This window comes from Nocardia sp. IBHARD005, from assembly GCF_052814245.1.
The window spans coordinates 4,004,898-4,061,568 of the sequence record NZ_CP199935.1 but is presented as its reverse complement, the minus strand read 5'-3'; the positions used below and the strand labels follow the sequence as shown (position 1 = coordinate 4,061,568).

At 66.6% G+C, this 56,671-nt stretch carries 53 protein-coding genes, 1 tRNA gene and 3 pseudogenes (1 of these 57 running past the window's edge); 24 read left to right on the top strand and 33 right to left on the bottom strand.

What is annotated here, in order from left to right; all coding sequences use genetic code 11:
• Positions 1-3 precede the first annotated feature (3 nt).
• The 3 genes from ACTWPB_RS19055 to ACTWPB_RS19045 form a co-directional block, all read right to left on the bottom strand.
• Positions 4-351, bottom strand: a complete 348-nt coding sequence (locus ACTWPB_RS19055; protein ID WP_446221948.1) for a MarR family winged helix-turn-helix transcriptional regulator — start codon at positions 349-351, stop codon at positions 4-6.
• A gap of 108 nt (positions 352-459) precedes the next feature.
• A complete protein-coding gene (locus tag ACTWPB_RS19050; RefSeq protein ID WP_446221947.1) occupies positions 460-2,295 on the bottom strand; it encodes an acyl-CoA dehydrogenase in 1,836 nt (611 codons plus the stop codon).
• 62 nt (positions 2,296-2,357) lie between these two features.
• On the bottom strand, positions 2,358-4,079 hold the full coding sequence (locus ACTWPB_RS19045) for an acyl-CoA dehydrogenase family protein (RefSeq protein ID WP_446221946.1): 1,722 nt from the start codon (positions 4,077-4,079) through the stop codon (positions 2,358-2,360).
• Between the two features lie 180 nt (positions 4,080-4,259).
• Between ACTWPB_RS19045 and ACTWPB_RS19040 the strand changes: the two genes are divergently transcribed.
• The 5 genes and pseudogenes from ACTWPB_RS19040 to ACTWPB_RS19020 all read left to right on the top strand — a co-directional run bounded on the left by ACTWPB_RS19040 (position 4,260) and on the right by ACTWPB_RS19020 (position 7,307).
• Positions 4,260-5,489: an alkane 1-monooxygenase gene (locus ACTWPB_RS19040; RefSeq protein ID WP_446221945.1), complete on the top strand. Its 1,230-nt coding sequence runs from the start codon at positions 4,260-4,262 to the stop codon at positions 5,487-5,489.
• 79 nt (positions 5,490-5,568) lie between these two features.
• On the top strand, positions 5,569-5,751 hold the full coding sequence (locus ACTWPB_RS19035) for a rubredoxin (protein WP_446221944.1): 183 nt from the start codon (positions 5,569-5,571) through the stop codon (positions 5,749-5,751).
• A gap of 28 nt (positions 5,752-5,779) precedes the next feature.
• Positions 5,780-6,460, top strand: a complete 681-nt coding sequence (locus tag ACTWPB_RS19030) for a TetR family transcriptional regulator (protein ID WP_446221943.1) — start codon at positions 5,780-5,782, stop codon at positions 6,458-6,460.
• A gap of 92 nt (positions 6,461-6,552) precedes the next feature.
• Positions 6,553-6,792 (top strand): annotated as a pseudogene (locus tag ACTWPB_RS19025) (FAD-dependent oxidoreductase); the annotation flags it as partial.
• A gap of 263 nt (positions 6,793-7,055) precedes the next feature.
• Complete coding sequence (locus ACTWPB_RS19020) at positions 7,056-7,307, top strand: tyrosine-type recombinase/integrase (RefSeq protein ID WP_446221942.1); 252 nt, start codon at positions 7,056-7,058, stop codon at positions 7,305-7,307.
• A gap of 40 nt (positions 7,308-7,347) precedes the next feature.
• Here the strand turns inward: ACTWPB_RS19020 and ACTWPB_RS19015 are convergent.
• Positions 7,348-7,424, bottom strand: a tRNA-Pro gene (locus ACTWPB_RS19015).
• A gap of 476 nt (positions 7,425-7,900) precedes the next feature.
• Between ACTWPB_RS19015 and ACTWPB_RS19010 the strand changes: the two are divergent.
• Positions 7,901-8,177 (top strand): annotated as a pseudogene (locus ACTWPB_RS19010) (mycothiol transferase); the annotation flags it as partial.
• A gap of 187 nt (positions 8,178-8,364) precedes the next feature.
• Positions 8,365-9,417: a fused (3R)-hydroxyacyl-ACP dehydratase subunits HadA/HadB gene (locus ACTWPB_RS19005; protein ID WP_446221941.1), complete on the top strand. Its 1,053-nt coding sequence runs from the start codon at positions 8,365-8,367 to the stop codon at positions 9,415-9,417.
• Between the two features lie 20 nt (positions 9,418-9,437).
• On the opposite strand, the gene ACTWPB_RS19000 is transcribed toward ACTWPB_RS19005, so the two are convergent.
• Positions 9,438-10,571, bottom strand: a complete 1,134-nt coding sequence (locus ACTWPB_RS19000) for a helix-turn-helix transcriptional regulator (protein WP_446221940.1) — start codon at positions 10,569-10,571, stop codon at positions 9,438-9,440.
• An 87-nt stretch (positions 10,572-10,658) separates the two neighbouring features.
• Here ACTWPB_RS19000 and ACTWPB_RS18995 point away from each other — a divergent pair, with 87 nt between their 5' ends.
• Positions 10,659-11,129 (top strand): nitroreductase/quinone reductase family protein, encoded by a 471-nt coding sequence (locus ACTWPB_RS18995; protein WP_446221939.1) that lies wholly within the window; start codon positions 10,659-10,661, stop codon positions 11,127-11,129.
• A 9-nt stretch (positions 11,130-11,138) separates the two neighbouring features.
• Complete coding sequence (locus ACTWPB_RS18990) at positions 11,139-11,936, top strand: MBL fold metallo-hydrolase (RefSeq protein WP_446221938.1); 798 nt, start codon at positions 11,139-11,141, stop codon at positions 11,934-11,936.
• A 9-nt stretch (positions 11,937-11,945) separates the two neighbouring features.
• Here ACTWPB_RS18990 and ACTWPB_RS18985 read toward each other — a convergent pair.
• A pseudogene (locus tag ACTWPB_RS18985) lies at positions 11,946-12,290 on the bottom strand (TetR/AcrR family transcriptional regulator); the annotation flags it as partial.
• Positions 12,291-12,333: 43 nt separating this feature from the next.
• Here ACTWPB_RS18985 and ACTWPB_RS18980 point away from each other — a divergent pair.
• Positions 12,334-13,272 carry an AMP-binding protein gene (locus tag ACTWPB_RS18980; protein ID WP_446221937.1) on the top strand — a complete coding sequence of 313 codons (939 nt, stop codon included), beginning with the start codon at positions 12,334-12,336 and terminating at the stop codon, positions 13,270-13,272.
• Between the two features lie 105 nt (positions 13,273-13,377).
• Here ACTWPB_RS18980 and ligA read toward each other — a convergent pair whose 3' ends face one another.
• The 4 genes from ligA to ACTWPB_RS18960 all read right to left on the bottom strand — a co-directional run bounded on the left by ligA (position 13,378) and on the right by ACTWPB_RS18960 (position 19,641).
• On the bottom strand, positions 13,378-15,369 hold the full coding sequence (gene ligA / locus ACTWPB_RS18975) for an NAD-dependent DNA ligase LigA (protein WP_446221936.1): 1,992 nt from the start codon (positions 15,367-15,369) through the stop codon (positions 13,378-13,380).
• Positions 15,370-15,543: 174 nt separating this feature from the next.
• A complete protein-coding gene (locus tag ACTWPB_RS18970; protein ID WP_446221935.1) occupies positions 15,544-17,196 on the bottom strand; it encodes a bifunctional 3'-5' exonuclease/DNA polymerase in 1,653 nt (550 codons plus the stop codon).
• A gap of 162 nt (positions 17,197-17,358) precedes the next feature.
• On the bottom strand, positions 17,359-18,189 hold the full coding sequence (locus ACTWPB_RS18965; protein ID WP_446221934.1) for a DUF4129 domain-containing protein: 831 nt from the start codon (positions 18,187-18,189) through the stop codon (positions 17,359-17,361).
• A gap of 339 nt (positions 18,190-18,528) precedes the next feature.
• A complete protein-coding gene (locus tag ACTWPB_RS18960) occupies positions 18,529-19,641 on the bottom strand; it encodes an NAD(P)H-binding protein (RefSeq protein WP_446221933.1) in 1,113 nt (370 codons plus the stop codon).
• Between the two features lie 246 nt (positions 19,642-19,887).
• On the opposite strand from ACTWPB_RS18960, the gene ACTWPB_RS18955 reads away from it, so the two are divergent.
• On the top strand, positions 19,888-20,529 hold the full coding sequence (locus ACTWPB_RS18955) for a class I SAM-dependent methyltransferase (RefSeq protein WP_446221932.1): 642 nt from the start codon (positions 19,888-19,890) through the stop codon (positions 20,527-20,529).
• 331 nt (positions 20,530-20,860) lie between these two features.
• Here ACTWPB_RS18955 and ACTWPB_RS18950 read toward each other — a convergent pair whose 3' ends face one another.
• Both ACTWPB_RS18950 and ACTWPB_RS18945 read right to left on the bottom strand, forming a co-directional pair.
• On the bottom strand, positions 20,861-21,772 hold the full coding sequence (locus tag ACTWPB_RS18950; RefSeq protein ID WP_446221931.1) for a hypothetical protein: 912 nt from the start codon (positions 21,770-21,772) through the stop codon (positions 20,861-20,863).
• Positions 21,773-22,053: 281 nt separating this feature from the next.
• A complete protein-coding gene (locus tag ACTWPB_RS18945; RefSeq protein WP_446221930.1) occupies positions 22,054-22,323 on the bottom strand; it encodes a hypothetical protein in 270 nt (89 codons plus the stop codon).
• 197 nt (positions 22,324-22,520) lie between these two features.
• Here ACTWPB_RS18945 and ACTWPB_RS18940 point away from each other — a divergent pair, with 197 nt between their 5' ends.
• On the top strand, positions 22,521-23,306 hold the full coding sequence (locus ACTWPB_RS18940) for an alpha/beta fold hydrolase (protein WP_446221929.1): 786 nt from the start codon (positions 22,521-22,523) through the stop codon (positions 23,304-23,306).
• A 32-nt stretch (positions 23,307-23,338) separates the two neighbouring features.
• Here the strand turns inward: ACTWPB_RS18940 and ACTWPB_RS18935 are convergent, their stop codons facing one another.
• The 3 genes from ACTWPB_RS18935 to ACTWPB_RS18925 form a co-directional block, all read right to left on the bottom strand.
• The gene (locus ACTWPB_RS18935) at positions 23,339-23,791 is read right to left on the bottom strand and encodes an anti-sigma factor antagonist (protein ID WP_446221928.1); all 453 of its coding nucleotides are present in this window, start codon (positions 23,789-23,791) and stop codon (positions 23,339-23,341) included.
• A 193-nt stretch (positions 23,792-23,984) separates the two neighbouring features.
• Complete coding sequence (locus tag ACTWPB_RS18930; protein WP_446221927.1) at positions 23,985-24,158, bottom strand: CsbD family protein; 174 nt, start codon at positions 24,156-24,158, stop codon at positions 23,985-23,987.
• Between the two features lie 724 nt (positions 24,159-24,882).
• Positions 24,883-27,030, bottom strand: a complete 2,148-nt coding sequence (locus ACTWPB_RS18925) for a catalase (protein WP_446221926.1) — start codon at positions 27,028-27,030, stop codon at positions 24,883-24,885.
• Positions 27,031-27,226: 196 nt separating this feature from the next.
• Between ACTWPB_RS18925 and ACTWPB_RS18920 the strand changes: the two genes are divergently transcribed.
• The 4 genes from ACTWPB_RS18920 to ACTWPB_RS18905 all read left to right on the top strand — a co-directional run bounded on the left by ACTWPB_RS18920 (position 27,227) and on the right by ACTWPB_RS18905 (position 29,662).
• On the top strand, positions 27,227-27,664 hold the full coding sequence (locus ACTWPB_RS18920; RefSeq protein ID WP_446221925.1) for an anti-sigma factor: 438 nt from the start codon (positions 27,227-27,229) through the stop codon (positions 27,662-27,664).
• Positions 27,665-27,762: 98 nt separating this feature from the next.
• Entirely contained in the window at positions 27,763-28,599 is an 837-nt protein-coding gene (locus tag ACTWPB_RS18915; protein WP_446221924.1) for an RNA polymerase sigma factor SigF, read from the top strand.
• A gap of 62 nt (positions 28,600-28,661) precedes the next feature.
• Positions 28,662-29,144 carry an STAS domain-containing protein gene (locus tag ACTWPB_RS18910; protein ID WP_446221923.1) on the top strand — a complete coding sequence of 161 codons (483 nt, stop codon included), beginning with the start codon at positions 28,662-28,664 and terminating at the stop codon, positions 29,142-29,144.
• A gap of 89 nt (positions 29,145-29,233) precedes the next feature.
• Entirely contained in the window at positions 29,234-29,662 is a 429-nt protein-coding gene (locus ACTWPB_RS18905; protein WP_446221922.1) for an ATP-binding protein, read from the top strand.
• Here ACTWPB_RS18905 and ACTWPB_RS18900 read toward each other — a convergent pair.
• From ACTWPB_RS18900 to ACTWPB_RS18880, 5 genes are all read right to left on the bottom strand, one after another.
• Positions 29,637-30,632: an iron-containing redox enzyme family protein gene (locus ACTWPB_RS18900; protein ID WP_446221921.1), complete on the bottom strand. Its 996-nt coding sequence runs from the start codon at positions 30,630-30,632 to the stop codon at positions 29,637-29,639. The genes ACTWPB_RS18905 and ACTWPB_RS18900 overlap by 26 nt on opposite strands.
• A complete protein-coding gene (locus tag ACTWPB_RS18895; protein WP_446221920.1) occupies positions 30,632-30,811 on the bottom strand; it encodes a CDGSH iron-sulfur domain-containing protein in 180 nt (59 codons plus the stop codon). The genes ACTWPB_RS18900 and ACTWPB_RS18895 overlap by 1 nt, the downstream gene beginning before the upstream one ends.
• A 13-nt stretch (positions 30,812-30,824) precedes the next feature.
• Positions 30,825-31,499 carry a HemK2/MTQ2 family protein methyltransferase gene (locus tag ACTWPB_RS18890; protein ID WP_446221919.1) on the bottom strand — a complete coding sequence of 225 codons (675 nt, stop codon included), beginning with the start codon at positions 31,497-31,499 and terminating at the stop codon, positions 30,825-30,827.
• A gap of 1 nt (position 31,500) precedes the next feature.
• Positions 31,501-31,791 (bottom strand): hypothetical protein, encoded by a 291-nt coding sequence (locus ACTWPB_RS18885; protein WP_446221918.1) that lies wholly within the window; start codon positions 31,789-31,791, stop codon positions 31,501-31,503.
• Positions 31,792-32,042: 251 nt separating this feature from the next.
• Positions 32,043-37,505: an ATP-binding protein gene (locus ACTWPB_RS18880; RefSeq protein ID WP_446221917.1), complete on the bottom strand. Its 5,463-nt coding sequence runs from the start codon at positions 37,503-37,505 to the stop codon at positions 32,043-32,045.
• A 502-nt stretch (positions 37,506-38,007) separates the two neighbouring features.
• On the opposite strand from ACTWPB_RS18880, the gene ACTWPB_RS18875 reads away from it, so the two are divergent.
• Both ACTWPB_RS18875 and ACTWPB_RS18870 read left to right on the top strand, forming a co-directional pair.
• Entirely contained in the window at positions 38,008-38,424 is a 417-nt protein-coding gene (locus ACTWPB_RS18875; RefSeq protein ID WP_446221916.1) for a hypothetical protein, read from the top strand.
• Positions 38,425-38,535: 111 nt separating this feature from the next.
• On the top strand, positions 38,536-40,089 hold the full coding sequence (locus tag ACTWPB_RS18870) for an acyl-CoA carboxylase subunit beta (protein ID WP_446221915.1): 1,554 nt from the start codon (positions 38,536-38,538) through the stop codon (positions 40,087-40,089).
• Here ACTWPB_RS18870 and ACTWPB_RS18865 read toward each other — a convergent pair whose 3' ends face one another.
• From ACTWPB_RS18865 to ACTWPB_RS18835, 7 genes are all read right to left on the bottom strand, one after another.
• Positions 40,090-41,361: a PucR family transcriptional regulator gene (locus ACTWPB_RS18865; protein WP_446221914.1), complete on the bottom strand. Its 1,272-nt coding sequence runs from the start codon at positions 41,359-41,361 to the stop codon at positions 40,090-40,092. It lies immediately after the preceding gene.
• A 209-nt stretch (positions 41,362-41,570) separates the two neighbouring features.
• Positions 41,571-42,236: a GNAT family N-acetyltransferase gene (locus tag ACTWPB_RS18860; RefSeq protein ID WP_446221913.1), complete on the bottom strand. Its 666-nt coding sequence runs from the start codon at positions 42,234-42,236 to the stop codon at positions 41,571-41,573.
• Positions 42,237-42,286: 50 nt separating this feature from the next.
• A complete protein-coding gene (locus ACTWPB_RS18855; RefSeq protein WP_446221912.1) occupies positions 42,287-42,949 on the bottom strand; it encodes a hypothetical protein in 663 nt (220 codons plus the stop codon).
• The gene (locus ACTWPB_RS18850; protein ID WP_446221911.1) at positions 42,916-43,338 is read right to left on the bottom strand and encodes an alpha/beta fold hydrolase; all 423 of its coding nucleotides are present in this window, start codon (positions 43,336-43,338) and stop codon (positions 42,916-42,918) included. Before ACTWPB_RS18850 ends, ACTWPB_RS18855 begins: the two co-directional genes overlap by 34 nt.
• 145 nt (positions 43,339-43,483) lie before the next feature.
• Positions 43,484-43,945: a VOC family protein gene (locus tag ACTWPB_RS18845; protein WP_446221910.1), complete on the bottom strand. Its 462-nt coding sequence runs from the start codon at positions 43,943-43,945 to the stop codon at positions 43,484-43,486.
• Between the two features lie 49 nt (positions 43,946-43,994).
• Positions 43,995-46,190, bottom strand: coding sequence for an MMPL family transporter (locus ACTWPB_RS18840; protein WP_446221909.1), 2,196 nt, complete (start codon positions 46,188-46,190; stop codon positions 43,995-43,997).
• Positions 46,191-46,309: 119 nt separating this feature from the next.
• Complete coding sequence (locus tag ACTWPB_RS18835) at positions 46,310-47,251, bottom strand: alpha/beta fold hydrolase (protein WP_446226411.1); 942 nt, start codon at positions 47,249-47,251, stop codon at positions 46,310-46,312.
• Between the two features lie 90 nt (positions 47,252-47,341).
• On the opposite strand from ACTWPB_RS18835, the gene ACTWPB_RS18830 reads away from it, so the two are divergent.
• From ACTWPB_RS18830 to ACTWPB_RS18820, 3 genes are all read left to right on the top strand, one after another.
• Positions 47,342-48,190, top strand: coding sequence for an SDR family NAD(P)-dependent oxidoreductase (locus ACTWPB_RS18830; protein ID WP_446221908.1), 849 nt, complete (start codon positions 47,342-47,344; stop codon positions 48,188-48,190).
• A gap of 131 nt (positions 48,191-48,321) precedes the next feature.
• Positions 48,322-48,672: a histone-like nucleoid-structuring protein Lsr2 gene (locus tag ACTWPB_RS18825; RefSeq protein WP_056822989.1), complete on the top strand. Its 351-nt coding sequence runs from the start codon at positions 48,322-48,324 to the stop codon at positions 48,670-48,672.
• Between the two features lie 370 nt (positions 48,673-49,042).
• Entirely contained in the window at positions 49,043-49,684 is a 642-nt protein-coding gene (locus ACTWPB_RS18820) for a TRADD-N-associated membrane domain-containing protein (RefSeq protein ID WP_446221907.1), read from the top strand.
• An 81-nt stretch (positions 49,685-49,765) separates the two neighbouring features.
• Here ACTWPB_RS18820 and ACTWPB_RS18815 read toward each other — a convergent pair whose 3' ends face one another.
• Together ACTWPB_RS18815 and ACTWPB_RS18810 are read right to left on the bottom strand one after the other, a co-directional pair.
• Entirely contained in the window at positions 49,766-50,095 is a 330-nt protein-coding gene (locus ACTWPB_RS18815; protein ID WP_446226410.1) for a cupin domain-containing protein, read from the bottom strand.
• Between the two features lie 120 nt (positions 50,096-50,215).
• The gene (locus tag ACTWPB_RS18810; RefSeq protein ID WP_446221906.1) at positions 50,216-51,112 is read right to left on the bottom strand and encodes a LysR family transcriptional regulator; all 897 of its coding nucleotides are present in this window, start codon (positions 51,110-51,112) and stop codon (positions 50,216-50,218) included.
• A 121-nt stretch (positions 51,113-51,233) separates the two neighbouring features.
• On the opposite strand from ACTWPB_RS18810, the gene ACTWPB_RS18805 reads away from it, so the two are divergent.
• Both ACTWPB_RS18805 and ACTWPB_RS18800 read left to right on the top strand, forming a co-directional pair.
• A complete protein-coding gene (locus ACTWPB_RS18805) occupies positions 51,234-52,097 on the top strand; it encodes an alpha/beta fold hydrolase (RefSeq protein WP_446221905.1) in 864 nt (287 codons plus the stop codon).
• Between the two features lie 191 nt (positions 52,098-52,288).
• On the top strand, positions 52,289-52,453 hold the full coding sequence (locus ACTWPB_RS18800) for a hypothetical protein (RefSeq protein ID WP_446221904.1): 165 nt from the start codon (positions 52,289-52,291) through the stop codon (positions 52,451-52,453).
• On the opposite strand, the gene ACTWPB_RS18795 is transcribed toward ACTWPB_RS18800, so the two are convergent.
• The 4 genes from ACTWPB_RS18795 to ACTWPB_RS18780 are packed head-to-tail and all read right to left on the bottom strand — an operon-like array spanning position 52,450 to position 56,277.
• The gene (locus ACTWPB_RS18795; RefSeq protein ID WP_446221903.1) at positions 52,450-53,934 is read right to left on the bottom strand and encodes a flavin-containing monooxygenase; all 1,485 of its coding nucleotides are present in this window, start codon (positions 53,932-53,934) and stop codon (positions 52,450-52,452) included. The genes ACTWPB_RS18800 and ACTWPB_RS18795 overlap by 4 nt on opposite strands.
• Entirely contained in the window at positions 53,931-54,491 is a 561-nt protein-coding gene (locus ACTWPB_RS18790; protein ID WP_446221902.1) for an NAD(P)/FAD-dependent oxidoreductase, read from the bottom strand. The genes ACTWPB_RS18795 and ACTWPB_RS18790 overlap by 4 nt, the downstream gene beginning before the upstream one ends.
• Positions 54,488-55,414, bottom strand: coding sequence for a ferritin-like domain-containing protein (locus tag ACTWPB_RS18785; protein WP_446221901.1), 927 nt, complete (start codon positions 55,412-55,414; stop codon positions 54,488-54,490). Before ACTWPB_RS18785 ends, ACTWPB_RS18790 begins: the two co-directional genes overlap by 4 nt.
• Before the next feature lie 26 nt (positions 55,415-55,440).
• The gene (locus ACTWPB_RS18780) at positions 55,441-56,277 is read right to left on the bottom strand and encodes an SDR family NAD(P)-dependent oxidoreductase (protein ID WP_446221900.1); all 837 of its coding nucleotides are present in this window, start codon (positions 56,275-56,277) and stop codon (positions 55,441-55,443) included.
• 108 nt (positions 56,278-56,385) lie between these two features.
• Between ACTWPB_RS18780 and ACTWPB_RS18775 the strand changes: the two genes are divergently transcribed.
• Positions 56,386-56,671, top strand: partial view of a TetR/AcrR family transcriptional regulator gene (locus tag ACTWPB_RS18775; protein ID WP_446226409.1) — the 5' end (the start) only. 359 nt of this gene lie beyond the right edge of the window; 286 of the gene's 645 nt are visible here — the first part of the coding sequence; its start codon is at positions 56,386-56,388; its stop codon lies off the right edge, out of view.

Sequence of the window (56,671 nt, the reverse complement as noted above, 5' to 3'; positions counted from 1 at the left end):
ACCCTAGGTGCTGGCATCCAACTCTGCCTGCTCAGGAGCCCCCGGCAGCGTTATAGGCCGCGAGCCGTGCGCCGATCGCTGATGTGCTCGCGCAGCGCCTGCATTTCCTCGACCGACACACCAACCCCCTCCATGACCGTGCGGATCATGTCCTGGACGGGGCAGCCGGAGGCCGGCCTCGGTGGGGCGTAGATGGACCACCCTGCCGTCGGTGACGCTGCGGGCGCTCTCGAGGAGTCCGGCGCCCTGCATCCGGGCAACGACCGGAGAAGCCGTGCCGTAGTCCAGCTGCAGGCGCGCCCCGAGCTCCTTCATAGACAGCCCGGGGTGCTCCCACAGCGCCAGCAGCACCAGGTACTGCGGATAGGTGATGCCTAGGGCATCGAGGTGCGGACGGTAGGCCGCGGTCAGTGCGCGAGACGTCGAATACAGCCAAGCGCACCCGGCCGGCGAGGCAGATCAGAACGCTGCTTCGTCGAGATTCATGATGTCGTTGTCGAGAGTGGTGAGGATACCGCGCTGCGTAGTCAGTTCCGGCAACACGGTTTTCGCGAAGAACGAGGCGGTCGCCACCTTTCCCTCGTAGAAGGCTCGGTCCCGGCTGGTGGAGTCGCCAGCGAGGGCCTTGAGCGCGATCTCGCCCTGCTGCAGGAGTTTCCATCCGATGAGCAGGTCACCGACCGCCATCAAGAAGCGGACCGAGCCGAGGCCGACCTTGTACAGCTCCGGCGGATGGTTCTGCGCCGCAATCAGATAGCCGGTCAGTGCCGCGGTCATGGCCTGCACATCGCCGAGGGCGGTGGCCAGCAGGGCCCGCTCGTTCACGAAGCGTCCACTACCGGACTCGTGTTCGAGGAATTCTTGGATCTGACCTGCGATATGGGCAAGCGCGACACCGCGGTCACGGGCGATCTTGCGGAAGAAGAAGTCTTGCGCCTGGATCGCGGTGGTGCCCTCGTACAGTGAGTCGATCTTGGCGTCTCGAATGTATTGCTCGATCGGGTAGTCCTGCAGGTAGCCCGAGCCGCCCAGGGTTTGCAACGACTCGGTCAGGTACTGGTAGGCGCGTTCGGAGCCGACACCTTTGACGATCGGCAAGAGCAGGTCGTTGACACGGAACGCCATGGCCTTGTCCGCGCCGGAGACGCGGTGGGCGACCGCCTCGTCTTGGTGTGCGGCCGTGTAGAGGTACAGCGCGCGCAGACCCTCGGCGTAGGCCTTCTGCAGCATCAACGACCGGCGCACGTCCGGATGGCCGATGATGGTCACCCGGGGTGCGCTCTTGTCGGTCATCCGGGTCAGGTCGGCGCCCTGCACGCGGTGCTTGGCATAGTCGAGGGCATTGAGGTAGCCGGTCGAGAGTGTGGCGATGGCCTTGGTGCCGACCATCATCCGGGCGTCTTCGATCACCTCGAACATCTGCGCGATGCCGTCGTGCACATCGCCGATCAGCCAGCCTGTCGCAGGACGACCATGGCTGCCGAAGGTGAGCTCACAGGTGGCCGAGACCTTGAGACCCATCTTGTGTTCCAGACCGGTGACGAACACTCCGTTGCGCTCGCCCAGCTCGCCGGTCTCGGAGTCGAAGTGGAACTTCGGCACGAAGAACAGGCTCAGACCTTTGGTGCCCGGTCCGGCGCCTTCGGGGCGGGCCAGCACGATGTGGAAGATGTTGTCGAACAGATCGTCGGAGTCTGCCGCGGTGATGAACCGTTTGACACCCTCGATCTGCCAGGATCCGTCACTCTGCTCGATCGCCTTGGTGCGGCTCGCGCCGACGTCGGATCCGGCGTCTGCCTCGGTGAGGACCATCGTTGCGCCCCAGCCACGTTCGACCGCGAACGTGGCCCAGCGTTTTTGCTGGTCGTTGCCGATACGATGCAGGATATCGGCGCCCGCGGGCCCGTTGAGATACATGAAGGCAGCCGGCTGCGCGCCAAGGGCGAATTCGTTGATCGCCCACGCCAGCATCGAGGGGGCAGGCACGCCACCGACGTCCTCGGACAAGCCGATACGGAACCACTCAGCCTTACGCCAGGCCGAGAACGATCGTTTGAAGGACTCGGGCAGGGTCACCGTGTGCGACGCGGGATCAAAGGTCGGCGGGTGCCGGTCCGCATCGGCGAACGACTCACATACCGGGCCCTCCGCCAGACGCGCGGCTTCGGCCAGCATTGATCGCACGGTGACTTCGTCGAGGTCGCCGAATGCGCTGTCGTCGAGAACTTCTCCCAAGTGCAGCATCTCGAAGAGATTGAACTCGAGATCGCGCACGTTGCTCTTGTAATGCCCCATCGTGACACCCTTTCGTGGGCTTGCTTACTCGCTCTACCTGGTGTGCGCTGTCATGGACGCGTTCACGGCGTCATCTCGTAGGTGCCCGACAGCGCGGCGACCCGCTCCCAGACTCGGCCGGATCTGCCCTGGTCGACGACGGGGCGGCGGATCGCCGTCGTAGCCCACCGCACCTGCGCCTCGGTGGCCGCGGTCTTGCCGAGCAGCTCGGTCGCCCCGGCGGAGAAGTCGCGGATGAGGACCTCGAAGATCTGGTCGAGCACGTCGGAGTCGACCTCGACGAGGTCGGCTTGTTCGAGGATCAGCTCGCCGTAGACCACCAGGGTGAACAGCTCGCCGAGCGCGAGTTGCAGGTCCATGTCGGTGCCCTGTGCGTCGCCGGCACCGACCAGCTCGGCGAGCGCCTGCGCCTGTTCGGTGAAGACCGCCACATTGGGCACCGTCGCGTGGGCGCGGTAAACAGTCCGCCAGTCGTGGAACCGCACCTTCGACAACCCACTAGCCGGCCCCTGACGGAACAAGAACTCGTCGTCGGCGGCGTCGTGGCGGGTGGGGACCGAGGCGAATTCTTGGGGGTCGAGCAGGTAGGCGGGCATGAACTTGAGGATCAACGCCAGATTGACGGCGACGGTGCCCTCGAGCTTCGGCAGCCCATCCACATCGACCTTCGCGATCGGCATGAACGTGTCGCTCTCGAACCCCTTGGCCGCCACGATGTCGGAGAGCAGACCGACAACGGTCTGCGCCTCGGTGGTGACTTTCATCTTCGTCACGGGGTTGAACAGCAGGTATCGCCGATCGTCGCTGTTCGCGGAGCGGAAGTAGTCGACCGCCCGGTCGGAGAACAGTCGCATGGCGATCAGTCGGGCGTACGCGTCGACGAATCCGCGGCGCACGTGGGGGAAGTCGGTCACCCGGTTTCCGAAGAGAATGCGGTTGTGCGCGTGGGTGATCGCCTCGTACAGGGTGTGCGTGCAGAGCCCGATCCCACCGAAGCACAGATTGAACTTGCCGATATTGACCGTGTTCAGTGCCGCGCTGAACGCCTCCGCCCCCGTGTGTAGGATGTCCTGGCTACGCACCGGATAGTCCTCGAGGGAGAATTCGGCGACGTACATCGCGGACGGGACAATGTTCTTGACCAGCTGATAGTTCGGATGCGCGCCGTCGGCCAGGAAGAACACGTAACCGTCGGGGCCTTCGACCCCGGCGATGCGGCCGAACACCGACACGATCCGGGCGCAGTTGCCGTTGCCGATGTAGTACTTGCCGCCGTTGGCGGTGTAGTTGCCGTCACCGGTCGGCGTCAGCACCAGGTCGGTGGAGTAGATATCGGCGCCATGGTCGCGCTCGGACAGGCCGAACGCGGCCACCGCGCCGGCGTCGAGCAGCTCCGCGGTCCGGGCGCGGGCGTCCGCGTTGCCGCTCTGCCATACCGGGGCAAGGCCCAGCACCGTGACCTGCCAGGTGTACCAGTAGTTCAGGCCGTAGAAGCCGAGGATTTCCGACAGGGCCGCGACCCGCGAGGTGTCCCACCGCCGGTCCGGATCTCCTTGCGCTTGGGTCGCCGGGGTGAGCAGTGTCGCGAACAACTTCTCCCGCGCCGCGAAGTCGAGAAAGTCTTGATAGAAGACCTTCTCGTGGTAGTCGGCCAGCAGCCGCTTCTTGCCACGCTGTTCGAACCAGTCGATCGTCGCTTGCAACAGCCGCCGCGTCTGCGGGTCGAATCGGTCGGGCAAGTTACGCGCCGGGTGTAGCAACAACTTTTCCGATGGTTGGGTCATCTGCCTGCGTTCTCCTCACCATGCCTGCCACACCTGGGCGGCGAAAAAGGCGGCACATCGCTGTCGAGACTCAGCTGCCGTATGTGGACAAACTAACCCTTTTTGTCTATCCAGACGACACGTTAGCAGGTATTGTCTAGTCGAGTGACGGTCCTCACGGACCTCTGATGGGAGACAACGATGTCGACGCACAACCAACAGGTCGAGTGGCAGGACAAGAAGCGGTACATGTGGATATGGGGGCTGTTCGCTCCCACCGCGATCTTCATCGCATTGCCGCTGATCTGGGCGTTTAACGCGATCGGGTGGAACCCGGTGGCGCACGTGCTGTGGTGGATCGGCCCGCTACTGGTCTACGTGATGATCCCGATCGCGGATCTCTTCTTCGGACCCGACGGCGACAATCCGCCCGACGAGGTGATGGACTACCTGGAGAACGACAAGTACTACCGGTACCTCACCTACCTGTTCATCCCGTTCCAGTACGTGTCGCTGACCCTCGCGTGCTACCTGATTGCCACGGACAATCTGAGCTGGCTCGGCATCCACAGCGGACTCGGCCTGGTGGACAAGATCGGCCTGACGATCACTGTCGGCATGGTCGCGGGCACCGGTATCAACACCGCGCACGAGCTGGGGCACAAGAAGGTCGAACTGGAGCGCTGGCTCTCGCGCATCGCCCTGGCCCAGACCTTCTACGGACACTTCTACATCGAGCACAACCGTGGCCATCACGTGCGCGTCGCGACCCCGGAGGACCCGGCGAGCTCGCGGATCGGGGAGACCTTCTGGGCGTTCTGGCCCCGCACGGTATGGGGTTCGCTGACCTCGTCGTGGAGTCTCGAGAAGACCCGTTTGCAGCGGCTCGGCAAGAGCCCGTGGACAATTCGTAACGAGGTCCTCAGCGCGTGGCTGATGTCGGCCGCGCTCTTCGCCGCCCTGATCGGCATCTTCGGCCCAGCGGTCGCGCCGTACCTCGTGCTGCAGGCGGTCATCGGGTTCAGCTTGCTCGAGGCAATCAACTATCTCGAGCACTACGGGTTGCGCAGGCACAAGACCGACAGCGGCCGCTACGAACGCGCTGCGCCGCAGCACAGCTGGAACAGCGATCACATCGTCACCAATATTCTGCTGTACCACCTGCAGCGCCACAGCGACCATCACGCGTACCCGACCCGGCGCTACCAGACCTTGCGCAGCTGGGATGGTGCCCCGAACCTGCCCAGCGGTTATGCCAGCATGATCCTGATTGCCTACTTCCCGCCGATCTGGCGCCGGGTGATGGACAAGCGGGTGCTCGCCCACTACGAGGGTGACATCACCCGCGCGAACATCAAGCCGTCCAAACGAGCGAAGGTGCTGGCCCGCTACGGTGTCAGTGAGAACACGACGATCGGGGCCGAGCAGTGAGCCGCTATCGCTGCCCAGTGTGTGGGGTCCGCGAAAAAGCGGACTTCGAGCCGGTCGCGAGTGGCGAAAGGATCGAGAAGTGAACGACTACAAGCTCTTTCAGTGCATTCAGTGCAGTTTCGAATACGACGAAGCCTTGGGCTGGCCTGAGGACGGCATCGAACCCGGCACCCGCTGGGACGACATCCCCGACGACTGGAGCTGCCCAGACTGCGGCGCGGCCAAGGCCGACTTCTTCATGGTCGAAATCGAGCGATCATGATCGGCACGCGGACACTCTGCCGCCGCGAATGACCGCATTCCACACCCGCGATCGCCCCGCGGACATCGAGCGCAACGAGCCGGTCATCTCCTACGCGGAAGCCACTCGGGCACTGCTGCGGTCCTCGGTCCTCGACGCGATGCGCGAGTTGCTGATGCACCGGGACTGGTCGAAGGTCACCCTGTCCGACGTGTCGACTCGGGCAGGCATCAGTCGTCAGACCCTGTACAAAGAGTTCGGGTCCCGCCTCGGGCTTGCCCAGGCCTACGCGCTGGACTTCGTGGACCGGCTCGTGGGCCATGCGAGTCGCGCGGCAGCGGCGAATGTGGGTGACGCAGAAGGCCTCGTGCACGATACCGTCGAGGCATTTCTGCTCGACAGCGCGTCGGACCCGTTGATCCGGTCGTTGCTGACCGGCGAGGCAAAACCCGACCTGCTACGACTGATCACCTTGGACGCCGGTCCGATCATCGGTCGGGCGGCCGACCGGCTGGGCGGCCTACTACAGAACAGCTGGGTCAGTGCATCCCCCGGCGAATCGGGCATCATCGCCCGCACAGTGGTGCGCATTGCGCTCAGCTACGTCTCGATGCCACCGGACGCCGACCACGATATCGCCGCCGATCTCGCGGCACTGCTCGCTCCGTACATCGCTGGATGTGGGAGCGCGCGCACCGTGGATCACTTGGAGAAAACGGCACTGGCGTAGCCCGTGAATCCGAACTCACCGACACGGCAGGACCGATCGAACATGACACCGACATGCCCGTACAACGACACCGGACGTCAGCGATCACACCGATGAACCAGCGGCGAGTGGTCATCGCCGGAGCGGGATTGGCCGGCTTGCGGACCGCGGAAGAATTGCGCCGCGCAGGCTTCGAAGGCGAAGTCGTGCTTGCCGGAAACGAACAACACTTGCCCTACGATCGCCCGCCCCTCTCGAAAGAAGTCATCCGCGGCAAACGGCACGAGACCACGCTCAAGCCGCGGAAATTCTTCGATGACAGGCGAATCGAGCTGCGCATGGGCACGGAAGCGGTGCCCTGTGCCTGTGAACGTGAGCTATGCCCGGCGCCGTGAAAGTCGGAGGACATCAGTCTGGGGCTCCCCTGAAAAGGTGGACGGGGTTAGCTTGCTTGCGCGGCAGTCTTGAGTGACAACTCATAATCGATGGGTGAACGCATCCCGATAGACGATCGAATCCGTGCGCGGCAGGACAAGCCTGATGCAGCCTGTTCATTGGGCCGCGTGGCGGCAAGATCCAAACCGGCGTACTGCGCAACGCGACGCACTGGGACACCGTGGTTGCCACACTCGGCTACGAACACCTGCGTCGGCACGACCTCCGGCACACCGAACTCACCTGGTTCGCCGACGCAGGGGTACCGATCCATCGGTTACAGCAGATCGCCGGGCACACCGACCCGCGCATCACGCAGCGGTACCTGCATCCAGACATCGTGGCCTTGCAGGCCGACGGCGACATGCTCTCGGCGCACCTGCAAACGCCAAAACGGTCCCAAAATGGTCCCAAGCTCCGACTCGTCCAATAACGAAAAACACCCTCCGACCCAGGTCGGAGGGTGTTTTTCTTGGTCGGGCTGACAGGATTTGAACCTGCGACCACTTGACCCCCAGTCAAGTGCGCTACCAAGCTGCGCCACAGCCCGTTCTTGCCCCCGTCTCCGGGTGCTCGAAAAGATTACCTCACCTGTCGGCGAAGGTACTAATCGGCTGGTAGATGCACCTTTTTGCCGATCAGAAGGAACCTCGCCCGGCTATGCCGGGAGCCGGTGAGGGTGCCGAGTTCGTCGGGGTCCCACCCGGTTCCGTGAAGTTGTGCGGCTTCGAAGCGCGGGGTCCGGGGATCAGCGATGTGACATACTGGTGCCCGGCGGCATCGCGTTCTTCGGTGCCCGGCCAGTCCTTGCCTGCGGTGTAGATCGACCCGCATTTCTTCCTCTGCGCGCATTCCGCGACGAGCACATCAGCTTCGCCCCTCCCCTGGTTCGCCTCCGTCACTGGACGCGTGGTGCCCGATCCGAGATCGGTTGCTGAAGCGGGCCCAGCGGGTTCCCGGCGTCACCGATGCCTTCGATCAGCAAGAGAGATGCCTTCGATCAGCAAGAGAATGGAGTGAGAGTCTGTGGTTACCAACCCGATTACCACCGGCGTCGAGCGAGCGATCATCGAGAACACGCTCGATCGCAACCGCGAAGCGCTGATCGCGACCGCACGCGGGCTGTCCGATACCGATGCCCGCCGACGGCTTGTCGCGTCGGTGACGACACCGATCTCCTTGATCAAACATGCCGCCCGCGGCGGAACGAATCTGGTTTCAGCGGTTCTGGGCCGGACTCGACGAGACCAAGGACAATCCCCGCGAAGGGACGGTCAGCATGCGATGGACGCTGCTCGCCATGATCGCGGAGTTCGCGCGCCGCGCAGGCCACGGCGACATCCTCCGCGAACAGATCGACCAGCTCTCGCCTCGACAATCGCACCCGTGAAACGATCGTTTCAGAGCCCGCCCGGCCGCCCGTACCCTTGCGACACTCTGGGAACGGCAAATATCGGCCGAACAGCTGGTCATTAGCTACCTTGCGGGATGTGCGCCCGACTCCAGACGACTCCAGGTTGCTCGATTCACCCGCCGATTCAGCCACGGCCTCATCGACGCTCGGGCAGTCCTATCGAACCAGCGACTGCTATGTCGTCGGGCGCGAGAAGATCCGCGAGTTCGCCCGTGCGGTTCAGGATCATCATCCTGTGCACCGGTCCGAACAGGCGGCCGCCGACCACGGTTACGCCGGCCTCGTCGCGCCCTTGACGTTCATCTCGATACCAGCGTTTCTGGCCCAAGTAGGGATGTTCGATCGAGTCGTTCAGGGCTACGACCTCAGCCAGATCATGCAGACCGACCATTCCCTCGCTATCCACCGGCCGATCCTGGCGGGCGACGCGTTGTGCTTCGAGGTCGAGTTCGAATCGCTCCGAAAAGCGTTCGGCGGCGAAATCTTCGGATTCAAATGTTCGGTCACCGACCAGCACGGCGACAAAGTCATCACCACACGCACGTCCTTCGTCGGCAGGCCGGAAGTGAACATCGCCGCCACGCGCATCTGCGACGGACTGCTGATGCAGAACTTCCGCCATGGCACCGCGATTCCACGGCAACTCCACACACCTGAGCACCCCGATCGGCCACGTCCGACGACGGCGGCAGACCGGGGCCGGAATATGTTGCCGTTCAGCGCGATAGCCGTCGGCCACGAACTTCCGCCGAGAATCGTGAGCGTGCGGCTGGGCGATCTGGTCAATTACGCAGGCGTGGCAGGCGACCCGAACCCCATTCACTGGAGCGACGACGCGGCGGCGTCGGTGGACCTGGAGTCGCCTGTCGCACAGGGCATGCTGATGATCGGCATCGGCGCCGGGTATATCACTGCATGGGCCGGCGATCCCGGAATGGTGACCGACTACGCGGTTCGCCTGACCAGCCCGGTCTACGTCCGCAGCGGCGGAGCCACGGTCGAGTACACCGGCAAAGTGAAGGCTGTCGATCCGGACCGCAAGACCGCGACGATCGCCATCACCGCCAAACAGAACGGCAGGAAGATCTTCGGACGAGCCGTAGCGGTGATCCAGTGCGCGGATCGATAGCCGCACCATCGACAGGTAGGTCAGTACGTCGGCCAGGGTCCACCCCGGACCGGCTTGGTGGCGGTGACGCGGTGCTCGTTGTCCCGGAAGCGGGGTTCGTAGTGGGTGAAGAACACCTTGGCGACCAGGTCACGGCGGCTGTGGACGCCGGTCTTGTCGAAGATGCTCTTCAGATGCTGCTGCACTGTGTGCGCCGAGACGGTCATGTCGTTGGCGATCTGTGAGGTCGAGGCGCCCTGTAGGACCAGCCGGGTGACGTCGCGCTCGCGCTCGGTGAGCCCATAGGCCGACATCAGCAGCGGGTAGATGCGGCTGGGGTGGGCGGGTTCGATGATCACCGCCACCCTGGGCTGCGCCGTCGAGGTCAGGCGGGCGCCGTGCAGCACCACCCAGGTTCCCGACCTGGACAGCGCTCGCGACACGAGCACCTCGTCGGGCCGGTCGTCATCCGCGTTGCGAAACGCGCGGGCGGCGAGGGTGACCACCGCACTGGGCAGCTTCTTCCGGTCCCAGTCGCCGTCGGGCAGGTCTGCTATCCAGCGCTCTACACCGGCGCTGGCCGATTCGATCTCGCATGCCGAATTGAGCACCAGCAGACCGGGCGAGTCCGCGTATTCGGGTTCGCCGGCCTGCCCGATCAGCAGGGCCCGGCGTACGCCGTCGGCCAGGGTCGGCGCCACCGTCGCCACGAATTCCTTCTCGGTGGGGTCGAACGTCGCGGCACCGGGTTCGCGATAGAGCGCGAGCGCCCCCCACACCTCCCCGGAGCGGGTGCGCAGTCGCGCGATCAGTTCCTGGTCCCCACCCATCGTCATATTACGTTGCCAGCGTTCACTTTTCGACGGGTCACCGCCGACGGCTTCGTGCAACGTCGACAATCCGGTCACCGACCGGACGACATCGACGATGCCGTTACGCTCCTCGCCGTACTCCGCGGCCAGCCACTGTGGCGGAAACTCGGCGAGACCGAGGTGGAAGTGACTTGTCATCAGCAGCGACGCGGGATCGAGGGTGTACCAGCACGGCGTCCAGTAGTGCGGGACGGCGGTGGCCAGCACCTCGGTCGTCTCCTGCCACAGCGACACCAGATCATGCGGCTGGCGGCACAGCCGTCCGATCTTGTCGGCGGCGCGTTGCAGCGAATCCGTGCTCACCAGATCAACGGTAGGCCGCAGCCGGACCAGGGGAAATACCAGGTTTGTGGGATGTCGCGGCGCCAGGGAGATTCCTAGTCTCGATATATGACGAGTATCGGAACCACGAATGTGCGCCTCAGTCCGCCGCCGCCGGAATTGATGCGACTGATCAACCCTGTCGTGCGGCGCGTCTTGGCGACTCCATTTCTCGGCAGCCGCATTCGGCGGCAGGGAATGGTCGAATTCACCGGTCGCCGTACCGGCCGCAACCTGCGGATCCCGGTCTGTCTGCACCGAGTCGGTGACGAGACGCTGATCTTCACCGAGCGAGGGTGGCGCCACAATCTGGCCGGTGGGGCACCGGTCACCGTCACCCATCGCGGGCAGCTCCGCCACGGGCGCGCCGTGCTCGTCGATGCCACGCCTTCGCAAGTCGGTGCCGCGATGCGAGCCGCGATGGATGACGGTGCCCGCCCGTTCGAGCTCGGACTGAAGATCACGCGCGGGTGCGACCCGACCGCCGACGATCTCGCTGTCATCGCGCGCTCGATCATTCGGGTCGATTTCGAGGACTGAGGAAACGACATGCGTATCAATCGAATCCAGCACGACATCACTGTCCTCGCCGACGAACTGGAGGTTCCGGGTATCGGCCATCTATCGGTCAACGCCTACGTTCTGCACGCGGCGGAACCCGTCGTCGTCGACACCGGACTCAGCCTGCCCGACCGTGGATTCATGACGGCGCTGAGTTCGGTGGTTGACCCCGCCGACGTGGAATGGATATGGCTCACCCATCCCGATCGCGACCACACCGGATCGCTGTTCGATCTGCTCGATGCCGCCCCTGACGCCCGGCTGATCACGACATTCCGCGGCCTCGGCATCATGTCGTGCGCTCGACCGATCCCGATGAATCGCGTGTATCTGCTGAATCCGGGGCAGTCCCTCGATGTCGGCGACCGACGTCTCACCGCGTTTCGCCCACCGCTGTTCGACAATCCGAGCACTGTCGGGTTCTACGACGAACACAGCGAATCATGTTTCACCTCGGACTGTTTCGGTGCTCCGATGCCGAGTGCCGAACTCGCGACCGCCGACGACGTGGGTTACGCACCGTCTGACGCGATTCGTGCGGCGCAGCATCTCTGGGCTGCGGTGGACAGCCCGTGGGTCCATCTCGTGGACGAGAGCAAATACCTTGCCACCGTGTCGGAATTGCGCGCGTTCGACCCGCGACAGATCCTCAGTACACACCTTCCGCCCGCCCCAGGACGCACGTCGGAATACCTGGACATGCTTGCCGAGGCGCCGCGCGTCGCGCCATACGTCGGTCCCGATCAGGCTGCGCTGGAGCAGATGCTGGCGAGCTTCGAACCCTGACCGTGAGCGTCAGGCCGGCCGCAGAATCCTCAGCGCGGCCCGCTCGATGCAGTCGGCGATCTGGGCGTACGACTCGTAGCCCATGCCTGCCCGCACCAGCGCACCGGCGTAGATGATCTCGAGCCATTCGATGACCTCGTTGTCGGCGTCCGGGCCCAGCGCCCGCGCGATCCTGCCGCGGATCTCGATCCCGATGCGGGTGCGCAGGTGCTCGACATCGGGATCCGACCCCAGCAGCGCGCCGGTGACCGCGCCGGACAGCTCCTGCTCTTCGGCCACCAGCAGCGCGATATTGCGCAGTTCGGCGAGCACCCGCACCGTCGAGTCGGGATCATCGCTCGCGGGTGAACGCGAGCAGTCCGCGAACGGCGTACAGGCGGTGCCGAGCATCTGGTTCGTGCTTCCGCCGCTGATCCACGCCGCGGCGATGATGCCGACGTTCAACGCACTCTGGTCGGGCAATTCCGTGCTGTTCGAGCCGCGCTTCGACCCGGCGCAGGTGTGGCGATCCGTTGCCACGCACCGTCCGCACGTCATGGTCATCACCGGTGACGCGATGGCTCGCCCGCTCATCGATGCCTTCGACGACGAACCGGTGGACGCCTCGTCGCTGCTGGTCATCGCCTCGGGGGCCGCGCTGCTGTCCCAGCCGGTGAAGAACGCACTGCTGGAGAAGTTTCCGACGTCGATGGTGTCGGACTCGATCGGGTCGTCCGAAACCGGTTTCGGCGGTATCGGTTTCGCGCAGAAGGACGACGATCCGGCGCGCGGGCCACGGGTGCAGACCGGGCGCGGCGCGGTGGTCGTCGACGAGGACGGACGGCCGGTCGCCCCCGGCGAGGAGGGCTGGCTGGCCAAAACCGGCGCGGTCCCGATCGGCTACTACAACGATCCCGACCGCACCGCCCGGCTGTTCAAGACGGTCGACGGCGCCCGCATCGTGGTCACCGACGACCGCGCCCGCGCCGAGTCCGACGGCTCCCTCACCCTGATCGGGCGCGGCAACATGGTGATCAACACCGGCGGGGAGAAGGTGTTCCCCGAGGAGGTCGAGGCCGTCGTGAAATCCCACGAAGCGATCTACGACCCGGTCGTCATCGGCGTCGCGCACGAACGGTGGGGCCAGCAGGTCGCCGCGATCATCTCGATCGCCCCCGATCACACCGTGGACTTCGACGCTGTCCGCGCCCACCTGCGCCCCCATCTCGCCGGTTACAAAGTGCCCAAACAGATCTGGATCGCCGAGACCATCTCCCGGTCCCCCAGTGGCAAACCTGACTACCGCTGGGCCAAGGACTACATCACCAACCACACCCCCGACCATCGCTCCGAGTGAGACAACGCTGCCGACGGCGTCGGTGATCCTGGAATCGCCTGTCGCACAAGCGGAGCCACGGTCACGCAGGCAGAGTGAAGGCGACTCCGCCTGCGCTCACGGTCGTCAGATGATCTTGGCGTCGATCAGCAGCTTCCAGATCTCGCCCTGGTCGACGACCTCGACACCGAGCTTCTCCGCCTTCGCCAGCTTGCTGTCACCGACTCCCGCGCCGGTGATGAGCATGTCGGTGTTGGCCGAGACGGAGGAAGCCGCCGCCGCCCCCGCCTGCTCACACAGGCGCTGGAACGTTGGGCGGGCGACCTTTTCGCCGGAGCGCGGGTCGCTGATCGCGCCGGTGATCACCACCGTTTTGCCTTCGAGGGGCGCGCCTGCCGCGATGACCGGCGGCAGGTCCTCTTCGCGCACGTCCAGACTGACGCCGAGTGCTCGTAGGCGGTCCAGTTCCGGACGCAGTCGGGTCAGGTGCGCGACCAGGGAAGCGGCGACCTTCGGGCCGATGTCTTCCACCGCCACGAGTCGTTCCTCGCCCGCGTCGGCAACCTCTTCCAGGGAGCCGAAGCCCGACCGGGCCAGGCGCGCGGCGGTGCCGTCGGAGGCCATCGGGATGGCCAGGCCGATCAGGGCGCGGCGCAGGCCGACCTGGCGGCTGGCGTCGATCGAATCGATCATCCGCGCGGCGGAGACCTCGCCGATGCGGTCGAATTCGAGCAGCCGCTCCTTGGTCAGTGTGTAGAAGTCCGACGGGCGTTCGAGAATGCCTGCCTCGGCGAGGCGTTCGATCCACACTCCCCCGATCGCGTCGATGTCGGCCGCCGCGCGCGATGCCCAGTGGATCAGCCTGCGCACTGTTTGGGCGGGGCAGGAAACGTTGGTGCAGAACAGTTCTCGGCTGTTTCCCTGCTCGGTGACCGGCTGTCCGCACGAGGGACAGGCCGTGGGCGAAACGATCTCGAGCTCCTCGCCCGTGCGCTTGGCGGCATCGAGGACGCCCGCCACGAACGGGATCACATCACCGGCGCGACGCACCAGCACCGTGTCACCGATCTTGATATCGCGGGCCCGGATCACCTCTTGGTTCGCCAGAGTCGCCTTCGTGACCGTCGTGCCGCCAACGAACACCGGCTCCAGCCACGCAACCGGGACGATCTTGCCGGTCTTGCCGACGTCCCAGATCACCTCACGCAGCAGAGTGGTCTTCTCCTCGGCGGCGAACTTGAACGCCAGCGCGCCACGCGGGGAGTTCGACCGGGTTCCGGCCGCCGCGTAGGCATCACGGTCGGCCAGCCGCAATACGGCGCCGTCGATGTCGTAGTCCAGATCGTTGCGACCCTGCTCGATCTCGGTGATCGCCGCCTGCGCCTGCGCGGCGTCGGGACACAGCCGCATCTGCGCACCCGCGACCCCGATCGCGCGCAGCCCCTCGCCGAGATCGTGTGCGGCGTCGTCGGCCTCGGTGTCCAAGTCGAAGCCGAAGAATTGCAGGCGCCGCTCGGACACGGTGGCCGGGTCCTTCGCCCGCAGCGTGCCCGCGGCGGCATTGCGCGGATTGATCAGCGGCTTGTCCGGGTGCGCGGCGTTGTAGGCGAGGAAGGTCGACCGCAGCATCACCGCCTCGCCACGCACCTCGACGCGGCCCGGCAGGTCGATCCGCTCGGGGACCCCGTCGACGAGGGCGCGGACCAGCGGGGTCACGTCGTCACCGGTGGTGCCGTCACCGCGGGTGACCGCCCGCGCCAGCCTCCCGTTCTCGAAGACGATCGCCAGCGACAAACCGTCGAGCTTGGGCATCACGACCACCGACTGACCGGGGAAACGACCGAAGAACGCCTCGACCTGCTCGGGCTTGGTGGCCTTCTCCAGCGACAGCATCGGCCGCGAGTGCCGTACCGGGGCGTGCAGCACCGCGGGCGCACCGACCTGCTCGAGCGGATTCGGGTCCGGCGTCAGGTCGGGATGCGCCTCGATCAGCGCGCGCAGCTCGTCTTCGATCGCGTCGAATTCGGCGTCCGCGACCAGCGGCGCCCCCTGGTAATAGGCGTCGCGCAGCGCCACCATCCGGTCGGCGAGTTCTCGGATTCGTTCCCCTGTTTCCACAGACAAGACGCTACCGATACCCACCGACAACTAGCGCAGGTGGCACGCTCCGCGACCGACCGAGACTCGCGTGCGTCCCTTGCCGGCCCCCGGCACCTTGAGACCAGGCCATCCCACGTTTCGAACCGTTCGCGCGTACGTGATCACACGCGCGGCCTGCCGCCGGCGACTGCACTACTTGGCGTCGCCATAACACTGGACCACCGCAGTGGTGAACGGGAATCGGACCGGGGTCTGCCCGAAGGCGATCCGGCCCGCGGTATCGGCGGCGGTGGCGATCGCTGCGGCCACCACCGCGGCTTCCTCGGTCGGGCAGTGCACGATCACCTCGTCGTGCTGGAAGAAGACCAGTTCCGCGCGGAGGTCGCGGATAGCGTGCCGGATTCCGGCCAGCACCAGCAAGGCCCAGTCGGCGGCGCTGCCCTGCACCACGAAGTTCCGGGTGAAGCGGCCGCGGGCACGGGCGGCGGAATCGGCGCGCGTGTCCTGTGGCGCCTCGGTGTCGTCGAGCGCGACCGACAACGGCGTGCAGGTGCGCCCCAACCAGGTACGCACGAGGCGGCCTTCCTCGCCGGCGCGCGCCGCGTCGTCGACGTAGGCCACGGCGGCCGGATAGCGCCGGCGCAGGCCCGCGAGGTGGGTCAGGGCGTCGCCGGAGGTCTGTCCGTAGATGGCGCCGAGGAGCCCGATCTTGGCTTGATCCCGATCGCCGCCGAATCCACGAGCCGCCAGATCGGCGTAGAGGTCTTCGCCACGGCCTGCCACTTCCATCAGCCCTGGGTCACGCGAGATCGCCGCGAGAACCCTCGGCTCCATCTGGTCGGCGTCGGAAACCACCAGCGACCATCCGGGGTCAGCGCGGATCGCCTGCCGGATGACCTTCGGAATCTGTAGCGCGCCACCACCGTTGGTGGTCCAGCGCCCCGACACGGTGCCGCCCGGTAGGTATTCGGGACGGAAGCGGCCGCCGTGCACCCACTGTTCGAGCCAGGACCAACCATGCGCCGTGTAGAGGCGGTAGAGCGATTTGTAGGCCAGCAGCGGGGCGACGGCTGGGTGGTCGATCTGCTGGAGCTCCCATTTCCGGGTGGAGGACAGCAGGATTCCGGCGCGGCCGAAGGCTCTGACGATGTCGGCGGGCAGGTCGGGCCGGACCCGCACCCCGGTCCCGAACGCCCGCGACACCTGCTCGGCCAACTCCGCCATCCGACGCGGTTCCGATCCGCCCGGAAAGCGCTCTCCCAGCATCGAATCCAACAGTTCGCGGTGTACATCGGCGCGCCACGGGATGCCGAACTGACCCATCTCGACCGCGACGAGCATGCCCGCCGATTCGGCGGCGAGCAGCAGTCGCATCCGCTCGGGATGCTCGGTTCGAGCAGTCCGGGCGACCTGTCCGGCGTACACCGCCAGCAAGGCGGTGAACTCGTCGACACCGGGCGGCAGCGGCACCGGGCCCGACTCGAACAGCGACGGCTGTGTCTCGGCGGCTCGCACCGGAGCATCCGGCGGAACGGTCAGGTTGTGCAATCGTGCCCAGCCCGCCGCCAGCGAGCGCGCCTGCCCGGACTGTCCTTCCTCGTGCCCGATCAGCAGCGACTCCGCCGCCTGCACGTCGTAGCACCGCTCGACCCACACGCCCGCCGCCAGCAGCGCACGGTAGATCTCGGCCGTGGATCGCCATACCCACCGCTCGACGTCGGGGCGGGTGCGCACCGCCTCGACGAGCGAGGGCTCGTCGAGCACCGGACCCGCCGGGTGACCGTCCTGATCGAGCGGACACAACAGAGCGCCGCCCTCGCCCGTCTCCGCTATCGCCCATCTCACCCGCCAGAGTCTGGCACCGGGGTACGACAAGCACCGGCACGCGCACGCCGACGACCAGCACGAACCGCGCGAACACCGCGGCCGGAGGCCTCAGCCATCCGGCCCGCGTCCAGCCCGGACAGGGGCGTTTCCACGGGACGAGCAGCCCAGTCGCGGCGTGAGTTACACGGATACCTCGTCGCGGGCCTGGAGGTCGGCGAGTACCACGCGCAGCAGTTGTTCGGCACGGATACGCTGCCAGCCCAGCATCGCGTGCGGGCTGAACCTGGCCTCCTCGAACAGCGCGACCAGTTCGTGTGCGCCGTCGTCGTGCAGCACGCCGCTGTCGAAAGCCCGCTCCAGCACTTCCCTTGGTGTATCCGAAATCAACGGCGCCGCAGCACGATCCGCGGCCAGCCCGGCCTCCATCGCCACATAGCAGGCGATCACCGCGGTGCGCGCATCCTGACCCGGCGCGTTCATCGCAGCCAGACCCATTTCGGCGGCCCTGGTCAGCGAGTCGACCGTATTCACCACCTCTTCCTCGGTCAGCTGCACCCCGTCGACCAGGGGGACCCGCCGTCCGGCGACAGTGACGCCGACCAGACCGGCCAACGCGATGCCGATCAGCACGACCGCCAGCCCCACCGCCCCCAGCAACGCCATCCCGCTCAGCCGCGCCGGGTCGACCGCCGAATCGATCACCTGCACGTCGACCTCGCCCGGCACCGGCGGCGCCCCCACTTTCGCCGCGGTCACCGGCGGCGCCGAAGTCGGCTGACGCCTGGCACCGGGCAATACGAACAGCATGGTGATACCGACCGCGACCGTCAGCGCGACAGCACTGAGCGCAACCGGAGCAAGCACCGCGAAACGCCTGAACGACAAGCGAACCCCGAGATCACGCTCGACCACGGGCATCGCCAATGGCAGCCGATGCTGACTGACAATGACTCCCGCAAGCAAGATCACCACCGAAACCAGCAGCAATACCGGCATCAATGCGACAGCCACCGGCGAAGTACCACCGGATTCACTGGGAACAACGGTCCCAGGTAAACGCCCGTGCAGCGCGATAATCGCCGCGACGATCAATACAATCGCCGCGATAAGACGACCTATTGGCACCAATATCTTTCCCACAGCACTACCGCCGAACCCCTGGAAGCCACCCGAAATGCCCACATAGTTGCATTTCTCCCGCCCGCCAGGAACCGGCCCCACAAGATTTGGTCGAACTCCCTCAGCGCCTCCCGATTCCTTGTCTCCGACAACATTTTCTACCGGGCGGTAAGGAATCCTCCAGCGGGACCGACAGTGGCCCGGCCAACTTCCGGCACCGATCCGGAGGTGTCAGTCGGCGAGAAAACGGGCGGCGTTCGCGTGCGCCCACTGGTTGAAAGTGGTAGCGGGGTGGCCGGTGATGTCCTCGACGCTGGTGATGGGCAGGGATTCCGGGGGCGGGGCGTAGTCGAGCAGAACGTTGTCGACGTACCAGGTGGTGTTGTCGCCCATGGTGGGTTGCAGGGCGGTGATGGTTTCCTCGCGGGTAGCGGTGTGGAAGGCGATGTCACGGTCGAGCGCGTCGGCAAGGTGGGCGACCAGGTCGGCGCGGGACAGGATCTCCGGGCCCGCGAGCGAGTGCGCGCGGCCGAGATGTCCGTCGGCGAGTAGGGCGGTGGCGGCGACAGCGGCGATGTCGTTCATGGCGATGGGCGCGCTCGCGCTGTCGGGGTGCGGCTCCCGGACGGCACCGGTCTCACGGATCTGCTGCGACCATGTCAGGGTGTTCTCCATGAAGTCGGCAGGCCACAGATGGGTCCAGGCCAGGCCGCTGCCTTCCACGGCCTTACACACACTGCCCCACCAGCTTTCGGGCTCACCGGACAGATCGACGACGTGCCGCACACCGGCTGCCCGCGCCAGCTCGAGCACCTCGGTGACATTGCCCGGCGACGGCGCCAGGTACATCCGGTCGACGCCCGCGAACGCGGCGGGCAAGCTGCCCGGTCTGCCGAGATGCCCTTCGGCCACCTGAACCCCTGCGGGCAGCGCGGCCTTGCTCGGGTTGATGGTCAGCGCGCGAATGTCGGTGGCACCTCGCGCGATCAGCTGGTCCACGACCAGGCGCCCGATATTGGCCGTCGCCCCGGTAACCAGAATTGTCATCGGTTTCCTCCGTCTCGGATCGTTGAACCATTCGATCCTGCCAACGAAATCCGACCGGCGCACATGGCGCGTGCGGGCGGGATCGCCGGGGGTGTGGATCGAGTCGGAGTTCCCTTCCGAGCCGACGCCCGCGGGCATCTCCGCCGACGGCAGGTCAGCAACGCTGACCCCCACCGCCGCACCGGCTGCCGTCACCGCCAACATGGCCGAGTTCGTCGACGCGGCCGGTGACACCCAGACCGCACGCAGCACAACGCGGGGATCGGCGCACTCATCGGCGCAGCCAAATTCGTGCATGATCCGGTACGGCAGCGACGCGAACGTGAGATCGGCCGTGTCGCGATTGCGCCGCGTACTCGGTGCTGTCGTGGAGAGCCGACCTTATCGATCGGCCGAATCCATCCGGCTGACAATCGAACTCGGCGAGACCGACCCTGGCCGACTGCGTTTTCGTCCGCCACGCCACCGCTCCCGGCCTTCGCGCCCTGTCCGAGCCGAGGCTCTAGGGTCGGTAGCGCGGACCAACCCGAGGAGCAGGCGATCATGAACACGTCGAACGAGCGCACACCCAGCGGGTGGGAGGAGCTCGCCGCCGCGGACCCGGCACATTCGAGCTGGTACGTGCAGCGATTTCGAACCCTCGCCGCACAGGGCGAGGACATCGTGGGCGAGGCACGGCTGATCGACGCGATGCTCGGGCGCGGTAGCCGAGTCCTCGACGCGGGCTGCGGGCCGGGGCGGACCGGTGGCTACCTGCACGGTGCCGGGCACACGGTGGTGGGGGTCGATGTCGACCCGGTGCTCATCGACGCGGCGCGTGCGGACCATCCCGGCCCGACCTGGCTGGTCGGCGACCTCGCCGAACTGGATCTGCCTGCCCCCGGCTTCGACGCCATCGTGTGCGCGGGCAATGTGATGACCTTCCTCGCCCCGTCCACCCGGTCGGCGGTGCTGGCAGGGTTCGCCGGGCATCTCGCGCCGGGCGGCCGGGCGATCATCGGGTTCGGCGCGGACCGTGGCTATGAGTTCGCCGAGTTCCTGACCGATGCCGAATCCGCCGGTCTCACCGTCGATCTGCTGCTGGCGACCTGGGATCTGCGGCCCTTCACCGACGACTCCGACTTCCTGGTCGCGGTGTTCTCCCTGGCACCCGACTCGAACGCGCGCACCGAGCGCGACGCATGATGGGCACCGACGAGCGGTAGATCTGGGACACCGACGACACCGCGGCGAAATCGCTCGACCTCATCGAGGCGCGGATGAAACCGCACCCGGGTGATCGTGGATATCGGGATGCACCTCGAATGGGAGATCCCGCCGGCACCGGCTTCCACGAGGGCGAGCGCTGGACTCCCGACCTCGGCCTGGAGTTCCTGCTGACCCGAACGGTCACTGATTCGATCACGGCCCGCGCGCATCGTTCGATTCGAAGCAATTCCACACCCGCGCTTTGCGATTGGGTGGAATGGGTCTGGATACGATGCGGGCGCAACTCGCCGCGATGGAGTGAAGGTCCTCAGAACAGGCTGGTTTGCGCGGGCTCCGGAGTCGCCGTGATCGTGGGGTCGAGTTCGATGCGGCGACCGACCAGGCGGGTGTCGTTGACCAACACGAGTTCGCTCGCGCCCGCGGTGTCCCGGCACGCGATGGTGTGACCGTGCGCGGTCACCGCGTCGATGAGATATTCGCCTGGCTCCCCGGCGATTTCGGTGGCGACCGGGAATCGGCCGTATCGCAGGATCGTGGCGTAGAAGTCCCGGCCGCCTGACCAGGCGATATCGGTGCGCGTGATGTCGGTGGGCAGTGCGCTCGCGGCATGCTCGGCCGCATCGGCGACGGCTGATTCCAGGGCCGCCCACGGGCGCAGCGGTTTGGTCAGGATGCGGGTCTTCGTGACACCGGCGACCGCCTGCCCGATGCCCGCTCGCTCGGTCACCGTCCGTTCGAGATCTCGAACATGGAGTCCGTCAGGGGAATCGGTGATGAATCGGGCGACCAGCGCGCCCTGTTCGAACAGACGGCGATTGCGCCGCGACGCCGACGCCGTACCGACCTTGGTCATCCCGTCGCCGAAATACGCGATGTAGAGGTGGTGTGGCTGCGACATGTAGTCGCGGACCTGTTCGGGCAGTGCCGTGAGCGGACCGCGGTGGCTGTGCACCACCGACCAGCCCTCGGTGATTCGGCACTGCTCGCACTGACGACCCGCGTCGACCCGCACCCGGCGCGGGCACGGCAGCCGCCCGCGACGGTTGCCACCGAACCCGTTGTACCCCAGGCAGAATCGCCCCGAATCGGTGATCCGGAACGCCAGCCGTGTCCCGACACCTGGCATCAGCTCGGTGGTCCCGTCGTCGCCGAGCAGTTCGTAGAACCATCGACCCTGCTCGTCCCAGCGAGTGCCGCAGTACAGGGCCGTGGAGGTCATCGGTCGAACCTACACCGGTCAGTCGGTGCCGATCACAAGCCGGCAGCGAGCTCTTACTCGACCCGGGTTTCAGTGTGGCATCGAATGCACACAGGGATTTCCTGACAGATCAGTTGATGGCCGCCGTCGAATCCTGCTCGCGCAACGGCATTCCCTTTCCCCGAATATGGGAGGAGGTCGAGGACGCAGGTCTTCCACGGGATGGGGACGTGGCGGACGCCGTAGTTTTCGCCGGGCATCATGACCGATGTGGTCGCGCCGCCGAGTTCCGCGCTTGTGCTTCAGCGGGCGAAGCGGGCGTTCACCCAGGCGAGGGCGTCGACGTCGCCCGCGCCGAGGATGGCACGGTGATCGACGCCAGGGTAGGTGCGGTATGCCACGGGTTGTCCGGTCAGTTGCTGCTGGGCGACCATGGCGTCGGTGCCCGTCGGCAGGAACGGCGCATCGAGCTTCTCCGCGATGCGGCCAACCACCGGGCGGCGGAGTCCCTTCGAGAACAGCGACCGTGCCCGACACCGCGACCGGCTGTCCTTGCCTGACGCCGATTTCATGCCTGAACCCATCACCACTGATCCTCCGGAATCACCGCGTAGAACGCCCGTCTCAGTCCGGCTGCGGCGCAATATACGGCTCACACGGACAGGGCTTCTTGCCGCACCGATGAGTTTCGGGAGTCGAAAGCGTCCTACTGGTAGAAGACATTGGATCGATCAGGGATCCGCGCGCCCGGCACCGAAAGGAACGAGTTATGAGGATCGCTACGTCGAAGGATGGCACGGAACTCGCGTATGACGTTTCCGGGGACGGGCCTGCACTGGTGTACATCACCGGCGCGACGTGTTTCCGGCGGTTTCGGCCGATCGTCGCCGACGTGGGGGTGTTCGCCACCGAATTCACTGTCTACAACTATGACCGGCGTGGGCGTGGGGACAGCGGGGACGTGATGCCGTACGCGATCGAGCGCGAAGTCGACGATATCGAGGCGGTTGTCGATGCCGCGGGTGGGCGCGCGATTCTCTACGGACATTCGTCGGGTGCCGCGCTGGCACTCGAAGCGGCGGTACGGATGCCGGACAAGCTCGACAGAGTCGTGATCTACGACGCCCCTTATGTGCACGACGAGGCCGAGCGAGCGTCTTACGCCGAGCTGGCCGAGACGGTACGCGCGCTGCTCGGCGAAGGAAAGAATGCCCGAGCGCTGAAGACATTCCTGCACGGGATCGGGATGCCGCGTGCGTTCGTCGCGCTGCTACCGCTGTTTCCCGGCTGGAAAATCATGAAGGCACTCGCCCCCACACTGATGTACGACATCGGGATCACCGAGGTACTACCTCCGGTGGAGCGTTTCGAGAACATCCAGGTGCCGGTGAATGTCGTTGTCGGGGCGAAGAACCCGCCGGGCATGCATCAGGTGGCGCGGGAGCTGGCCGCGGCAATTCCGCACGCGACGCATCGGGTGCTCGCCGGGCAGGACCACATGGTCAGTGCCAAGGTGTTGCTGCCGATACTGACCGATTCCGCCGCGAAGGATTGAACCGGCGCCGGTCGTCGGGTTCTCGGGTCTGCCTACATCGTCGTCCACGACGCTGGGGGGAACGTTCGGACGGACTGCTGGAGCGGTAGGTTGTGCGCGGCGGCCATGGCTTCGGTGCGGCTGGCGTAGACGGGTAACCACTCGGTGAGGCCGGCGGCGATGATGATCCGGTTGGTGACCGATGGCACGGGATTGACCACACTCATGCGCAGCTCGCGCTGTTGGGCGCGGGTCGCCATGTCGAGAATCGCCCGGCAGGACATGAAGGTCACGTCCCTGATGTCGATCACCAGGTGGCCCGACTGTCCCTCCGCTGCGATGGCCTCGTCGAGAATCTCGCGCCACGCGAGCAGATTGCAGGCGTCGATCTCGCCGTGCACGTGCAGAACAGTAGCCGTGTGATGGAGGGTGAGCTCCGCGCCCAATGCCGGGTCGAATTCTTCGATCCGGATCGTCTTGTCACCATCGCTGGAATGGGTGTTCACGAGTGCTCGATCCCTCGACACCGGCAGGTGTGCAGACTGCCCGGCCGATCCAGGTTGCTCGAGATCGGCTGGTGATTCCATTTGAGCACGCCGAGTCGGTGGTGTCACCGGTTGTGATGGATCTGATGCGTGTCGAAAAGACCACGGGTCATCGGCCCGTCGAGGACCGATGACCCGGGCGGCGTGTTACCGGTCAGTCGCGGAAAGCGTCCTTGACCTTCTCGCCTGCGTCCTTGAGGTTCGACTTGGCCTGCTCGCCGCGACCCTCGTTCTCGAGATCACGATCGTCCGTGGCGCGGCCTGCCGCTTCCTTGGCCTTGCCCGCCAGCTCGTCGGCCTTGTTCTTCGCCTTGTCAGCGATACCCATGGTATTCCTTTCAGGCTGTTTCCCGGCCAACTGGTGGCCGTGGGCCGTCCTGTGGACCCATGAACGGCCTACCCGGGTCTGCCAGGTGCAAACAGGCGCGGCGTCCAGGTGGCCCAGTTGCCGACCGTAGCCGGTGACGAGGTGCGGCTGCGAACCCTGACCGTGCACGAAGGCGCCCAGGTCGACCCCGTCCGCTGGCGGACGGGGTCGTGTCCGAGATCTCGAAAAGTCGGCGGCGGGGGAACAGTGTCGGGGCCGGGTGGGACAGGGGGCACCGGGTCACCGGGACCGGGCGGGGTCGGCGGGGCGGGCACCGGAGCAGGACCGGGCGGGATCGGCGAAGGGGGCACCGGATCCGGGCCTGGCGGAGCGGGCACCGGGTCGCCGGGACCTCGCAGGAACGGGTCCGGAGCTGGACCTGGTGGCGCGGGCTCCGGAGGTGCCGGCACCGGGCTCGGCTCGGTGAGCTCGATCGCGAACATCATCGTCTCCTGTCATCAGTGCAGGTGGGCACCCGCGAAGCAGGTCGAGCGCGGACACCGCGATGACGTCGTTGGCATCGCGATGGGGCGCTCGACCAGCCCGAAGTTGTCCGGTGTGGACACCGTCCAGCGACAAGGGTGGCTCGGCCGGTTCTTCGGCGCCCATTCCCCATTCGGCCGATCGCCGCACGGGCGCAATACCCGTGCACTCGCACTCGAAACGGCGACGACGTCGGCACGGATCAGTGGTCGCCCTCGATGCGCGCCCACGCGCGATGCTCGCCCAGGTCGGTGAGCAGTCCGCTGGTGGCCGCCCCGGAATCGGCGACGGTGATTCCCGGTAGGTCGGGGTCGATGTCGTTGCGCTGCAGCACCGATACCCCGGTACCGACCGCCGCGATCGCCTTCCCGTGCCGCCACATCTCCTCGACCAGCAGGTTCACCGTCGGATCATCCGGTGCGGCCAGCAGCAGCGCACCGTCGAATTCGACCGACCGCATCGTGGCGAAGGTCCGCGCCACCGGTACTCCGTCGATCACACCGCCGCGCGCCGCCACGACCATCGGCCTGACCTTGGCCTCGTCGAGGGCGGTCGAGACCGCCTGCACCGCGTCGGCCGATGTGGTGTCATCGACCAGTACCGCCACGGTCCGCCCGTCCACCGGGAAACTGCCGTGCCGCTGCGACAACGCGGGACTCGGCGCGAGCTCCACGCATTCGCTGTTCGGGGTCGGCTTGTCGAGCCCGAGTTGCCCGGCGACGTAGTCGGCCAGCCCGTCGTCGACATTGACCAGCATCTGCAGGCCCCGCTTCTGGATGGTCTCCGACAGACACTTGCCGAGTTCGAACGAGAACGCGTCGGCCAGATTTCGCTGTTCGCCGGTGGTCAGGCTGCGATAGAACATCCGCGGCTGCGAGTAGTGGTCGGCAAACGATACCGAGCCCGCACTGTCGGCCGATGTCCGCAATTTCGCGGTCGGCGGCGGAATGGGAGTCGGTGATTCGACATAGGCATCGGCGGCGAAACCGGCAGCGTAGGGGCAGCCACCGCCCAGCGAATTGGGTTTGTAGGCAGCGACTCCGGGGTGCACGGCGCCCTGGTGCATGCCGTCGCGGGAAAGGTCGTTGACACCGGCGTGCGGTGTATTGATCGGCAGCTGCGTGAAGTTCGGGCCACCGAGCCGACTGATCTGGGTGTCGAGATAGGAGAACAACCTGCCCTGCAGCAGCGGGTCGTCGGTGACTTCGATACCAGGGACCAGGTGCGTCGGGCAGAACGCGACCTGCTCGGTTTCGGCGAAGAAATTCTCCGGGTTCGCGGTGAGCCGCAGGGTGCCGATCGTCCGCACCGGCGCGAGTTCTTCGGGGACGATCTTGGTCGGGTCGAGCAGATCGATGCCCTCGAAGAGGTGATCGGGCGTGTCGGGGAATACCTGCACACCGAAATCCCATTCCGGTGGCACGCCCGCCGCGATCGTGTCGGCCAGGTCCCGGCGATGGAAATCGGGGTCGAACCCGGCCGTCAACTGGCATTCCTCCCACAGCATCGAGTGCACGCCCAGCCGCGGCTTCCAGTGGAATTTCACCAGACTCGTCGTGCCGTCCCCGGCGACCAGACGAAAGGTGTGGATACCGAATCCCTCCATCATCCGCAACGACCGCGGCAGCGCCCGGTCCGACATATTCCAGAAGGTGTGTGCGGTCGCCTCGGTGTGCAGCGTGACGAAATCCCAGAAAGTATCGTGCGCTGATTGCGCTTGCGGGATCTCACGGTCCGGCTCCGGCTTTCCCGCGTGGATCACATCGGGGAATTTGATCGCTTCCTGGATGAAGAACACCGGAATGTTATTGCCGACCAGGTCGTAGACCCCTTCATCGGTGTAGAACTTCACCGCGAATCCGCGGGTGTCACGCACTGTGTCGGCCGATCCGCGGGAACCGAGCACCGTGGAGAACCGGACGAAGACCGGTGTGCGCGCGTCGGCCGCCAGGAACTTCGCCCGCGTGAGCGACGCGGCGGCGCCGTTGGCCACGAAAACCCCGTGGGCGGCGGTGCCACGGGCGTGCACAACCCGCTCGGGAATGCGTTCGTGGTCGAAGTGGGTGATCTTCTCGCGCAGGTGGAAGTCCTGCAGCAGCGTCGGACCCCGCTGACCCGCCTTGAGCGCGTGATCGGTGTCGGCCACACCCGCACCTTGCGGGGTGGTCAGCCGAGGGCCCTGCTGGGCGCGCAGGCTCGCGTCGCCGGGAATCGGTGCGCCGGTGGGTCCACGCAGTGCGGGCCCTTGCTGATCGGGTGCGGGGCCCGCCTGCTCGCAGGGTGTGCCCGGGTCCTCGTCGGGTGGCGTAGGCGGATGGGTGAATTCGGACGGAATATCGTGCTCGGTCATGGTATTTCGTCGTCCCTTCGTCGCACTCGAGCAATTCGGAGAATCGGCCTGCCGCCGTCCCTGATGGACTACCGCGTTATTCGCCCGGCAAACAGCGATTCGATCTCGGCGGGTAACTGCCCGAAATGAGCGCGAGGCGTGACCTGATGGTTACGGGGTAACCTCCGACCAAACGGTCGGTGATGAGGGAGGTGGCGTGCGAGCTCGAGATCGCGACACCGCTCCCCGCTCGAGGACCGTCGGTTTCCAGGTGCCCGCCGAGCTGGACCAGCTGAGCATGGTGCACGCACTCGCCGAGACCGTTCTGCTCGTCGGTGGCTTCGCGCTCGACGAGGTCACCGATCTACTCCTGGCACTCGACGAGGTCGCCACCGCGTTGATGCTGGTCGCGACGCCGGACTCCCAGCTCGACTGCTCGTTCACCAGTGGCGACGGCGTGCTCGGTGCCCGGGTGAGCGCACTGGCCCGAGAGCCCGCCGCGCTCGATGAGCAATCCTTCGGCTGGCATGTCGTCGCGACCCTGACCGACGCGCTGCGCACCGATTACGCCGCCTTCGATCCGGCCCGCGACGGCTATCCGACCACCGTCGAATTCGGCTGGATCAGACGATTGCACAGACCGACCGAATCGTGATGATCGCGCGTTAGCCTCGGAGGTAGGGGCATGGCCCCGGGTCCCGGTGGGTACCCCATGAACACATCCGCAACCGCCTGGAAGTGAGGCAAGTAGCGATGACATGGGAATCAACGACAGTTTCAGTGCGTCCGACCGCCCGGCGATCCCATTCGCGCGGCGACAGCTACGACAACATCGAACCGTGGTTCGAGAAGCTGCGCGCGCTTCCCCCCGGCGATGCGCACCACGACGAGCTGCGCAAGCAGGTCATCGAACTGTGTCTACCGCTCGCCGACCACATCGCGCGCAAGTTCAACGGCCGCGGCGAGCAGTTCGACGATCTCGAGCAGACCGCCCGGGTAGGGCTGGTGCTCGCCGTGGATCGCTATGACGTCACCCGCGGCTCCTCCTTCCTGTCCTTCGCGATCCCGACGATCATGGGCGAGGTGCGCAGGCACTTCCGTGATCGCACGTGGGCGGTGCGCGTGCCGCGACGGCTCAAGGAGATCCAGCTCAGGATCGGACCCGCCACCGAGGAACTGTCGCAGCGGCTCGGGCGGTTCCCCACCGCGCTTGAACTCTCCGACGAACTCGGCGTCGACCTGGTCGAGGTCACCCGCACACTGGTCGCGGGCAATGGCTACCAGACCAACTCCATCGACGGCGTCACCCACGACGGTCGCGACAATTCCACCCAGCCGATCACCGATATCCTCGGCTCCGAGGAGCCCTGCTACCAGCTCACCGAGGACGCGATGGCGGTTCGTCCGCTGATCGCCGAGCTGCCCGCCGAGGAGCGGCAGGTGCTGATCATGCGCTTCTACGAGTCCAAGACGCAGGGCCAGATCGCCGAGGAAATGGGTGTATCCCAGATGCAGGTCTCGCGGATCCTGTCGCGGACCCTGGCGTCGTTGCGTGAGCAAGCACTCGCCGAGCCGATGGCCGCGCAGTGACAGCAGCGCCGCCACATGCCAGATTTGTCCCAGGTTGAGACCTCCAGCCGAACCCGGTTCTCGTGCGCCGCACCCCGACCGTCGGCCGATGGCCTGTCGGTAGTGCGAACCGGAACACCCTGTCGCACAGGAGGTTCTATGTCTGTCGTCATGGATCGCCGGCATTCGAGCCGGCTGCGCTGGTACCGCGGGTGCTCCGCGGCCGCCGCGGCCGAGCTGGCGCTGCGCGACCCGGGCAACCAGGCTGCTGGGTCTTGCACGGCGGTATCGAGCTCGACGCGGCGCGGATGCCCCGATTCTGTGCGTTGCTCGACCGCGCTGTGCGATCCGGCGCGCGCGTCGTGGTCCTCGATCCGCGCGATACCGAGTTCCTGAGCCTGCGGGTCGCCACGATGCTCGGCCTCGCCAAAGCTGACGCGTGGGCACGCGGGGTCGATATCCGCCTGCTCACCGGTGGTCGTGAAGTGGAGCGGGCACTGCATCTGGTCGGCGTGCGGCCACTGTTCCGGTACTACCTGTCCATCGATGAGGCGTCGGGATCCTAATCCGGCTACCGAGAAGCTGTTTCGGGTCGGCGGTTCCTGGGTATGCGCTCGGTGAGGCCACTCCAGCGCACGCTCGGGAGGAGGACATCGTGGATTCGAGCGACCGGCTCATCGCCGATTCGATACATGCGACATCGATCCGTATCCAGATCGACGCAGACCTCGGCCAGGTTGTCATGCTCCGGGCTGTCGCCGAAACCGTCGCCCTGATCGCGGGTTTCACCGTCGACGCGGTGGCCGACATGCGCGTCGCGCTCGACGAGGCCGCCACCTGCCTGATCCTCGGCGCGGTGCCCGATTCCCAGATCACCTGCGCGGTGATCGCCGACGGTTTCCGGATCCGGTTCGAGGTCGACGCCGTCTGCGGGGACACCGACCCGATCGACACGACAGGGTTCGGCTGGCATGTGATGCACTCGATCACCGACCACCTCACCGCCGACCACGACGCCTACGACCGGGCACGGGGCGGTTACCCCGTCGCCATCTCCTTCACGCAGGTGCGGCGGGTGCACTGATCGCCTCGCGCAGCGAACCGCGATCGTCGTTCCAGCACTGCAGGATGTGATCGGCGAAGCGGTCTTCGAGCAGGTTCGTCGCCTGGATGCCGAAGACGATCGAGGCGGCCTCGCCGGGTTCGGCGGCCAGCAGCCCGGCGATGACATCACGCCGCAGCACCTGTTCGTGCACGGCGTCGGCCTCGACGTGCTCGGCGTAGAAGTGCGCGCACGCGGGATGGGGCAGCAGCGTGCGGGCCAGCTCGGCCAGGCGCCGGGAAGCCGGCGACGAGGTGATCTCGACGGTGGCGAAATGCCCGACCAGTGCGCCGCGCAGGCCGCGGTGCAGGCCGAACAGCGACATCATGTCAACCAGCGCGAGCATCGGTGCAGGCACCGCGTCGAGGTAGTGCAGGTAGCCCGGCTCCAGTCCCGCGCCCGCGAGCAGGTCAGCGAAGAGTTGCGCGTGGACGCGTTCGCCGCGGCCGCCGCCGAACTCGTCGAATTCCACCGCCACCAGCGACGCTTTCGCCTGTCCGCGCAGGCGCGGGATCACCCAGGCATACGGGTCGGCCTCGATGTGGTGGTAGATCGAGCGGTGGACGAAGTACTCGCGCAACTGGTCGGCGGTCCCCCGCTCGGCGAGGAAACCGGCGATGCCATCGGTGTCGCTGGTCGGTTCGAGCAGACCGTCGAGTTCCCCGTCGACGTCGTCGCCGCCGGGGACATCGGCACCCAGTGCCGTGAGCAGGGTGTGCTCCAGGTCGCGGCGCATGCGCAACAGGTCGGGGTCCCATTCCCAGTTCTCGTCGACCCCGGCGAATCCCTGATAGTGCAGTTCGTAGCAGGTGTGCAGGGTCAGCAGGAGATCTTCGCCGTAGGGGTCGAGTCCGGAAGGATCAGGTACCGCCGAACCTGGTGTCCGCGTGAGCAATTCGATGACCGCGGCCGACAGATCGCCGCGGGGGCGCGGGAGTGATCGCTGGGGCATCAGTCCGCGCTCCTCGGATGACGTCGGCGCCGGTGGCTGGTATCGCACAGCGGGTACGTGCTCGACCGACGGCACAGACACAGCGCCACCATGAAACGGTCGCAGTGCAGCACCGTGCCGTCGGCGGTGACCAGGTCGACGGGCCCTTCGATGAGTGCGGGCCCGTCGTCGGTGAGCACGACGCGCCGCGGCTCAGGCGGGGTCGGCGACGACAGACGACGACGTTCGGTCGACACGGATCACCACCAGTTCCTCATCGCGCTGACCGTGCCTGATGAAGCCCTTCGCGGCCAGCCACCCGGCGCGCGACCGCATCACCGGCCCGAACGGCACCGTTCCCGTCGCCACGACATCGGCGTTGGCACCCAGCTCGCGGAGCTGGTCCACGCTGCGCTGGGGATCACTGATCGCCGAATGCACGATCAACCCGACGCCGCGGTCGGTGAGCAGGTCCGGCAGCATCGCGCACAACCGGTCGAGCACGCTCCTGCCGTCGGGGCCCGCGTCCCACGCCAGCGCCGCACCGCGACCGCCCGTCCGCTCGGCGGGCACATAGGGCGGGTTCGCGACCACCACATCGAAGCGCGGCAGCCGCAGCGCGGACGCGAAATCGCCGTGCAGCAACTCCACCGCCACGCCGCGCAGCCGGCAGTTCACCCACGTCGAAATCAGTGCCGACCGCGACAGGTCGATCGCGGTCAGACTGCCCGCACCCGCCGCCGCGGCCGCCACTGTCAACGCGCCGGTACCGGCGCACACATCGAGCACCCGGCCGCCACGCAGCGAGGGCACCTCGTTGAGCGCACGGGCAAGCAGCCAGGTGTCTGCCTGCGGCCGGTAGACGCGGGGCGTCCGGATGACCACCATCTCAGTGTCCTCGTGATTCACCCAGGGCGAGGTCCTCCTGCGCTTTCACTCGCCGATGCTCCGCGACCACGAGCCCGATCCCGGCCACCAGACACACCGCGCAGGCCACACCCACGATCACCGCCCAGCCCGCGAAGCCGTACCCGGCCGCGGTGAGCGTGACAGCGACCAGCACCAGCCCGATGGCGGCGAGCAGCAATCCGGGCCAGTTCCTCGTGTCCCTGATCGACTCCCCCGCATGTGTCCGAGTGGTCCGAGCGTTATCGGGGAACTGCCTGTCTGACTGATTCACCGCGCATGCTCCTTTCGCGGACGACACCGCCCTGTCGTGGACATGCCCGTAAACCGGCGAAGCAATCAGCCGGCCTCGGTGGGACCGGTGCTGGCGTTCGTCTCGATGACCTCGGCCAGGTCGCGGCGCGGGGTGGATTCCAGCGGGGCGGCGGCGTGCGGCATGACGCCGACACCGATCATGACGTGCGATCATCGGTGCGGCACCGACTGACCGGGCTCGGTGGAATTCCGAGCCCGGTCGGCTGAGTGCTACGCGGGCAGTCGAGCCTCGATCGCGCCGATGATCCGCGGACGCAGATCCGCGACGCTCACGATGGCGTCGACCGAGCCGACCTCGACCGCGCGCTGGATGTTGTGAACGCGGTCGAACTCCGCGGCCACATCGCCCAGCTTCTCCGCGCGCACCGAGGACCGCGTCTCGTCGAGTTCGGCGCTCAGCGTCGCGCGGTCGGTGCCGACAGCGGTCGCGACCCGGGATTCCAGCTCCCGCACGCGCGGATCGGCCGCGGTCCTGGCCTTCACCTCACCGGCGAACACCACCGCGGCGGCAGGCGCACCGCCGAGCACCGAGGCGAACGACCCTTCCAGCGCGAGCACCGTCATGTTCGGGTTGAGCGCCTTCGAGAACACCACGAACGCACCGCCGTGGTAGCGCGAGATCACGCAGAACACGATGGGGCCTTCGAAATTCACGATGGCGCGGCCGATTTCGGCGCCGTACTCGAGTTGCAGCTTGCGCATCGATTCGGGCGAGCCGTCGAAGCCGGACAGGTTCGCCAGCACCACCAGCGGGCGGTTACCGCTGGCGGCGTTGATGGCCCGTGCGGCCTTCTTCGACGAACGCGGGAACAGGGTGCCCGCGGTGTAGGTGTCGGGCCCGTCGGTGGACGGGAAGCCGCGCCGTGCCACATTGCGTGACTCGATGCCCAACAGGCACACCGGGATTCCGCCGAGGTGCGCGTCGTGTACCACCGCCGTCTCGGCGTCGGCCATCCCGGCCCAGCGTTCCAGGACGGGGTGGTCCTGATCGGCCAGTGCCCGCATCACCGTGCGAATGTCGAAGGGCTTCTTGCGATCCGGGTTGGCGGAGGCGGAGAAGATCTCGCCGACGGTGGCGAAGGTGCTGTCCGCCAGCACATGCGGGAAGCTCGAGATATCGCGATCGACGGGATCACCGGTCACGGCACGGCGCGGTGCCTGCTCACCGGGGGCGACGTAGGTGTGGTCGTAGTGCGCCATCAGCACACCGCGGGCGGCGGACAGATTCGGCGCCCAGTACTGGGCCTGCCCGTTCGGGCCCATCACGCGGTCGTAGCCGCCGATGCCGAAGTTGTCCTCGGCCGAGACGCCGCCGGAGAAGTCGAGCGACTGCTTGCCGGTCAGGACCATGGCCGAGTCGGGGGTCATGACCAGCACACCCTTGGTGTGCATGAGCATGGTGGCCTCGGCATTCCAGTACGGCTGCGCGCCGACGTTGATGCCGGCGACCACGATGTTGATCTCGCGACCGTCCTGGGTGAATTCGACGATCCGCTTGAGCGCGGCCGCGACCCAGTCCATGTTCTCGGTACCCGAGGCCATCGAGATCCGCGCGCCCGAGGACAGCGCGTACCACTCGAGCGGCACCTGCATGCTCTCGGCCAGATCCAGCGCGGCGATCACGCGACGGCACTCCGGTTCCGAGAGCGCGCCGAGGGACTTGGTGGGGTCACCGAGCAGCAGCACTCGGGTGACGCCCTGCGGATGCTGGGCGGTCGGCGTGGTCACCACACCGGCGACGATCGCCGCGGTGTTGTGGCCCTTCGGCCGATCGACCGGCACCAGCACGTGGTCGGCATCGAGATCGTATTCGGCGAAATCGCCGAGCAGCGAGGTCAATTCGTACGGGTACACGGTGTTGCGCGCCGCGGCACGCAGCACCTTCTGCCGGTACTCGTCCAGCGGCTCGACGGGTTCGTCGGTCCGCTCGCCGACCGTCACCTCGGATTCGCCGTTGGGACGGAACGAGATTCGCACACCGACCTTGGTCAGCTCGCCGGTCTCGGGATCGCGCTGGCGGGCGATGAGCAGGATCTCCTCGAGCCCGGCGCCCGCGGCCGTCGGCAGCACGTGGCCACCGATGGTCTCGAGCTCCGCGCGGGTGACATCCATATGCGGCCAGATGTACATCACGATGCGGTTGGTGTTGAGCCGCTTGGCCGAGGGGAACCGCGACTGGGCCCGGCGGATCGAGTCGACGCAGGTGGCGATGGCGCTCTCCGCGGTGGGCAGGGCCACCAATCGTCCGTCGTGATCGCGCAACGCCGCGAGGTCACGGACCTGGGCGAAGGCGATGAGTCGCTCGTCGGAGGGATTCTCCTTGGCCACGCCGCGGAACAGGTAGACCTCCTCGTCCGAGGACGGCAACCGGGTGAGGTCGAACTTGCGCAACCGCTCCAGCTGCATCCGCTGCGCGATGTAGGGGTGCAGCCCGCGGATCAGCCGTTCCTCGGCCATGCCGGTCACCGACGGACGGAAGGTGAAGTGGTGGTGCATGACCGAGCCGCCGCTGCCCGCGACGGTGGCGGTGATCCGGTGCACCGGGTTGGGCACCGGGTGCGCGCCGAGCACCTCTTGCAGGGCCGCTGCCATCGCGTCGAAGTCCTCCGGCTGCGATTCCCAGCTGAGGTAGATGTCGGCGTCGATGGAGACAGCGCCGCTGGCCAATTCGGCGAGCCCGTCCAGTGCCCCGGCGAGCTTGCCGAAACTCACGGCGGTCGAGACCAGCATCGAACCGTAGCGTTCGGCGACGACGAACGTGGTGTCGCCGACCTGTTCGGTACGGACCCCGGTGAGACCCTTGTTGCCGTAGTAGCGCCGCGTCAGGACCTCGAGCATCGAGGTGTGATCGGGCTTGTCGCGCTCGAGCCGCTGGCCGAGCAAGCGCACCAGCGGTTCGGTGCTGCGCACCATCTCGGCGATCCGGGTGCCGCGATCGTCCGCGGTCGGGTTCGCGTCCAGGTAGCTCAGGTGCTTGCGGACGTTGGTGTACACCCGAGCGCGGTTGCGGCGCAGCAGCGGCTGGCCGTACCAGCTGTAGACCAGTCCGCGGGCGAGGTCGGCGATCACCGGGAAACGGACCTGCGTTGCCGCCACCAGGCGCTCGAGCGCCAGGCCGACGGGTTCGCGCAGCACCTGGTCTGGCATCGGCTCGGTCAGCCATTCACGCAGCAGCGTCGTGATGACGGCGACGGTGTCGGCGGGCCGTTGCTGGGCGAGGAAGATCCGGAAGACCGCCGCTTCCAGCTCGGGCGAACGATCCAGCTCGGTGACGCCGTAGTGCCCCAGCGCCGCGCCGAGCTCGGCCTGGTAGGTCTGCGGCAACCCGGCCCGCTCGACGTCGAGGCTCTGCAGGTAGGTGTGGAAGTACTCGCGGGCGCTGTGGACGTGACCGTTGCCGCGGTCGTCGTCGGCCGAACGGTTGTGGCTCAGTTCGGCGAGGTCGGCGAAGACCTGCACCAGCTCGAGCTCTTCACCCAGCGGGCGCCGGTTGTCGCTGACGGCTTCGCGGCGGGCGGTGAGGTAGTCGTCGAGGACGCGGCGGTCGTCGTGCGGGTCCACGTCGAAGCCGAGCAGCAGACTGCGCAGGTCCTGCAGGCCGCGCGCCACCCGCTCGTGGGCGCGCAGCGGCGTTGCCTCGCTGGGCAGGTCGAGTTCGACGGTGCCGGTGGTCACGGTCTCGGCGGCTTCGTCGTCGTCGGCGAGCGGTTCGAGCCGCAGCAGCGGCGCGCCCGCCTCGACCTGAGAGCCGACCGAGACCGTGCACTCCTTCAGCCTGGCCCGGAACGGTGCGCGCAGCACCGTTTCCATCTTCATGCTCTCCAGCACGAGCAGCGGCGCCCCGGCCTCGACCTCGGCGCCGACCTCGAGCGGTGTGCCGACGACCAGCGCGGGGGCGGGCGAGCGGACGACACCGCCTTCGTCGCGGCTGATCCGATGGGTCACGCCGTCGACGTCCACCACGTGCGTGGGCCCATGGGTGCCGGTGATCAAGCGGTAGCGGGTGCCGTTGACGACGATCTGGCCGGTGTGGTGATCGAAACGTTCGAGATCGACATCGGCGGTGCGCAAGTCACCACCGGCCTCGATGCCGACGCGGAACCGGTTGGCACCGATCCGGGCGACGCGCACGCGATAACCCGCGCCACGCAGTTTCAGGTCGAGTGGCCGGCCGCTCTCGTGCTGCACCTGCGGACGTCCGCCGGACGCGGTCGACAGCAGTCGATGCCGCTCGACCCGCTCGTCTTCCTCGTAGGCGTCGATCGCGGCCACAGCCAGCGCGACGGTGGAGTGACGGTGGGTCACCAGGCGGCCTTCGCCGCGCACCCGGTCGATCCAGCCGGTGTCGGCGCTGGCGTCGATGATCTCGGGCTGATCGAGCAGGTCGAGCACGAAACTCTTGTTCGTCGCGCCGCCTTCGATGACGACCCTGGTCTGGGCCATGGCCCGGCGCAGTCGACCGAGGGCTTCGTCGCGGTCGCGGCCGTAGGCGATGATCTTGGCGATCATCGAGTCGAAGTCGGCGGGGATCGTGTCACCCTGGCTGACGCCGGTGTCGACGCGAATGCCGGGGCCCGCGGGCAGGTCGAGTCGCACGATGCGACCGGGGGCAGGCGCGAAGTCACGGTCGGGGTCTTCGGCATTGAGGCGGGCTTCGATGGCGTGGCCGCGCTCGACCGGCGGCTCGCCCTCGAGCCGGATCCCCGATGCCACCCGCAACTGGGCGTGCACGAGGTCGAAACCGGTGGTGAGCTCGGTGATCGGGTGCTCGACCTGCAGGCGGGTGTTGACCTCCAGGAACGCGAACAGCTGGTCACCGGGGTGGTACAGGAACTCGACGGTCGCCGCGCCGCAGTACCCGACCGCGATCGCGAGGCGCTCGGCCGAAGCCTTGAGTTCGGCGGTCTGCTCGGCGCTCAGCACGGGAGAGGAGGATTCCTCGATCACCTTCTGATTGCGTCGCTGCACCGAGCAGTCACGCACGCCCAGCGCCCACGCGGTGCCCTGACCGTCGGCGATCACCTGGACCTCGACGTGCCGGGCGCCCGTGACCAGGCGCTCCAGGAAAACGACACCGCTGCCGAAGGCGCGGGCGGCTTCCTGCTTGGTGCGCTCGTAGGCGTCGACGAGTTCGGCCTCGTTGGTGATCACGCGGATGCCGCGACCGCCACCACCGGCGGTGGCCTTCAGCATCAGCGGGTACCCGATCTCGGTGGCCGCTTCGATGGCGTCCTCGACGGTGTCGACCGCGCCCCGGCTCCACGGGGCGACCGGCACACCGACTTCCTCGGCGATCAGCTTGGCGCCGATCTTGTCACCCAGCTTGCGCATCGCGTCGGCGCTCGGCCCGACGAACGTGACACCGATGTGGTCGCACAGCTCCGCGAACGCGGGATCCTCGGCGACGAAGCCCCAGCCCACCCACGCCGCGTCGGCCTTGGTGGCGACCAGTGCGTTCTCGAGGGCCTTGAGGTCCAGGTACGGGCGTGCCGACGCCGGACCCAGGTCATAGGCGATATCGGCTTCCCGGACGAACGTGGCATTCCGGTCGACGTCGGTGTGGAGGGCGACGGTTTCGATCGGTAGCCCGGTCGCCGCCGCCAGATCACGGACGGCATGGATGAGGCGCATAGCGGCCTCGCCCCGATTCACGATGGCGATACGGCTGAACACTCGCCGACTCCTTCCATTTACCCAGGACATCGTCCTGCGGGTGAGGTTTGCAACTCCCGGTCCGTGCGCAGTCTGCACCCCCGTGTCCCATAAGGAAACACTGTGCGCGGGTTACCGGCACGTAGCCAGGACACAGGAGGTCGCCGAGCACCATACAACTCGACGAACGCGAGCAATCGAAGACGCCGAGATGACGGCCGGCGGGCGTGGCGATGCCCCCCAGTTGAACAATCACATCCCCCAAGCGAGTGGACGGCCAAGGTCTGCGGTCCCGGACCATCCACTCACTTCGAAATCCTATCAATCATGTTGACCTACAACATATTCGAGGTGACATCCCTCTCGTCTCACTGATCGCCGGCACCGGTGTCGTCGGCACCGTTCGGTCTGTCGGCACCGACGCGCGCCGGACCGCAGGCGGCGGGAGGTCCCGGGACCCGAAATGTGAAACGCGGGTGAACCCTTCCACTGTCATCCGTGCCACAACTTCGCGCCCGGGATCGTGAGTGCTGCCAGTGGGCACGCCGGCCACGGCGCCCTTGGGTTGCTCAACACCTACCTCGTCGACGGCGATCACCGGCTGCCGCGCTGGTCGCGAGTCCTGCTGATCGCCGGGCGCCACCCGGTACAGACCGTGCGGCTGCAGCGCACCAACCGGTGGAACGAGCGCACGCTGGTCCTGCTCGTGATGCAGAGCCTCGACAATTCGGTCGCCACCTATACCCGGCGCGGGGTGTTCGGTCGCCGGTTCACCAGCAAGCAGGGTTTCGGCGAACCCAATCCGTCCTGGATTCCGCCCGGTCACGAGGCGACCCACCACGGCGACCGCCGCGCTGCGTCTGCCGAGCCGGCCGGTCACCGCGCCCGCACACGCGGGCAGCGCGCCCATCACGCGCGTGTGGAGAATGCGATGAGATAGCTGATCCAGACTTTGTGACCTCTCCCGCCTCCCCCGCATATCGCGCTGCCGCATGGTGATTCGGCTACCGTCGCGTACAGCATTCGCGTTGGTTGGAAGGTGGCAGTAAGCGTGGTAACTACCCAGGCGAAGCTCGATGGGCTGGCCGAGATTCTGGCGATCGCCGCGGAACCGGCAGGTGAGGCCGCCCTCGCCAAGCGGGCGAAGAAGGGCATTCCGAGCGTTCGCGAGCGGATGAACATGCTGCTCGATCCCGCAACATTCATCGAGATCGGGGCATTGGTGCGTCAGCCCGACCAGCCCGATGCCCTCTACGGCGACGGGTTGGTCACCGGCCGCGGATTGATCGGTGGCCGCCCGGTGGTGGTGATCGCTCACGATCAGACCGTGTACGGCGGGTCGGTCGGTGTCGCCGCGGCGCGAAAGTTCATGCGGGCGTTGAAACTGGCGTTCGACACCGCGTGCCCGGTGGTGACGATCAACGACTCCGGTGGCGCGCGCGTGCAGGACGCGGTCGGTTCGATCGCCTCGTTCGGCGATATGACCCGGGTGCTGGAGAAGCTGTCGGGGTATGTGCCGCAGGTGTCGATCATTCTCGGCAAGTGCGCCGCCGGTTCGGTGTACGGGCCGATCAATACCGATGTACTCATCGGCACCAAGGATTCGTACATGTTCGTCACCGGGCCCGACGTGATCAAGGCCGTCAACGGTGAGGACGTCAGCGCCGAAGCGCTCGGTGGCGCCGAGGTGCAGGCCAAACGCGGCACCCTGCATCATGTCGCCGAGACCGAGCAGGACGCCTTCGACTGGGCCCGCAATTACCTCAGCTACATGCCGTCGAGCTGCCTGGAACAGCCGCCGGTCGTCAATCCCGGTCTGGAACCCGACATCACCGCCTACGACCTGGAACTCGACACGATCATCCCGGATTCCGATCGCGCGGGCTACGACATGCACGACATCCTGCTCCGGCTGTTCGACGACGGTGAATTCCATGAGATCCGAGCCACTTTCGCCCCGAACCTGATCACCGGGTTCGCCAGGGTCGACGGCTGTCCGGTCGGCGTGATCGCCAACCAGCCACTGGTGCTCGGCGGTTCCATCGACGCCGCCTGCTCCGACAAATCGACCTATTTCATCCGTCTCTGCGACGCCTTCAATATCCCGCTGATCTTCGTCGCCGACACCCCCGGTGTGCTGCCCGGTCTCGATCAGGAGGACGCGGGCGTGATCATCCGCGGTGGCCGGGTTCCGCGCGCCATCATCGAGGCGACGGTGCCGATCATCAACCTCGTGGTGCGCAAGTCCTACGGTGGCGCCTACGGCATGATGGGGTGCCGTCAGGTCGGTGCCGACGTCAGCTTCGCCTGGCCGACCGCGCGGATCGCGGTGATCGGCGCCGAAAGCGCGGTCGACCTCGCCGGCAAACGCCAATTGGCCGCTATCCCCGAGGAACACCGCGCCGCGGCGCGGGACTTCATGATCAACCAGTACAACGAAACCATCGCCACCCCGTGGATCGCCGCCGAGCGCGGCTACATCGACGCGGTCATCGAACCCTCACGCACCCGCCTCGAGATCCGGCACGCGCTGCGCCTGCTGCGCGACAAGCCGCCGGTCACCCCGGAATTCAACCCGCGCAAGCACTCGGTGTACCCGATGTGATCACCCTGCGCGAGAGCTGGTTTCGCCAGGACCTCGATAGAGCTCTGTTGATCCGGATCCACGATGGGCCCGGATCAACAGAGCGGCACGCAGATGGCAGAGACCGGAAACATCGTTGAGGTCGAACCCGGTCATCTGGCCGATCCGTTTCAATCGGTAATCGACGGTGTTCGTGTGGATGAACATCGTGCGTGCGGTCCGCGAACGCTGCATATTCGTGGACATATACACCTCGAGCGTTCGTAGTAGCTCCGGATGCGCTTCGAGCGAATCGACGATGGAGCTCAGATAATCGCGCGCGGGGCCCGGCCGGGTCAGTTGATATTCGAAGGCCAATTCGTGCGGGCGATATACCTTGCTCGGACCACCGAACCGATGCACGATTTCGACGAGTTCGTGGACCTGCTCGGCGGCGCGCGGAATTTCTGTCGGCGCCGCCAGGGTCGCCACCGCACGCACCGGCACCTGTGCCGCGGCGGACAGGTGGACGATCAACTCGTCCAGTTCGGCTTCGGCGAATTCCGGGGCCGGTAGCAGCAAGGTGCCGCCGTCCACACTCAGCAGCGACAGCACCTTGCCGTCGCACCGGTCGGCCAGTTCGGCCTGAACACGGCGCAATTTGCGGCGAGCGACGACTTTCGCGTCGAGGGACGGGTCGAATTCCTCTGCGTGCGGCGGAAGTTCGAGGGCCAGCACGTGATAGCGGTCGGCGACTTCGATGCCGCACTCCCGTGCCATCGTCGAGGTGTTCTGGCCGCCGAGCAACGCCGAGGTCAGCGTGTGCACCGCCGTGTGGTGCTCACTGTCCACCGACCGCAGTTCACGAACGTAGGCCACCGAGACCGCCGAGGTGATCATGTTCTGCGCGTCCATCAGCCGCCGGGACACCCCGACGACGGTGTCGTAGTCGTGGTTGGTGACATTGGTGATGACGAGATCGAAGCCGAGTTTGAAGCCCTCGTGCACGGCGTCGTGAATGGTGTCGATCGGGATTCCCTCGCGCGCCCAGTCCGCGGCCGCGGCCTGTACCCGCTCCACGCGCCCCGGGATATCGCGGCCGTCGAGCATGCTTCTGGTCAGTTCCAGACAGACGCGAGTCACCGTGGTGACGTCTCCGTCGAGCGCTTCACCGGGCAGTGTGCCACACGGCACGACATTCTCGATGAAATGCACCACCATCTGGCGGGATATCGTCCGCACATCCTTCAAGGGGTTCGAAACCGGCCGCCCCGAAACGGTCAAGAACGGTTCGATGGAAGTTGCGCCAGCCATGATGAATCCTTCCCACCCAGATCACTGGGCAAGCCCCCAAACTACCGTGAACAACAATCCCCCGTCCAACCTTCGCTTGTGACAAAGAGTAAGAGAAGGCTGGATCAATGATGCTTTCCGACAAGGACGCCCGCAGCCCGCGGGTCAACTACGATGCGGCGGTGGCGTTTCCGAGCCGGAGCCGCGCACACTCGCGTTTCGTAGCGCCGTCAGGTATCGCGTGACCTTCTGCCGCGGACAGGATTCGGGATCGATTGCGGCACTTGGCGCATGAGCCATCTGCGCGGGCCGCCGCCGGGCAGGTCGATCACCGCGGTCGTGCCGAATCCGAGGCGTTCATAGAAGGAGAGGTTGTTCGGGTTCGTTGTTTCCAGGTGCACGGGAACGCCGTCGGCGGCCGCTCGATACATTCCCGCCGCGATCAGGTCCCGTCCATGCCCCCGTCCACGTGCCGCCGCGGAGACGCCGACCGCCAACAAGTGCCAATGCTGCTCCTGCACACCAGCCGCGTAGGTCACGCGTGCTCCCGTCCGCGCACGTGCGGCGTGCGAACCGTAGGTGTGCCATGCCTTCAACTGTCGACCTACCGCCGCTCGGGGCAGGATGTGAAAGGTGGCCAGCCATACCGCCACGCCGACGATCGCGCCGGTGCTGTCGAGGGCGAGGTCTACTCCATCGCTGCAATCGCGTGAATCGTCGAGCGAGGATCGAAACGACCGGGCGAGCCGGGTCCTGCGGGTGGATTCTTTGGGGTGCAGCCACAGGGTCGCCGGGTCCTCCGCCAAGGACGCCGCCAACAGTTCGGCGGCGACGCCGAAGTCCTTCCTGTTGCCGGGGCGAATCCGCCGAGCATTTTCCTGTACCGCATCTCCCACGGTCGGAATGATAATGGCGAGTTGACCCTCGGGCTCCTCGAGCAGGACAGTCAGACCGGGACCGCTCGGCCGCGCAAGTAGGCGATGACGTTCTCGGCGCCTGACTCGTCCGGATCCGCAGCCGATAATCGGAACTGGGACACCGCATCATCGAGTCGTGGTCCCGGGCCGTGCTCGGCGAGCAGAACGACGATCGCTTCCAGGGCGGCCGGTTGCGCTTTCGGTTCCGCCAGTAGTTCGTTCAGGTAGGCGTCCGGTTCGAGCAGGCGTAGCGCCCGGCGCGCGTAGGCATGGACGCGCACCGGCAAGTCGGCACGAACGGCGTCGACATCGGCCTGTAGCGCGGGCCGCCCCCGGTGGGCCGGATCGACCCGCAGCGACCACAACTCGGTCAACTCCTGGCTCATCCCGCGCTCGTCGATCAACGCGGGCCCGGTTGCTTGTTCGAGCGCGGTCGGCGGGAGTCCCCGCACGGTATTTCGCCAGTTGCAGAATTCCCACCAGGCGATCGGCGTCGCACTGAGTTCCAGGCCGAATCCGATCGCCTGCTGACCGTCTGTCCAGGTCCGCTGGGTGCGGGTGCGGCGGATCGATGCCCTACCGCCGGCGGTGACCTGCGTCCAAGAAGCTTCCGTTCCGTGAAAGCCATATGGCCGCAACAACTTTCCCGCCTCGCGTGTCAGGCGGCGTAGCGCAGGGTCCGGTCCGTCCATATGAGCCACACTAAAGGGGCGCACCGACAAGTTCGGTTCACCGGCGAACAGCGCCCGCTATATCCGCATGTCGCGGTGGGCGGACCACGCTCGACCGCGACGGCGGTTCGTCCGGGCCAGGAATCGACGACGCGCATGCCCGTCGCCGCGGCGAGCACCGCGGCGGTGACTTGCTCGGGCGCCTCGACCATCACCAGGTGACCCGCACCGTCGACGACGATCGCTCGCGATGGTTTCAACGCGCGATTCAGCGTGGCACCGGCTCGGGCGCTCAGCACTCGATTGCGTCTGCCCCAGACCGTGGTGATCGGGGGAAAGCCGGTGGGCGGCACGAAGTTTTCCAGTTCGCCGAGCAGCGGAATCTCACGGAAGATGGCGGCAGTGACCATCAGCCGACGGGGAGTCGAAATGCCGCATCCCCTGGCGTCCTTCCAGTGGCAGCCACGTGACCACGTCGACGTGGTCACTCCACGGTAACGCCGACACCCTCGCTCGCACGGCGGACCTCCCGCTTCGCTCCAGGCGCATCTGCAGTTAGTCCAGGCAGAACTCGTTGCCCTCGGGATCGGTCATCACGATCCACCCGGCACTCATCGGCGGTTCGGGCTCGAAGCGCTCGACCCGCTTGCCACCCAGCGCGACCAGCCGCTCGCACTCCGCTTCCAATGCCGCCATCCGCTCGTCCCCCTGCAACCCGGGCGCCGCCCGAACATCGAGATGAACCCGATTCTTCGCGACCTTGCCCTCCGGCACCCGCTGAAAGAACACCCGCGGGCCATGGCCCGCCGGATCCTCGATCGCCGACTTCGCATTCCGCTCCTGCGCAGGCACACCGATCCGCGCGAGAAACTGATCCCACACGGCAAGCGGGTCGACCCCGGCAGGCACCTCGACTCCTGGCGGCCCCGGATGCACATAACCCAGCGCATCACGCCAGAAGGTCGACAGCGCGGCCGGGTCGTGTGCGTCGAAGGTGATCTGAATGTGGCGGCTCATCAGTACTCCGTTCATGGCAGTTGGACACACGGCGTGGCAGACCTTCGCGTCACCGTATGCCAGGGGTCCGACAATCTGCCGCGGTGATTGCCGGGGACAGTGATTCGCCCAGTCCGAATCTGGCGTGCACGGTCTTCATCCAGGCCGGGGCCCACCAGCAGTCGTCGCCGAGGAGTTTCATCGTCGCGGGGACGAGGAGCATGCGCAGGACGGTGGCGTCGATGATGAGGGCGGCGATCATGCCGTAGGCGACGTATTGCATCAGGACCAGGTCCGAGAAGGCGAAGGCGCCGGTGACCACGAGCAAGATCAGCGCCGCCGCGGTGATGATGCGGCCGGTGTGCGCGGTGCCGATCCGGACCGCCTCGGTGGTGGTCGCACCCTGGGCCCGCGCTTCGACCATGCGCGACAGCAGGAAGACCTCGTAGTCGGTGGACAGGCCGTAGATGATCGCGATGATCATCACCAGCATGTTGGCCTGGATGGGTTGCGGGGTGAAGTTCAGCAGGCCCGCGCCGTGACCGTCGATGAAAATCCAGGTGAGGATGCCCAGCGTCGAGCCGAGACCGAGAGCGCTCATGAGAGCTGCCTTGATCGGCAGGATCAGCGAACCGAAGGTCAGGAACATCAGCAGCGTGGTGACGAGCAGGACGAGGGCGACCATCCACGGCATGCGCTCGAGCAGCGCGTCGAGGGAGTCCTTCTGGATGGCGGGGACGCCGCCGACGAGCATCCGCACGCCGTCGGGAAGTTCGATGCCACGCAGGTAGTCGATGGTGGCGCCGGCGGAATCGGAGTCGGCGAGCGTCGTTGTGGTGCGGTACACGTCCGACTGCACCGGCGACCGCGACGGCAGTTCGAACGTCGCCGCCAGACCGGGGGCTTGGTTGGCCATTTTCAGGGCAGTGCCGATCGCGACGCTGTCGCCGGAGACGAAGATCAGGTCGATCGGATCGGATCGACGGCCGGGGAAGGTCGCGTCGATCTGCTCCTGGGCGACGCGAGTGCTGTTGTCCGGCGGCAGATATCGTTCACTGAAGCCGCCGAAGGCGAGATTGCGAGCCGGCAGAATCAACAGCACCAGGATCACGCACAGCACGCCCGCGACCTTCACCGGATGCTTCATCACCCACTGGGTGCTGCGGCCCCAGAAACCGTTCTCCACCTCGTCGGCGGACTTCGTTCTCCTGAGTCGCCTGCTTCCCCACATATCCACGCGCGCACCGAGAATCGCGAGCATCGCGGGCAGCAACGTGATGGCGGTGAGCGCGGCCAGCGACACGGTCGCGATGGCGCCGTAGGCGATGGATTTCAGGAACCCCTGCGGGAACAGGAGCATGCCGCCCGCGCTGGCGATGATCATCGTCGCGGAGAACACCACGGTGCGCCCCGCCGTCGTCATCGTGCGCCGCACCGCCGCCGCGGTGTCGTGGCCCTCGGCGAGTTCTTCGCGGAAGCGACTCACGACGAACAGCCCGTAGTCGATGGCCAATCCGGCACCGATCATCGAAACAACCGGCGCGACAAAGGAGTTCACCTCGGTGACGGAGGTGAAGGTACGCACGATCCCGCTCGCGCCCATCATCGTCAGCCCGCCGACGATCAACGGCAGCGCAGCGGCGACCACACCGCCGAAGATGAAGAACAGCAGCAGCGCGACCACCGGGAATGCGAGGAATTCCATCCGCCGGATGTCGTCGGACAGGGTGTCATTGAGTGTTCGGGCCACCGGTTGCAGGCCGCCCACCTGCACATCGATACCGGGAATCGCGAAGGCGTCCTTCACCTTTCTGGTATTGCGCAGCATCTCGGTGTCGTTGTCGCCGACGATGGCAACGGCGGCGACCGCGCGGGTGCGGTCCGGGGTGGCGAACAGGGAACCACTCGCCCGGCCCGTTTCGGTCTGCCAGTAGGCCCCGTTGACACCGGCTATCGCGCCGGAATACTCACGCGGCAGGCTGTTGAGGTTGTCGACGATCTTGCGACCGAACTCGGGATCGTCGACGGTCTTGCCGGGCGGCGCGGTGTACAGCACAACCACATCCAGGTCGTGGTTGCGTCCGAACGCACTGTCCGCCAACCGCGCCGCCAGCGCGGATTCGGATCCGGGATCGTCCATGCCGCCGGAGCTCAGCTGATCGTGCAGCCCCAGCCCGTACCCGCCGAGCGCGAGCAGTGCGGCCACGACGACGCCGAGCACGGCGAACCGGAATCGATAGACCAGATCGCCCCAGCGCGTGAACATCAGCTCGCCGCCCGTTCGTCGACTCCGAGTGCAATCTCCAAGAGGCCGCATCCTTTCACGTGGTCCGCCTGATGTGCCTCCCACCCAAAGTACCGCCACTTCGCGAGCTGGTCCCTGATCTAGGACCGCGCGCGCTGATCGACGCCGACCTCCCGCAACGCGGTGATCAGGAAATTGTTGACCGCCTCGGTTCGTTCGAGGTGGACCAGATGGCCCGCGCCCGGAAGTTCCACCACCGCCCGGAGATCGGTGACGTTCGCACGGAGCGTGGCGAGCGGGTCGCGGCCACTGAAGCCCTCCATGTCGGGGTCGTTCTCGCCGTAGAGGAAGTAGGTCGGGACCTCGATCCGGGCGTCGGCGAAGGGCTCGGCGAGTTCCCAGTTGCGGTCGAGGTTGCGGTACCAGTTCAAACCACCGGTGAAGCCGGTCCGTTCGAATTCTGTGGCGATGGTGTCGAATTCATCCTCGCGCAGCCACGTCCACGGCAGCGCGGGCGCCTGGGGCAGCACATCCAGGTAACCGAGCCCGGGCGGATTCCGCCAGGTGTCGAGATAGTGGTAGTCGCCGGAGAGGGAGAAGTAGACGCGGGACAGGAATTCCCTCGGTCGCGCCGCGAGTTCGACGTCGGCGACACCGGGCTCCTGGAAGTAGGACAGGTGCAGGAAGTGGCGTTGGGCGGCCTTGGTCCAGAAGGCCGAGGGCGCGCGGGGCGGACGCGGCGAGTACGGATTGTTCAGCACCACGAGGGCTTCGACGCGCTCGGGAGCACGCAGCGACAGTTCCCACACCAGCTGGGCGCCGAAATCGAGGCCGACGAACACGGCCTTCTCGGCGCCGATGTCGTCGAGCAGACCGAGGAGGTCGCCGATCACGGCCATATTGGTGTAGGCGGCGACATCAGCGGGCGCCTCGGTGCGGCCGTACCCGCGAAGGTCGGGCGCGATGGCCCGGAATCCGGCCTCGGCCACAGCGTCGATCTGCCGATGCCAGATGAACCCGGTGTGCGGAAAGCCGTGACAGAACACGACCGGGTAGCCCTGCCCCTGCTCGGTGACATGCATCCTGATTCCGCCCGTGTCGAGGAATCTCTGCTCCACTACCGCCTCCAATTTCTAGAACGTGTTCTGATTTGACGGTAGTGTCCGGAGGTCATGAGCGGAACACCCAAGATTCTGGCCGGGCGCGTCGCGGTCGTCACCGGGGCAAGTCGCGGCATCGGCAAAGGCATCGCCCTGGAACTGGGCGCGGCCGGAGCGACCGTGTACGTCACCGGACGCACCACCGAGCCAGGGAAGCTACCCGGCACCGTGCACGACACCGCCGCGATGGTGACCGAACTCGGCGGGCGCGGCGTGGCGGCGGTCTGCGATCACCGCGACGACGACGCGGTCGAGAAACTCTTCACCCGGATCCGCGAGGAGCAGGGTCGCCTCGACGTGCTGGTCAACAACGTCTACAACTCTCCCGCCGCCGCCCGCTGGCTGGGCCGCAAGTTCTGGGACGTGCCACCCAAGGCGTGGGACGAGACCTTCGACATCGGCGTGCGATCGCATTATGTGGCAAGCGTGTTCGCCGCTGCGCTGCTGATCGAGTCGGCGGGGCTCATCGTCAACGTCTCCTCCCCCGGCGCCCGGCGGTACATGCACAACGCCGTCTACGGCGTCGGCAAGACCGCACTGGATCGGCTCACCGCCGACCTCGCCCACGACCTGGACGGCACCGGTGCGACCGCGGTCTCGATCTGGCCAGGAATCGTGGATACCGAGCTGCTGCAACTGGTCCCAGCCGACGAGCACGGCCACCGCCGGGTCACCCTGCCCGGCGAGGGCACCTTCGACCTCGACACCGCCCAGACACCCCGCTTCCCCGGACGCGCCGTGGTGGCCTTGGCCGCCGACCCCGGCCGGTCGACACGCGCCGGGAAGTCCTGGAAAGTCGCCGACCTCGCCGAGGATTACGGGTTCACCGACGTCGACGGACGCATCCCCCGCGCCGACTGAATACCCCCACTGCCGCGATGAGCCACAACGCCGCGCGAGCTGATCGCGACTGATGCCGAGCGAATAACCCGCGCCGCGGTCAACTAAGATCAGCGACGGTAATTCTCGGCACCCGAACGAACAGGACTCCCATGGCGCGCAAAGTCGTTGTCACACTTGTCGATGATTTCGATGGCACGTCCGCTGCCGATGCGACTGTCACATTCGGAATCGATGGGGCTGCCTACGAAATCGACCTGTCCGACGCCAACGCGGCAGAGTTGCGTGAGGTGTTCGAACAGTGGGTTCCGTACGCGCGCCGCACCGGTCGGGCGAAGGCGGGCGCAGCACGTCGCCTCGGCTCGGCACCGGCGGCCGAATCCACTCGCCGCAACGATCTGACCGAGATCCGGGCGTGGGCTTCGCAGAACGGGCACACAGTGTCCAGCCGCGGCAGGATCTCGGCGGAAGTCATCTCGGCCTATGAGCAGGCATCGGCGTAAAGCTGCGGTTCGGCAACAGCACGGCGCGCATTCCCTCCGCGCGCCGTGCTGTTGACGTCTAGTTGGGCAGCGGAATATCAGCTGTGAATCGCTCGCCCGGCGGTAGACCGCGCAGCACCGCACTGATCGCCTGGCCTTATAGGTGTTGAAGGTATTGAACTCGATATCGCCAGATACAACGCCACCAAAGGCACTGCCGCCCACCTTGTTCCGAGCATTCGTCCCCGATTCGGCCGACCGCACCCACCCAGGGCCCCTGACCGCCCACGAATCACCCTGCGCGAGTGGGCAACCGGCAAGCGGAGAGCAGCGCGCGATAGAGTGCGCGGGGACGTTCGCAGGGGTGTAGCGCTTGATTCGGGGGAATATCGTGAACGAAGTCTTGGCCTTGATCGGGGTGGGTGGGCTGATCCCGACGGTGATCGCCGCGGTGTCAGCGTGGTTCTCGACGACATTCAGCCGTCGAATCAACAAGCGGACCATCGAAGGCACCATGACAGGCGACGTTGTTCCCGTCGTCTCGACACCGACCGAACCCGCCGTTCCGGATACCGAACACACTCAGACGCCACGTCATCGCACGGAGGAATACCTCCGGCAGGTGCGCAGCGCGATGGCGCAGAGCACGGCGTTCTTCTGGGCGTACATGATCAGCGGTTGCTGCGGAGTTGTGGTGGTACTCGCCGCCGCGTCGATGGTCGCGTTCGGCAATCGGGATGCCGCCGCCGCGACCTCGATCATGGGAGCGGTGCCGGTGGGGATCACCGCGTTGTTCTACAAGCGTTCCACCGACCTCGACAAGATCGTGGGCGAGAATCTCACACGCCTGGGCAAAGCCGACGAGATCGCGGAAGCCAACCGCGCCGCCCACGACGTGGTCTCGCGAATGGGTGTCGGCGCCGACCAGGATCGGCTACTGGCCATGATCGGTGTGCGACAACTCTTTCCGACGGCCACGCCCGCGGAAGTCGCTGAACTCCTTCGTACCGTGCCTGTCGACTCCGGACAGTGAACTGTCGGGCGTGGCCGCGCGAGTTCCGAATCAGGGCCTGACCAGCAGTACCTCTGGAAGCGCCGCGGTCAGGGAGGGAGGTCAGCTGCCGCATTGTGCGGTCTCCGGGCGCTCGATCAAGAGCCCATGCGCGACCGCGTCGGCGACCGGTCGGTGCCGAATTCCCTTGGGCACCAAGAACAATTCGCCCGGGCGCAGGGGTACTGGGGGGCGGTCTTCCAGTTCGATGCCGAAGGTGCCGTCCCAGCAGAGGAACCGTTCGTCTTCGTCGTGGTGGTGCCAGGGGACCTGCTCGAACCACGCTCCGACGTGATCTCGCTGGCTTGCGCGGCACCGGACCGGCCTCCTGTCGAATCGGCCGAGTCCTATCGACGACCTGGACGTCTGGGCGATCCAGCACAGGCGAGGCACCACCCAGTCGACCGAACTCGTAGCCTCGCGAATCTCGGAGTCCTCGCCCGGCAGCGCATCGTCAACGCCCTCACCCACCGCGCCGAACAGCGAGCCACCGAACACGGCAGCTGAGGTCCTTCAGGAGCGCTGCTGGGCGGCAGCGTCGCTCGCGGTCTGAACGAATGCCTGTACCCGTGCGGTGAGTCCCGAGTTGAGCCAGCCGAGGCCGAATTGCAGTGGTGGGGCGTCGGTTACGGCGACGAAGGTGACGTCGGGGCGGACGTAGAACAGCGGGGCTTGTTCGGTTGTCAGATACACGCCCTTGCCCGCGCCGACGAGGGCGAGGATCTCCGGGAAGGTCGCGGCGGTCGGGCCCGGTTCGATGGGGCGGCCGGACGGGGTCTGTTCGGGATGGTGGAACTGGTCGAAGTACGCGGGTAGCTCCGGCGGATTCTGGATCATCGCGACCTCGGCGAGGTCTTCCAGCGACAGCGAGGGCCTGCGGGCGAAATCGTGACCGGACGCAACCGCGAGCATTTTGGCCTCGGAGATCAGCGGCGGGCCGATGGTCATATCGGGCTCGCGCATCGGAAAGCAGCACAGCATCATGTCGACAGCACCCCTGCGCAACCGACTCGCACCGTCGCTGAGCTGCAATTCCGTGATCCGTACAGCGCATTCGGGATGCCGGGCCTCGAAGATCTCGCCTATCTGCAGCAGATACCGCCCACCGGCGGACCCGAAATAGCCGACCCGCAAGGTGCCGTGAAGTCCGCGCCCGGCCAGTTCGGCATTGCGGACGCTGCGCCGAACCTGCTCGTAGGCGGGACGAAGTTCCTCGCACAACCGACGGCCGACCGGCGTCAGGACGACCTTGCGGCTGGTCCGCTCGAACAGCGCCACCCCGACCTGTCGCTCGAGCCCCTTGATCGTCTTGCTCACATGCGCCGTGGAGACCCGCAGCCGCTCGGCGGTCCGGCCGAAATGCAGTTCCTCCGACAGCGTCAGGAACGCCTCGATCTCGTTTCGCTCCACGGTCGCCTTCGATCATTGCTCACCGGTTAACGACCTTTGGGTGATTTGTCGTTGATCATGCCCGGCGAACACTTGATCATAGATCCGTCTGCGAAAAACGTTCAGAGAGGTCGGTTTAGACATGGCGGTAGTGACCGTCCCGCATATCAGGCACAGGGTCGTCGAGGTCGACGGAGTACGGGTGTTCTACCGGGAGACCGGACCGGCGGGCGCGCCGGCACTGCTTCTCCTGCACGGCTTTCCCTCGGCATCGCATCAGTTCCGGCGGCTCATGGACGCACTCGGTGGGCGATTCCGGATGATCGCCCCCGACTATCCCGGTTTCGGGCACACCGAAGTCCCCGACGGTTTCGTGTACTCCTTCGACCGTCTCGCCGACATCGTCGAAGGCTTTGCCGACGCCGTGGGTCTGCGACGATTCGTGCTGTACGCCTTCGACTTCGGCGGACCGGTCGGCTTGCGCCTGGCCACCCGCAGGCCCGCACAGATCGCCGGTCTGATCGTGCAGAACGCGAACGCCTACGACGAAGGCCTGTCCGACATGGCGCGCGCGATGACCGCGAACAAGCCGGGACAGCCGGGCGCCGAGGACAACGTTCGGCAAATTCTCGAACTGCCCGTCACCCGCGGCCAGTACGAGGGCGGCACCACCGATCTCGAGCTCATCGCTCCCGACGGCTGGACTCTGGACCAGCATTTCCTCGACCTCCCTGGCCGCAAGGACGCGCAGGTGCTCCTGGCCCTCGACTACCACACCAATGTGGCGCTCTACCCGGTCTGGCAGCAGTGGTTGCGCGAGCACCGGCCGCCGACGCTGGTGCTGTGGGGTCGCAACGACGCCTTCTTCCCCGAGGCAGGTGCCCATGCCTACCGCCGCGACCTCCCCGATGCCGCGGTCCACATTTTCGACACCGGCCATTTCGCGCTCGAAGAGAAGCTCCCCGAAATCGCCCCGGTCATCAGCGATTTCATCGATCGCCTGTAGCAGGGCAAGCCGATGAAGATCGCTGTTGCCGATACCACGGGCAACTGGTCACCGAGGGCTCGGTGACCAGTTGCGGGCCGAACCCGATGCTGACTGATGCGCGACCTCGCGGTAACGGGCGGCGGCGGGTTGGCAGCGACACGCGCACAACGGCTTTCAGCTATCGTCGCCGTCGGACGATGGCGAGACCCATGCGACGAGCCAGAATCCAGCCTTCTCCCGCGGCGGCCGAAACCACCGCGCAGAGTGCACTTCTCAGCGTCGGCCCGGTTCGCACCTATCTCGACGACATCGACACGGCGATGTCGCGATTCGAGCGGGCGCTGAGGGAGCAGGCCGGTGTCGGCAGCGACTAGGAGAACACGTAGTCAGTCAGGGGAAAATGACCACTGCGCCAGGCGGATTCGAGGGTGGAGCTGGGGCGTAGGGGCACATCGCCGTGTTTGTCGAAGTAGTAGCTGTTGGCGGTGGCGCAGCTTTCGTCCCAGAACACCTGGCCGCCGCGGCGGGCGAGCATCTCGCGGAAGTAGCGGTCGTTGGCTTCCGCGGTGACCTCGATGCGGTCCGCGTCGTGAGTACGGGCGTGGTGCAGGCAGCGCAGGATGTGGCGGGTCTGGTTCTCGATCAGGGTGAAGTAGGACGCGCCGTTGTAGCCGTAGGGGCCGATGATGGAGAAGAAGTTCGGGAAGCCGGGGACGCTGACGCCCTCGTAGGCTTGCAGCCGGTTCTCGTCCCACCAGGTCTCCAGATCGCGGCCGTCGATGCCGCGCAGGTCGTAGGTCGGCATATTGCCCGATTCCATGACTTTGAAACCGGTGGCGAGGATCAGTACATCGGCGCGGTGTTCGGTGCCTTCGGCCGTGCGGACGCCGGTGGCGGTGATCTCGCTGATCGGGTCGGTTTCCAGGGTCACGTTCGAACGATTGAACGTCGACAGGTAGTCGTTGGAGAAGCTGGGTCGTTTGCACCCGAGGGCGTATTGCGGGGTGAGCGCGGCCCGGATGGCGGGGTCCTTCACCTGGCGCCGCAGATGGGCCAGGCCCGCGCGTTCGCCGATCGCGGCCGTGGGCAGGGAGCGGTGGTAGTGGGCCGCGAGCGGGAAGGTGAACTCGACGTAGGTCTGGCTCACCAGGCGGGTCAGCGTTCGCCCGCCGGGGACCTTCAGTGCCAGGCGGGCGGCGAGGGGCAGCGGCAGGTCGGGGCGGGGCAGACACCAGATCGGGGTGCGCTGGAACACCGTCAGGTGCTCGACCCGCGAGGCGATCTCCGGGATCACCTGGACCGCGGAGGCGCCGGTGCCGATGATCGCCACGCGCTTTCCCCGCAGGTCCTGGCGGTGATCCCAGCGCGAGGTGTGCATGACTGTCCCCGAGAAGGTCTCGATGCCGCCGATGTCAGGGAGTTTGGGTCTGGTGAGGACGCCGGTCGCGCTGATCACGAACCGCGCGGTCAGTTCGGTGCCGTCGGCAGTGTGCAACACCCAGCGGTCTCCCCGCTCGTCGAAGGTCGCGCCGATCACGTTGGTACCGAAGCGAATTCGTGGTCGCAGCCCGTATTTGTCCACGCACGATTCGGCATAGGCCTTGAGTTCGCGACCGGGTGCGTAGACCCGCGACCAGTCGGTGCGCTGCTCGAAGGAGTACTGGTAGCTGAACGACGGGATATCCACGGCGACACCGGGATAGGTGTTCCAATGCCACGTGCCACCGACGCCGTCGGCCTCGTCGACGATCAGGTAGTCGTCGAACCCGGCCTTGCGCAACTCGATCGCCACGCCGATCCCGGAGAATCCGGCGCCGACGATGACGATCTCGTGGTCGATTCCGGTGGGTGTCATGCGATCTCCTTCATCAGTTCCGCCGACGGATGCAGGCGGCCGGGCCGAGCGAGGGTGCGCACGACATGGCCCGCGTCGTCGGCGTAGACGATGCTGTCCACCCGATGCTCGATGCCGTCGACGGTGCGCACGCCCAGCGGTACCAGTCGCGCGATCGGCCAGGTGACCAGGGTGCAGTGCGGTTGCCGCAGGGTGCGGTAGTAGCTGTTGTGCACCGCGACGCCTGCGGTGTCATCGGGCGTCAGGCGGTGGCGCAGCCACGAATCATGCACCTGGACGCGGAGATTGACGCGGGCGACGAGCCGAACCAGTCTTTGCGGAGCTCGACGCAGCGCCGTCGCGCCGGAGCACGGTACGCGCGGGAGGACCCACGCCGCCTCGGTCTGGAACACCGTCACCCGCGCGGCCTCGGCGGCGATGCCGGGCAGCAGCCGCGCGGCCGCCGCCCCGCTACCGATGATCGCGACCCGCTGACCGGTGAATTCGTGCCGGGGTGTGAAGGCCGTGCGGTGCAACTGGGGGCCGGTGAAGGTATCGGCGAAACGCAGCGTCGTCATTTCGCCACCGGTTCATAGGTGAGCTCGTCCGACCAGGACGGCCTGCGGCCGAGAACGCGGATCGGGAAGCGGTCGATACAGGCATTGGACACATCCGCCAGCAGCTGGAACGGCTGACGGCGGTGAATGGTGGCCTTCCCGTGCATCTTCACCACGTGGTAGAGCGGGACCCGGCGGATGGCCGGGCTGCGCTCCCCCACGTTCTCGTAGCGGCGCACCGCCTGCCACAGCTTCTCCTCGTCGAGGCCCAACGCGATGATGTTGGCCGACATCCGCGACAGCAGTGGCGCGTACAGCAGCGCGCCGAGCACGAACGACGGGCGCACCGCGAAACCGGCTGTCTCGATGGCGATCCGGCGCAGCGGGCCCGCGCCGAGCTGTTCGAGAACCTGGAAACCGACTGCCAGGTGCCGGGATTCGTCGCTGTTGATGTGCCGGAACACCTCGTGACACACCGGATCCTCGACCTCGTCGAGCAGGAATTTCACCAGTGCGCCGTCGAGTGCGGTCTCCAGTGAGGGGATGACGGTGCCGAGTACGGGCAGGGTCAGCTGGTCGGCGTAACGGTCGAGCCAGCTGATGACCAGGCGAATGTTCTTGTTGGGCACCGGCATCGAAGCGCCGTCGGCCACCATGCCCCAGCGGCGCATCAGCGCGAGTTCGGCGTTGGCATGCTTCTGTTCCTCGGCATGGAAGTACCGGTAGATTTCGCGTAGCGGGCCGGGTGGGGCCTGGTGGGTCAGCGCGGCGAAGCCGCGAGCGCCGACATGTTCGATCCACACCAGATCGGCCATGAAGGTGGCCAGCCGTGGGCGCTGTTCGTCGGTGATGGTGTCGGCACCCGGTGCGTCCCAATCGATATCGGCCAGCGCCCACTGCTTGGCGCGAATGGTGGCGAGCATATCGGGATAGGCGAACGTCATTGTTCGATCTCCTTCGGTGTGGTGGATCAGCGCACGACCCGCTCCAGCAGTCCTGCCGAACGGGTGTAGGTGGTGGGCAGCCATCGTTTGGCCTGCCAGAGCATCTTGGCCTCGAGCTGCGGCACCACGTAGAGGTCGCCGCGGTCGACCGCGTCGAGGGTGGTGCGGACGATGGCGGCCGGTGCGCGTCCGGTCCAGCGCAGCAGCAGCCCGCCGAGACGCTCGGCGGTGTCGTCCATGGGCGAATCCGCCTGCATGATATTGGTTTTCACGCCGGTCGGGCACAGCACCGTGACGCCGACGCCGGTGCCGGCCAGCTCGGCCGACATCGTCTCCGACAGGGCGAGCACACCCGCCTTGCTGACGTTGTAGGCCGCCATCCGGGGTGCCGCGCCGAACGCGGCCGCCGAGGCGACGTTCACCAGTGCTCCACGCCCGGCCGCGCGCAGGATCGGCGCGAAAACGTGGCAGCCGTGGATGACGCCCCAGAGATTCACGCCGAGCGTGCGCTGCCAATCATCGAGGGCGAACTCGCCGACCACCGGTCCGCCCGCCCCGATACCGGCATTGTTGACGACCACGGTGGGCGGACCGCCGAACCAGTCCTGCGCGGTCGCGGCCAACCGGGTGACCTCATCGATCACGGTGACATCGCAGCGGGTACCGATCGCTGTGCCGCCCGCCGCCTCGACGAGTTCGGCGGTGTCGGCCGCACGGCCGGAATCGATGTCGGAGCACACGACGCGGCCGCCGCGGCGACCCAATTCGACGGCGAACGCGCGTCCGATGCCACTACCCGCGCCGGTCACCACCGCATCGGCGTTCGTGGTCCGGCGATGACCGCCGAAGGGGAACAATCGCATGGCAACTCCCGGTTCTACCCGGCGAGGCCCTAACTGGTGGCATCTGCCACCATTGGCCGCACCTGACACCAATTAGGCGCGCGGAGGAGTACTTTGTCAACCATGGATGTGCGCGCACCGGCTCGAACCTGGGGCGGGCGGACCGCCGACGAGCGCAGGGCGCAGCGGCGGGTCGGCCTGGTCGAGGCCGCCCTCGATATCTGGCTCGACAACGGCTGGGCCGCGGTGACCATGCGCGGTGTGTGCCAGCGGGCCTCGCTCAACGACCGCTACTTCTACGAGCACTTCGCCGACCGCGACGAACTGCTCGCCGCGGTCTGGGACGAGGTGTGCACCGAGGTGTTCGCCGAGCTGGCGAGTGTTGTCGCCGAACATGCCGACCGGACACCACTCG

What these genes read in the sequence shown, in the direction of transcription:
- ACTWPB_RS18840 (WP_446221909.1), bottom strand. Translation starts at nt 46,190, where the DNA reads ATGTTCACGCGCTGGGGCGATCTGGTCTATCGATTCCGGTTCGCCGTG.
- ACTWPB_RS19050 (WP_446221947.1), bottom strand. Translation starts at nt 2,295, where the DNA reads ATGGGGCATTACAAGAGCAACGTGCGCGATCTCGAGTTCAATCTCTTC.
- ACTWPB_RS18845 (WP_446221910.1), bottom strand. Translation starts at nt 43,945, where the DNA reads ATGAGCCGCCACATTCAGATCACCTTCGACGCACACGACCCGGCCGCG.
- ACTWPB_RS18930 (WP_446221927.1), bottom strand. Translation starts at nt 24,158, where the DNA reads ATGGGTATCGCTGACAAGGCGAAGAACAAGGCCGACGAGCTGGCGGGC.
- ACTWPB_RS18890 (WP_446221919.1), bottom strand. Translation starts at nt 31,499, where the DNA reads ATGGTGGTCATCCGGACGCCCCGCGTCTACCGGCCGCAGGCAGACACC.
- ACTWPB_RS18900 (WP_446221921.1), bottom strand. Translation starts at nt 30,632, where the DNA reads ATGCCCCAGCGATCACTCCCGCGCCCCCGCGGCGATCTGTCGGCCGCG.
- ACTWPB_RS18835 (WP_446226411.1), bottom strand. Translation starts at nt 47,251, where the DNA reads ATGCATGTCACCGAGCAGGGGCAGGGCTACCCGGTCGTGTTCTGTCAC.
- ACTWPB_RS18830 (WP_446221908.1), top strand. Translation starts at nt 47,342, where the DNA reads ATGAGCGGAACACCCAAGATTCTGGCCGGGCGCGTCGCGGTCGTCACC.
- ACTWPB_RS18945 (WP_446221930.1), bottom strand. Translation starts at nt 22,323, where the DNA reads ATGAAATCGGCGTCAGGCAAGGACAGCCGGTCGCGGTGTCGGGCACGG.
- ACTWPB_RS18855 (WP_446221912.1), bottom strand. Translation starts at nt 42,949, where the DNA reads ATGGACGGACCGGACCCTGCGCTACGCCGCCTGACACGCGAGGCGGGA.
- ACTWPB_RS18955 (WP_446221932.1), top strand. Translation starts at nt 19,888, where the DNA reads ATGAACACGTCGAACGAGCGCACACCCAGCGGGTGGGAGGAGCTCGCC.
- ACTWPB_RS18780 (WP_446221900.1), bottom strand. Translation starts at nt 56,277, where the DNA reads ATGCGATTGTTCCCCTTCGGCGGTCATCGCCGGACCACGAACGCCGAT.
- ACTWPB_RS18865 (WP_446221914.1), bottom strand. Translation starts at nt 41,361, where the DNA reads ATGGCTGGCGCAACTTCCATCGAACCGTTCTTGACCGTTTCGGGGCGG.
- ACTWPB_RS18925 (WP_446221926.1), bottom strand. Translation starts at nt 27,030, where the DNA reads ATGACCGAGCACGATATTCCGTCCGAATTCACCCATCCGCCTACGCCA.
- ACTWPB_RS18990 (WP_446221938.1), top strand. Translation starts at nt 11,139, where the DNA reads ATGCGTATCAATCGAATCCAGCACGACATCACTGTCCTCGCCGACGAA.
- ACTWPB_RS18950 (WP_446221931.1), bottom strand. Translation starts at nt 21,772, where the DNA reads ATGACCTCCACGGCCCTGTACTGCGGCACTCGCTGGGACGAGCAGGGT.
- ACTWPB_RS18795 (WP_446221903.1), bottom strand. Translation starts at nt 53,934, where the DNA reads ATGACACCCACCGGAATCGACCACGAGATCGTCATCGTCGGCGCCGGA.
- ACTWPB_RS19040 (WP_446221945.1), top strand. Translation starts at nt 4,260, where the DNA reads ATGTCGACGCACAACCAACAGGTCGAGTGGCAGGACAAGAAGCGGTAC.
- ACTWPB_RS18850 (WP_446221911.1), bottom strand. Translation starts at nt 43,338, where the DNA reads ATGGTCACTGCCGCCATCTTCCGTGAGATTCCGCTGCTCGGCGAACTG.
- ACTWPB_RS18995 (WP_446221939.1), top strand. Translation starts at nt 10,659, where the DNA reads ATGACGAGTATCGGAACCACGAATGTGCGCCTCAGTCCGCCGCCGCCG.
- ACTWPB_RS18825 (WP_056822989.1), top strand. Translation starts at nt 48,322, where the DNA reads ATGGCGCGCAAAGTCGTTGTCACACTTGTCGATGATTTCGATGGCACG.
- ACTWPB_RS18785 (WP_446221901.1), bottom strand. Translation starts at nt 55,414, where the DNA reads ATGACGTTCGCCTATCCCGATATGCTCGCCACCATTCGCGCCAAGCAG.
- ACTWPB_RS18800 (WP_446221904.1), top strand. Translation starts at nt 52,289, where the DNA reads ATGCGACGAGCCAGAATCCAGCCTTCTCCCGCGGCGGCCGAAACCACC.
- ACTWPB_RS19045 (WP_446221946.1), bottom strand. Translation starts at nt 4,079, where the DNA reads ATGACCCAACCATCGGAAAAGTTGTTGCTACACCCGGCGCGTAACTTG.
- ACTWPB_RS19030 (WP_446221943.1), top strand. Translation starts at nt 5,780, where the DNA reads ATGACCGCATTCCACACCCGCGATCGCCCCGCGGACATCGAGCGCAAC.
- ACTWPB_RS18790 (WP_446221902.1), bottom strand. Translation starts at nt 54,491, where the DNA reads ATGACGACGCTGCGTTTCGCCGATACCTTCACCGGCCCCCAGTTGCAC.
- ACTWPB_RS18915 (WP_446221924.1), top strand. Translation starts at nt 27,763, where the DNA reads ATGACATGGGAATCAACGACAGTTTCAGTGCGTCCGACCGCCCGGCGA.
- ACTWPB_RS18960 (WP_446221933.1), bottom strand. Translation starts at nt 19,641, where the DNA reads ATGCACGAATTTGGCTGCGCCGATGAGTGCGCCGATCCCCGCGTTGTG.
- ACTWPB_RS18940 (WP_446221929.1), top strand. Translation starts at nt 22,521, where the DNA reads ATGAGGATCGCTACGTCGAAGGATGGCACGGAACTCGCGTATGACGTT.
- ACTWPB_RS18805 (WP_446221905.1), top strand. Translation starts at nt 51,234, where the DNA reads ATGGCGGTAGTGACCGTCCCGCATATCAGGCACAGGGTCGTCGAGGTC.